The sequence below is a fragment of the Kitasatospora sp. NPDC015120 genome (genome assembly GCF_043080305.1).
Lineage (GTDB): Bacteria > Actinomycetota > Actinomycetes > Streptomycetales > Streptomycetaceae > Kitasatospora.
In genome coordinates this window covers 57,085-114,365 of the sequence record NZ_JBIBVJ010000014.1, presented here as the reverse complement: position 1 = coordinate 114,365, position 57,281 = coordinate 57,085, and the positions used below count along the sequence as shown (strand labels likewise).

At 72.8% G+C, this 57,281-nt stretch carries 49 protein-coding genes and 1 pseudogene (2 of these 50 only partly in view); 36 read left to right on the top strand and 14 right to left on the bottom strand.

What is annotated here, in order from left to right:
* The 3 genes from ychF to ACF1AK_RS26815 all read left to right on the top strand — a co-directional run.
* A protein-coding gene (gene ychF, locus ACF1AK_RS26825; protein WP_391501381.1) for a redox-regulated ATPase YchF crosses the window boundary here: on the top strand, positions 1-457 show its final stretch. The gene continues 617 nt to the left of window position 1, outside the view; the window shows 457 of its 1,074 coding nt (coding positions 618-1,074); the start codon falls outside the window, past its left edge; its stop codon occupies positions 455-457.
* Positions 458-658: 201 nt separating this feature from the next.
* Entirely contained in the window at positions 659-940 is a 282-nt protein-coding gene (locus ACF1AK_RS26820) for a type II toxin-antitoxin system Phd/YefM family antitoxin (protein ID WP_188309614.1), read from the top strand.
* Positions 937-1,191 carry a Txe/YoeB family addiction module toxin gene (locus ACF1AK_RS26815; RefSeq protein WP_391501380.1) on the top strand — a complete coding sequence of 85 codons (255 nt, stop codon included), beginning with the start codon at positions 937-939 and terminating at the stop codon, positions 1,189-1,191. The genes ACF1AK_RS26820 and ACF1AK_RS26815 overlap by 4 nt, the downstream gene beginning before the upstream one ends.
* A gap of 107 nt (positions 1,192-1,298) precedes the next feature.
* On the opposite strand, the gene ACF1AK_RS26810 is transcribed toward ACF1AK_RS26815, so the two are convergent.
* The 3 genes and pseudogenes from ACF1AK_RS26810 to ACF1AK_RS26800 all read right to left on the bottom strand — a co-directional run bounded on the left by ACF1AK_RS26810 (position 1,299) and on the right by ACF1AK_RS26800 (position 3,588).
* Positions 1,299-1,577, bottom strand: a complete 279-nt coding sequence (locus ACF1AK_RS26810; protein WP_391501379.1) for a peptidoglycan-binding protein — start codon at positions 1,575-1,577, stop codon at positions 1,299-1,301.
* 107 nt (positions 1,578-1,684) lie between these two features.
* Complete coding sequence (locus ACF1AK_RS26805; protein ID WP_391501378.1) at positions 1,685-2,338, bottom strand: HAD-IA family hydrolase; 654 nt, start codon at positions 2,336-2,338, stop codon at positions 1,685-1,687.
* A 90-nt stretch (positions 2,339-2,428) separates the two neighbouring features.
* Positions 2,429-3,588, bottom strand: a pseudogene (locus ACF1AK_RS26800) (dihydrofolate reductase family protein).
* A 174-nt stretch (positions 3,589-3,762) separates the two neighbouring features.
* Between ACF1AK_RS26800 and ACF1AK_RS26795 the strand changes: the two are divergent.
* From ACF1AK_RS26795 to ACF1AK_RS26680, 24 genes are all read left to right on the top strand, one after another.
* Positions 3,763-5,139, top strand: a complete 1,377-nt coding sequence (locus ACF1AK_RS26795; RefSeq protein ID WP_391501377.1) for a hypothetical protein — start codon at positions 3,763-3,765, stop codon at positions 5,137-5,139.
* 207 nt (positions 5,140-5,346) lie between these two features.
* Positions 5,347-6,162, top strand: coding sequence for a methyltransferase domain-containing protein (locus ACF1AK_RS26790; protein WP_391501376.1), 816 nt, complete (start codon positions 5,347-5,349; stop codon positions 6,160-6,162).
* A 195-nt stretch (positions 6,163-6,357) separates the two neighbouring features.
* On the top strand, positions 6,358-7,812 hold the full coding sequence (locus ACF1AK_RS26785) for a DUF4190 domain-containing protein (protein WP_391501375.1): 1,455 nt from the start codon (positions 6,358-6,360) through the stop codon (positions 7,810-7,812).
* A 61-nt stretch (positions 7,813-7,873) separates the two neighbouring features.
* Positions 7,874-8,056: an SPOR domain-containing protein gene (locus ACF1AK_RS26780; RefSeq protein ID WP_391501374.1), complete on the top strand. Its 183-nt coding sequence runs from the start codon at positions 7,874-7,876 to the stop codon at positions 8,054-8,056.
* 25 nt (positions 8,057-8,081) lie between these two features.
* Positions 8,082-8,516, top strand: coding sequence for a (deoxy)nucleoside triphosphate pyrophosphohydrolase (locus ACF1AK_RS26775; RefSeq protein ID WP_391501373.1), 435 nt, complete (start codon positions 8,082-8,084; stop codon positions 8,514-8,516).
* Positions 8,517-8,893: 377 nt separating this feature from the next.
* A complete protein-coding gene (locus tag ACF1AK_RS26770) occupies positions 8,894-11,527 on the top strand; it encodes a SpoIIE family protein phosphatase (RefSeq protein WP_391501372.1) in 2,634 nt (877 codons plus the stop codon).
* Positions 11,528-11,728: 201 nt separating this feature from the next.
* Positions 11,729-14,332 (top strand): SpoIIE family protein phosphatase, encoded by a 2,604-nt coding sequence (locus tag ACF1AK_RS26765; protein WP_391501371.1) that lies wholly within the window; start codon positions 11,729-11,731, stop codon positions 14,330-14,332.
* Between the two features lie 124 nt (positions 14,333-14,456).
* Complete coding sequence (locus ACF1AK_RS26760; RefSeq protein ID WP_391501370.1) at positions 14,457-16,220, top strand: ABC transporter family substrate-binding protein; 1,764 nt, start codon at positions 14,457-14,459, stop codon at positions 16,218-16,220.
* Between the two features lie 219 nt (positions 16,221-16,439).
* Complete coding sequence (gene typA / locus ACF1AK_RS26755; RefSeq protein WP_391501369.1) at positions 16,440-18,344, top strand: translational GTPase TypA; 1,905 nt, start codon at positions 16,440-16,442, stop codon at positions 18,342-18,344.
* Positions 18,345-18,785: 441 nt separating this feature from the next.
* Positions 18,786-20,420 carry an ABC transporter substrate-binding protein gene (locus tag ACF1AK_RS26750; RefSeq protein WP_391501368.1) on the top strand — a complete coding sequence of 545 codons (1,635 nt, stop codon included), beginning with the start codon at positions 18,786-18,788 and terminating at the stop codon, positions 20,418-20,420.
* 89 nt (positions 20,421-20,509) lie between these two features.
* Complete coding sequence (locus ACF1AK_RS26745; RefSeq protein WP_380287115.1) at positions 20,510-21,454, top strand: ABC transporter permease; 945 nt, start codon at positions 20,510-20,512, stop codon at positions 21,452-21,454.
* Positions 21,447-22,391, top strand: coding sequence for an ABC transporter permease (locus ACF1AK_RS26740; RefSeq protein WP_391501367.1), 945 nt, complete (start codon positions 21,447-21,449; stop codon positions 22,389-22,391). The genes ACF1AK_RS26745 and ACF1AK_RS26740 overlap by 8 nt, the downstream gene beginning before the upstream one ends.
* 19 nt (positions 22,392-22,410) lie before the next feature.
* Positions 22,411-23,460, top strand: a complete 1,050-nt coding sequence (locus tag ACF1AK_RS26735; RefSeq protein WP_391501366.1) for an ABC transporter ATP-binding protein — start codon at positions 22,411-22,413, stop codon at positions 23,458-23,460.
* Positions 23,453-24,469: an ABC transporter ATP-binding protein gene (locus tag ACF1AK_RS26730; protein ID WP_391501365.1), complete on the top strand. Its 1,017-nt coding sequence runs from the start codon at positions 23,453-23,455 to the stop codon at positions 24,467-24,469. The genes ACF1AK_RS26735 and ACF1AK_RS26730 overlap by 8 nt, the downstream gene beginning before the upstream one ends.
* 197 nt (positions 24,470-24,666) lie before the next feature.
* Complete coding sequence (locus ACF1AK_RS26725; protein ID WP_391501364.1) at positions 24,667-26,295, top strand: ABC transporter substrate-binding protein; 1,629 nt, start codon at positions 24,667-24,669, stop codon at positions 26,293-26,295.
* An 85-nt stretch (positions 26,296-26,380) separates the two neighbouring features.
* Positions 26,381-27,307, top strand: a complete 927-nt coding sequence (locus ACF1AK_RS26720) for an ABC transporter permease (RefSeq protein WP_391501363.1) — start codon at positions 26,381-26,383, stop codon at positions 27,305-27,307.
* Positions 27,308-27,383: 76 nt separating this feature from the next.
* Positions 27,384-28,298: an ABC transporter permease gene (locus ACF1AK_RS26715; protein WP_391501459.1), complete on the top strand. Its 915-nt coding sequence runs from the start codon at positions 27,384-27,386 to the stop codon at positions 28,296-28,298.
* A gap of 15 nt (positions 28,299-28,313) precedes the next feature.
* Positions 28,314-29,366, top strand: a complete 1,053-nt coding sequence (locus ACF1AK_RS26710; RefSeq protein ID WP_391501362.1) for an ABC transporter ATP-binding protein — start codon at positions 28,314-28,316, stop codon at positions 29,364-29,366.
* Complete coding sequence (locus ACF1AK_RS26705) at positions 29,356-30,486, top strand: ABC transporter ATP-binding protein (RefSeq protein ID WP_391501361.1); 1,131 nt, start codon at positions 29,356-29,358, stop codon at positions 30,484-30,486. Before ACF1AK_RS26710 ends, ACF1AK_RS26705 begins: the two co-directional genes overlap by 11 nt.
* 432 nt (positions 30,487-30,918) lie before the next feature.
* Positions 30,919-32,565, top strand: a complete 1,647-nt coding sequence (locus ACF1AK_RS26700) for an ABC transporter substrate-binding protein (RefSeq protein ID WP_391501360.1) — start codon at positions 30,919-30,921, stop codon at positions 32,563-32,565.
* A 93-nt stretch (positions 32,566-32,658) separates the two neighbouring features.
* A complete protein-coding gene (locus ACF1AK_RS26695; protein WP_391501359.1) occupies positions 32,659-33,603 on the top strand; it encodes an ABC transporter permease in 945 nt (314 codons plus the stop codon).
* Positions 33,596-34,555 carry an ABC transporter permease gene (locus tag ACF1AK_RS26690; RefSeq protein WP_391501358.1) on the top strand — a complete coding sequence of 320 codons (960 nt, stop codon included), beginning with the start codon at positions 33,596-33,598 and terminating at the stop codon, positions 34,553-34,555. Before ACF1AK_RS26695 ends, ACF1AK_RS26690 begins: the two co-directional genes overlap by 8 nt.
* 15 nt (positions 34,556-34,570) lie before the next feature.
* Complete coding sequence (locus ACF1AK_RS26685) at positions 34,571-35,659, top strand: ABC transporter ATP-binding protein (protein WP_391501357.1); 1,089 nt, start codon at positions 34,571-34,573, stop codon at positions 35,657-35,659.
* Positions 35,652-36,671: an ABC transporter ATP-binding protein gene (locus ACF1AK_RS26680; RefSeq protein ID WP_391501356.1), complete on the top strand. Its 1,020-nt coding sequence runs from the start codon at positions 35,652-35,654 to the stop codon at positions 36,669-36,671. Before ACF1AK_RS26685 ends, ACF1AK_RS26680 begins: the two co-directional genes overlap by 8 nt.
* Positions 36,672-36,752: 81 nt before the next feature.
* Here the strand turns inward: ACF1AK_RS26680 and ACF1AK_RS26675 are convergent, their stop codons facing one another.
* The 5 genes from ACF1AK_RS26675 to ACF1AK_RS26655 form a co-directional block, all read right to left on the bottom strand.
* A complete protein-coding gene (locus ACF1AK_RS26675) occupies positions 36,753-38,471 on the bottom strand; it encodes an ABC transporter family substrate-binding protein (protein WP_391501355.1) in 1,719 nt (572 codons plus the stop codon).
* 114 nt (positions 38,472-38,585) lie between these two features.
* Positions 38,586-40,811 (bottom strand): peptidoglycan binding domain-containing protein, encoded by a 2,226-nt coding sequence (locus tag ACF1AK_RS26670; RefSeq protein ID WP_391501354.1) that lies wholly within the window; start codon positions 40,809-40,811, stop codon positions 38,586-38,588.
* 236 nt (positions 40,812-41,047) lie between these two features.
* On the bottom strand, positions 41,048-41,509 hold the full coding sequence (locus ACF1AK_RS26665; RefSeq protein WP_391501353.1) for a DUF6113 family protein: 462 nt from the start codon (positions 41,507-41,509) through the stop codon (positions 41,048-41,050).
* Complete coding sequence (mshB, locus tag ACF1AK_RS26660; RefSeq protein WP_391501352.1) at positions 41,506-42,429, bottom strand: N-acetyl-1-D-myo-inositol-2-amino-2-deoxy-alpha-D-glucopyranoside deacetylase; 924 nt, start codon at positions 42,427-42,429, stop codon at positions 41,506-41,508. Before mshB ends, ACF1AK_RS26665 begins: the two co-directional genes overlap by 4 nt.
* Before the next feature lie 51 nt (positions 42,430-42,480).
* Positions 42,481-42,675, bottom strand: coding sequence for a DUF2304 family protein (locus ACF1AK_RS26655; RefSeq protein WP_344344199.1), 195 nt, complete (start codon positions 42,673-42,675; stop codon positions 42,481-42,483).
* 224 nt (positions 42,676-42,899) lie between these two features.
* On the opposite strand from ACF1AK_RS26655, the gene ACF1AK_RS26650 reads away from it, so the two are divergent.
* From ACF1AK_RS26650 to ACF1AK_RS26630, 5 genes are all read left to right on the top strand, one after another.
* Positions 42,900-45,053, top strand: coding sequence for a prolyl oligopeptidase family serine peptidase (locus tag ACF1AK_RS26650; RefSeq protein ID WP_391501351.1), 2,154 nt, complete (start codon positions 42,900-42,902; stop codon positions 45,051-45,053).
* 331 nt (positions 45,054-45,384) lie between these two features.
* On the top strand, positions 45,385-46,380 hold the full coding sequence (locus tag ACF1AK_RS26645) for an ABC transporter ATP-binding protein (protein WP_391501350.1): 996 nt from the start codon (positions 45,385-45,387) through the stop codon (positions 46,378-46,380).
* A complete protein-coding gene (locus ACF1AK_RS26640) occupies positions 46,377-47,099 on the top strand; it encodes an ABC transporter permease (RefSeq protein ID WP_391501349.1) in 723 nt (240 codons plus the stop codon). The genes ACF1AK_RS26645 and ACF1AK_RS26640 overlap by 4 nt, the downstream gene beginning before the upstream one ends.
* A gap of 8 nt (positions 47,100-47,107) precedes the next feature.
* Positions 47,108-48,352 (top strand): sensor histidine kinase, encoded by a 1,245-nt coding sequence (locus ACF1AK_RS26635; protein WP_391501348.1) that lies wholly within the window; start codon positions 47,108-47,110, stop codon positions 48,350-48,352.
* Positions 48,353-48,436: 84 nt separating this feature from the next.
* Entirely contained in the window at positions 48,437-48,568 is a 132-nt protein-coding gene (locus tag ACF1AK_RS26630; RefSeq protein ID WP_391501347.1) for a hypothetical protein, read from the top strand.
* Here ACF1AK_RS26630 and ACF1AK_RS26625 read toward each other — a convergent pair.
* Together ACF1AK_RS26625 and ACF1AK_RS26620 are read right to left on the bottom strand one after the other, a co-directional pair.
* Positions 48,537-49,397: a GNAT family N-acetyltransferase gene (locus ACF1AK_RS26625; protein ID WP_391501346.1), complete on the bottom strand. Its 861-nt coding sequence runs from the start codon at positions 49,395-49,397 to the stop codon at positions 48,537-48,539. The genes ACF1AK_RS26630 and ACF1AK_RS26625 overlap by 32 nt on opposite strands.
* 108 nt (positions 49,398-49,505) lie before the next feature.
* Complete coding sequence (locus ACF1AK_RS26620) at positions 49,506-50,453, bottom strand: MerR family transcriptional regulator (RefSeq protein ID WP_391501345.1); 948 nt, start codon at positions 50,451-50,453, stop codon at positions 49,506-49,508.
* Between the two features lie 70 nt (positions 50,454-50,523).
* Between ACF1AK_RS26620 and ACF1AK_RS26615 the strand changes: the two genes are divergently transcribed.
* Positions 50,524-51,156 carry a response regulator gene (locus tag ACF1AK_RS26615; RefSeq protein ID WP_391501344.1) on the top strand — a complete coding sequence of 211 codons (633 nt, stop codon included), beginning with the start codon at positions 50,524-50,526 and terminating at the stop codon, positions 51,154-51,156.
* Between the two features lie 13 nt (positions 51,157-51,169).
* Here ACF1AK_RS26615 and ACF1AK_RS26610 read toward each other — a convergent pair whose 3' ends face one another.
* Both ACF1AK_RS26610 and ACF1AK_RS26605 read right to left on the bottom strand, forming a co-directional pair.
* Positions 51,170-52,042: a transglutaminase family protein gene (locus tag ACF1AK_RS26610; RefSeq protein WP_391501343.1), complete on the bottom strand. Its 873-nt coding sequence runs from the start codon at positions 52,040-52,042 to the stop codon at positions 51,170-51,172.
* Between the two features lie 75 nt (positions 52,043-52,117).
* Complete coding sequence (locus ACF1AK_RS26605) at positions 52,118-53,164, bottom strand: GNAT family N-acetyltransferase (protein ID WP_391501342.1); 1,047 nt, start codon at positions 53,162-53,164, stop codon at positions 52,118-52,120.
* A 130-nt stretch (positions 53,165-53,294) separates the two neighbouring features.
* Here ACF1AK_RS26605 and fdxA point away from each other — a divergent pair, with 130 nt between their 5' ends.
* Complete coding sequence (gene fdxA, locus ACF1AK_RS26600) at positions 53,295-53,621, top strand: ferredoxin (protein WP_030061559.1); 327 nt, start codon at positions 53,295-53,297, stop codon at positions 53,619-53,621.
* A 20-nt stretch (positions 53,622-53,641) separates the two neighbouring features.
* Positions 53,642-54,805, top strand: a complete 1,164-nt coding sequence (gene dapC, locus ACF1AK_RS26595; RefSeq protein ID WP_391501341.1) for a succinyldiaminopimelate transaminase — start codon at positions 53,642-53,644, stop codon at positions 54,803-54,805.
* Positions 54,806-54,924: 119 nt separating this feature from the next.
* Here the strand turns inward: dapC and ACF1AK_RS26590 are convergent, their stop codons facing one another.
* Entirely contained in the window at positions 54,925-55,713 is a 789-nt protein-coding gene (locus ACF1AK_RS26590) for a hypothetical protein (RefSeq protein WP_391501340.1), read from the bottom strand.
* A 301-nt stretch (positions 55,714-56,014) separates the two neighbouring features.
* Positions 56,015-57,043, bottom strand: coding sequence for a hypothetical protein (locus ACF1AK_RS26585; RefSeq protein ID WP_391501339.1), 1,029 nt, complete (start codon positions 57,041-57,043; stop codon positions 56,015-56,017).
* Between the two features lie 136 nt (positions 57,044-57,179).
* Here ACF1AK_RS26585 and dapE point away from each other — a divergent pair, with 136 nt between their 5' ends.
* Positions 57,180-57,281 carry the beginning of a succinyl-diaminopimelate desuccinylase gene (gene dapE / locus ACF1AK_RS26580; RefSeq protein ID WP_391501338.1) on the top strand. It continues 972 nt past the right edge of the window, so 102 of the gene's 1,074 nt are visible here — the first part of the coding sequence; its start codon is at positions 57,180-57,182; its stop codon lies beyond the right edge, outside the window.

Genomic DNA, 57,281 nt, shown 5'->3' with positions numbered 1-57,281 from the left:
GGACGAGCTGGGCGACGAGGACTTCAAGCAGGCCCAGCGCGAGCTGGTCGCCCCGGCCGAGGCGATCTTCCTCAACGCCAAGATCGAGTCCGAGCTGATCGAGCTGGAGGACGCCGAGGCCCTGGAGCTCCTCCAGTCCATGGGCCAGGACGAGCCCGGCCTCGCCACCCTCGCCCGCGTCGGCTTCGACACCCTCGGCCTGCAGACCTACCTCACCGCCGGCCCCAAGGAAGCCCGCGCCTGGACCATCAAGAAGGGCGCCACCGCCCCCGAGGCCGCCGGTGTGATCCACACCGACTTCCAGAAGGGCTTCATCAAGGCCGAGGTCATCTCCTTCGCCGACCTCGTCGAGACCGGCTCCCTCACCGAGGCCCGCGCCAAGGGCAAGGCCCGTATCGAGGGCAAGGACTACGTCATGCAGGACGGCGACGTCGTGGAGTTCCGCTTCAACGTGTGATCGCGCCGCTGCCGCTGCGTGGCATCCGATGCCGTACGTGCGCAGGCCGGAGAGGGCCGGACTCCGTGGAGTCCGGCCCTCTTCTCGTTTCCGTGCGGACGCGGTGCCGACCCGCGGGAGTCCGTACCGGCCGGCGAGCCACCCGGAACCCTCGCCCGAGTGGTACGTTATCCCGTACCACTCGCCGAAGGGGGTACGGCCATGTCCATCACCGCGAGCGAGGCCCGCAGGGATCTCTTCCCGTTGATCAAGAAGGTCAACGAGGATCACGACGCCATCGAGATCGTGTCCAAGCACGGAAATGCCGTGCTCGTCTCCGCCGAGGATTACGCCTCGTTGCGCGAGGGTTCCTATCTCCTGCGTTCGCCGGCGAACGCGCGTCGCCTGCTGAAGGCGTACGACAACGCGCTGAACGGCACAGGGCTCTCCGAGCGCACGCTCATCGACCCCGACTCGGCTGATGCCGGGCGGGGTGTCGAGTGAGGCTCGTCTTCGAAGAGCAGGGCTGGGAGGACTACACGTCCTGGCTCAAGAGCGATCGCAAGATGCTCGCGAGGATCAACAAGCTCATCGAGGACGTCCTGCGCGATCCGTTCACCGGGATCGGCAAGCCCGAGCCGCTGAAGTACCACCTGCCCGGGGCCTGGTCGCGGCGGATCGATGACGAGCATCGCCTCGTCTACCTGGTCACCGACCGGGAGATCGTCGTTCTGGCCGCCCGCTACCACTACTGACGCCGGGCGGTGCGGTCGAGGAGCCGGCCAGGAGGCCGTCCGGCTCGCGCGGGAGCGCGGTCGGGCGGCCTCCCGGCTTGTCCGGGGTCTTCGGGGAGAGGGGGTGGTCAGCAGGCGAAGCCGGGGGAGTTGGCGAAGAAGGTCAGGAAGGACCAGGTCTGGGCGCCGATGACGCCGTCCACGGTGATCTTGGCGCACGACTGGAAGCGTCTCGTCGCGGCGTCGGTGACGGGGCCGAAGACGCCGTCGACGAGGAGGGCCTCCCCGGTGAGGGAGGCGTTGAGGTAGCACTGGGCCTGTTTCACGGCGTCGCCCGAGGATCCCTTCTTGACCGTCGGGCGGGCGGTGGTGAAGTTGCAGGCCTGGGTGGGCGGAGTGGTGGTCACCTCGGGACTCCTTTGCGATCACACCCGATCGGGGGCGAACGGCCGGCCGGTCCGCGCCCTTCCAGCGAAGCACAGGGCCCCGATGGTCGCAGCTCGTGGCGGAGTGGTCAGGCGACGGTGACGGTGAGGGTGCCCGCGGGGCCCGGGGTGACGGTGAGGGATTCGAGGGTGGCGGCGTGGGCGGTGGGGCGGTGGTCGGCGGCGCGGGGGCCGATGCCGACGACCGGGACGCCGGCGGCGCGGGCGGCGGCGATGCCGGCCTCGGAGTCCTCGAAGGCGAGGCAGTCGGCGGGGGCGAAGCCGAGGGCGGCGGCGCCCTTGAGGAAGCCCTCGGGGTCGGGCTTGCTGGCGCCGACGGACTCGGCGGTGACCAGGACCGGCGGCAGGGGGAGGCCCGCGGCGGCCATCCGGACCCGGGCGAGCGGGGCGTCGGCGGAGGTGACCAGGGCGTGCGGGAGGCCGGCCAGGGCGGCCAGGAAGGCGGGGGCGCCGGGGACCGGGACGACGCCCTCGGTGTCGGCCTTCTCCTGGGCGAGCATCCGGTCGTTCTCGGCGAGGTTGACGTCCATCGGGCGGTCGGGCAGCAGGGTGGCCATGGCGGCCTGGCCCTGGCGGCCGTGGGCGACGCGCAGCACCTCGGCCGGGTCGAGGCCGTGCTCCTCGGCCCAGCGGAGCCAGCAGCGTTCGACCACGGCGTCGGAGTTGACCAGGGTGCCGTCCATGTCGAGGAGCAGGGCGCGGGGGGCGAAGGTCGTCGGCATACGGGCGTCTCCAGGGTGCGGGGCGGGATCCCGAGGGGATTGTTTAATGAGGATACAAAAGATCCGCCTCCGCTTCGAGTGCGCGGGGCGTCAGCCCAGCAGGTGGGCGTTGACCGCGCGGGCCTCCCCGGCCAGCTCGGGCAGCTCCACCAGCTCGACGCCCGCCGCCTCCAGCCGTGCGGCGCCCCGGGTCTCGGCGACGAAGGTGGACGGCTCGCGCCAGGCCACTACCACCCGGGGGACGCCGGCCGCGATCAGCAGTTCGGCGCACGGGACCGGACGGGAGGCGCGCTGCCCGCAGGGTTCCAGCGAGCTGTAGACGGTCGCGCCGCGCAGCCGCGGGTCGTCGGCCGGGAGCTTGCCGAGCGCCGCCTCCTCGGCGTGCTCGTGGCCGTCCGTCTCGCGGCTGAACCCCTCGGCCAGCACCGTGCCGTCGGCGGCCACGACCACCGCGCCGACCGAGAAGGCGGTCCGCGAGGGCGGGCAGCGGCGGGAGAGCTCGACGGCCCGGCGCAGGAAGGGCAGGTCGGCGGGGCGCGGGCCGGGCGAGGGGCGGGGGTCGGTCACGGGGCGGGCTCCTTCGGGGCGTACCTGAGCAGGACGACATCGCCCACCGTACGGGCCTCCAGCAGCCGCATCCGGCGGGCCGGTCCGCCGGGGAACTCCGCCGGGCCGACGAACCGCGGCGCCCGCGCCTGGCCGACCAGCAGCGGCGCCACCGCCAGCTGGAGCTCGTCGGCCAGCCCCTGGGCGAGGAACTGGGTGTGCACCCCGCTGCCGCCCTCGACCATCAGCCGCCGCACCCCGCGCGCGCCGAGATCGTCCAGCACCGCGCCCAGCTCCACCGCCGCGCCGAGCGCCACCACCTCGGCCAGCCCGTCCAGCGCCGGGCGCAGCACGGCGGCCCCGGCGTCCGTGGTGTAGGCGAGCCGCTCGCCGCCGGTGTGCCAGAACCGCAGGGAGCGGTCGAGCCGCCCGCTCGCGCTGAGCGTCACCTTCAGCGGGTACTCCGGGCGGCCCGCCGCGCGCCGGGCGGCCCGCCGTCCGGGGTCGTTGACCAGCAGCCGGGGGTCGTCCGCGCGCAGGGTGTTGCCGCCGACCAGGATCGCGTCGCTGGCGGCCCGCTCGGCGTCGACCCGGTCGAAGTCGTCCGGGCCGGAGAGCAGCAGCCGCTCGGGGGAGGCGTCGTCGAGGTGCCCGTCGAGCGACATCGCGGCGCTCAGCAGGACGAAGGGGCGCGGCGCGGGCATGGTGGGACCGTTCTGTGAGGCGGCTGCCCGTCCACGGTACGGCGCGGGCCGCGGAGGGGGGCGGGCGAGGGCTGGTGTTCGCCGGACGGCCCGCTGCCGTCGGGGCGGCGTTCGCCGACGGGCCCCACCCTGGTCCGGACCTCGCACCGCCCACCACGTCGAAGGGCAGTCACCGTGTCCCGTCCCTCCCGCCGTCTGCTCCCGCCGGCCGTCGCCGCACTGGCGCTGCTGGCGCTGCCGGCCGGCCCCGCCGCCGCCGTGACCTACGGCACCCCGACGATCACGTTCTCCACCGCCTACCTGTCCGGCGCGGTCGGCGCCACCGGCGACCCGACGGTCACCGTCACCGTCGCCCAGAGCGGCGCCCCGGTCTCCTCGCTCACCGTGGCCGCCACCGCCAGCACCCGGACGGCGGTGGCCCGGACCGGCGACGTCACCGTCACCGGCACCGGCTCCGCGCGCACCCTCACGGTCGCCGCGCAGGGCGTCGGCTACACCGACCTCACCGTCAAGGTCACCGGGCTCGGCGGCAAGACCGCGTCGAAGACGCTGCACTACGCGGCCTCGGCGGCGGTGCAGTTCTCGGCGGACAGCCGCTACCTGACGGGCTCCAGCGACGCCTCGGCGGCGGTGGACGCGGGCGGCGGGTACATCGTGGTGGCCGACGACGAGTCCAACGTGCTGCGGCTGTACGACCGCAACGCCTCCGGCGCGCCCGTGCGCACCTGGGACTTCTCCTCGGCGCTCGGCGTCACCAAGGAGATCGACATCGAGGGCGCCACCCGGGTCGGCAACACCGTCTACTGGACGGGCTCGCTGGGCAACAACAAGGACGGCGAGATCAAGCCGCCGCGGCACATCGTGTTCGCCACCACCGTGACCGGCTCGGGCGCCGGCACCCAGCTCGCCCTGGCCGGTTCCTCCAGCGTCCTGCGCGACGACCTGATCGCCTGGGACCGCGCGCACGGCGACCGCTACGGCTTCGCGGCCGGCGCGGCGGCCGGGCAGGTGCCCAAGCAGATCAACGGCTTCAACGTCGAGGGCCTGGAGTTCGCGCCGGGCAGCACCACCACCGCCTACGTCGGCTTCCGCGCGCCGCTCACCCCGGCCGTCACCGGCGGCCGGGCGCTGGTCGTGCCGGTCACCAACTTCCCGTCGCTGTTCGGCGGTTCCCACGCGACCTTCGGCGAGCCGATCGAGCTGGACCTCGGCGGGCTCTCGGTGCGCGACCTGCGGCGCAACGCGCTCGGGCAGTACCTGATCGTGGCCGGCTCCTGGGCGGCGGACGACAACTCCGACCCCTACGCGCTCTACCGCTGGGACGGTCAGCCGGGCTCGCAGCCGGTCAAGCTGCTCGACCTGCCGACCGCCGACGCGGGCGGCTGGGAGGCCGTGCCGGACGTCCCGGACCTCACCGCCCCCGGCGCCCGGGTGCAGCTGATCACCGACGACGGCTCGGCCGTGCTGTACGGCGACGGCATCGCGGCGAAGGACCTCACCCAGCCGGAGTTCAAGAAGTCCCGCAGCACCTGGTTCACCGTCAACCCGTGACCGCCGCAGGGCAGCCGGCCCCCGCCCGGACGATCCGTCGTCCGGGCGGGGGCCGTCGCTCTTCCCGGGGCGGCCGGGCTCGGGGCGGCCGGGCTCGGGCGACCGGTGGGAGGTGGTCGGCATGTGAGACGAATCTTCTTGAAATGCGGGACGGAGAGTAGCGTCGGAGGCGTCGAGGAGCCCGCCGATCCCGAGGGGGACGTCACCATGACCGCACCGAAGCCCGCCGTCTACACCCACGGCCACCAGGAGTCCGTGCTGCGTTCGCACCGCTCCCGGACCGTCGAGAACTCCGCCGCGTACCTGCGGGACCGGCTGCGGCCCGGGCAGTCCGTGCTGGACATCGGCTGCGGCCCCGGCACGATCACCGCCGACCTGGCCGAACTGGTCGGCCCGCAGGGCCGGGTGGTGGCCGCCGACACCTCGGCCGAGGTACTGGCCACGGCCGCCGGGTACGTCGCCGGACGGGGCCTGGCCAACGTGGTGTTCGAGACCGCGGACGTGCACCGACTGCCGTACGCGGACGGGGAGTTCGACGTGGTGCACGCCCACCAGGTGCTGCAGCACGTGGCCGACCCGGTCGGCGCGCTGCGCGAGCTGCGCCGGGTCACCGCCGAGGGCGGCGTGGTCGCCGTCCGGGACGTCGACTTCGCGACCATGGCCTGGTACCCGCTGGCGCCCGAACTGGACCACTGGCTGGAGCTGTACCGGAGGATCGCCCGGCACAACGGCGGCGAGCCGGACGCCGGGCGGCGGCTGCTGTCCTGGGCCAGGGCGGCCGGCTTCACCGACGTCACCGCCACGTCGAGCACCTGGACGTACGCGACGCCCGAGCAGCGCGCGTGGTGGGGCGGGCTGTGGGCCGACCGGGTCACGGACTCCGCCATCGCGCGGACGGCGGTGGCCGAGGGGTTCGCCGACGAGGCCGCGCTGGCCCGGATCGCGGCCGGGTGGCGGCAGTGGGCGGCGGCCGGCGACGGCTGGTTCGCGATGCTGCACGGGGAGGTGCTGGCCGGGCGCTGAGCCGGGGCCCGGCCTTGCGGGGAGGGGGTGGTTCGTGGGGCGGTGGAAGGGCGAGCGGGTGTTCCACCGGATCCGGTAGAGTCGCGCGCCTGTTCCCGTACCTGACGGCCCGCCGCGACGATGCGCCCGCGGGATCCGCGGGTCGTCGTCCTGCCGAGCTGTCGCCCGCCTCCTGCGGGCCGGGGGAGATCGCACGTGTCCAAGCCCGAGTCCGACGCCGTCGTGCCCGAGCCGGTCGAGCCGGTCGAGCGGGTCGAACTGACCAAGCCGGCGGCCGGGCCGGGACCGCGGCCCGAGCCCGCCGCGGAGACGGCGGCCGAGGCCCCCGAGCCCGCCTCCGAGCCCGCCTCCGGGCCCGCACCCGAGCCCGCACCCGGGGCGGCCCCGGAGCCGGCCCCCGCGGCGACGCCCGACCCGTGGGCGGCGCCCACCCCCGGAGCGGCCGCCGGCGCCGCCCCCGCCGCGCCGCCCGCCGCCGACCCGTGGGCCACCCCCGTCGGCCCGCTGCCGCCGCCCCCCGGCGCCGAGCAGCCGCGCGCCACCGGCTGGGCCGCCGTCACCCCCGGCGCCCACTCCGGCTTCCAGCCCGGCTTCGCCTACCTCCCCGCCCCGACCTCCACCAACGGCTTCGCGATCGCCGCGCTGGTCACCGGCCTGCTCTGCCTGTGGCCGCTGGCGCTCGCCTTCGCGATCGTCGCGCTGGTCCAGATGCCCAAGCGCAACGAGAAGGGCCGCGGCCCGGCGGTCACCGGTCTGGTGACCGGTGTGCTCGGGGCGATCGTCACCCTGATCGCGTTCATCGGCCTCGCCGCGCTCGGCTTCGAGGAGGAGCGCTACGCGGACGCCCGCCGGGGCCCGCAGGGCTCGGTGAACATCGAGGACCTGGCGACCGGCGACTGCTTCAACCAGCCGCCGTTCAGCCCCGGGCAGGACGCCGAGTCCGCGAGCATCTACTGGGTGCACGTGGTGCCCTGCACCGCGCCGCACCACGGCGAGGTGGCCGGCTTCACCAACCTCGCGGGCCGCGGCGGCTCCTACCCCGGCCAGAGCGAGATCAGCGCCAAGGCCGCGCGGCTCTGCGGCCCGGTGCGCGACGACTACGCCCTCGACTCCTGGCTCGTCCCCGAGGGCATGGACGGGTCCTACTACTATCCGAGCATCTCCGGCTGGGCCTCCGGCGACCGCCGGGTGACCTGCACCTTCCAGGACGAGACGAAGACGCACACGGGCAGCGTCCGCACCGACCGGACCAAGCTCACCCAGGCCCAGCGCACCTACCTGGACGCCGTGCTCGCCTACAACGGCGCGCTCGGCGCCGAGCCGGAGGCCGACCTCGACGAGGAGCCCGCGGAGTACCGCACCTGGGCCAAGACGATGGCCGCCGCCTCCCGCAAGGAGGTCGCGGACCTCTCGGTCAACGGGGTCGACTGGCCCGCCGGGGCCAAGGCCAAGCTCATCGAGCTGGGTGCGATCAAGCTGGACGCGGCCAACGCCTGGGACGCCGCCGCCAAGTCCACCGACCCGGACACGCTCGCCCGCGAGGTCGGCAAGGCGCGGGCGCTGTCCGTCAAGAGCAGCAGGCTCGCGGTGGAGATCCGGCGCGAGCTGGGGCTGTCGACCGGCGAGCAGGCCAGCGCGGTACGGGTCTGAGCGCCCCGCCCCGCCGACCTGCACCCCGCCCCGCCGCCCCCGCGCCCCTACCCTGGGCGCCATGGACACCTACCGGGTGATGCGGCAGGACGACAACGGCAACCGCTTCCTGGTCGTCGGGGGCGTCGGGCGGGAGGCGGCGGAGCGGCTCGCGGCCGAGTTCGAGGCACGCGGCCACAAGCAGCTGTACTGGGTCGAGCAGGAGCCCGCCGGAGCCACGGGGACGAAGGGTCCGCGCGACTGACGGGCACGATCTAAGGTCGACGTCCATGGACAGGACCACCGATCACCAGGCGCCCGCCGGCGGCGCGACGGACCACCGGATCGTCGTCGGCGGCGCGCTGATCCACCGGGGGCGGGTGCTCGCCGCCCGGCGCAGCGCGCCCGCCGAGGTGGCGGGGCGCTGGGAGTTCCCCGGCGGCAAGGCGGAGCCGGGCGAGAGCGAGACCGAGGCGTTGGAGCGCGAGCTGATGGAGGAGCTGGGCGTCCGGGCCAGGGCGCTCACCCGGCTGCCCGGCGCGTGGCTGGTGCGCCCGGGCCTGGAACTGCGGCTGTGGGCCGCCGAACTGCTCGCCGGGGAGCCGCGCCCGCTGCAGGACCACGACGAGCTGCGCTGGCTCGGCCCGGCCGAGCTGGCCGACGTCGAGTGGCTGGAGCACGACCGCGAGGTCCTGCCCGAGGTCGCCCGCCTGCTGACCGTCTGAACGAGGCCCCGGACGGCGCGGGCCGGATGGTACCGGCCCGGGCCGGCGAACCGCCGTGCCGTGCGCCGCGAACGACGCGTGGGAGCGACGGATCGGGCAAATCGGAAAAGCCGGTGCGGCCGTCGGGATAGCCTTGGTTCAGCTGGGTATGTCACTTTTCGGCACTATTCGTCACCATCGGTGAGCCGCCCCAGCCGGCGACGCCGATCCGAGCAGAGCCGGAGGCCCCGTCGGTGTCGAATAGCGGGTACGGGGGCGGGGGAGCGAGACGGGCGGGCGCCGGAGGAGGCGCGGGCGCCCGCGCCCGGCTGCGCCTCGGCGCGAACCGCAAGGCCGGCGGCCGGGAACGGCCGGCCGGGCGCCGCCGGGGCGAGGGAGTGGCCGAGGGAGCGCCGTCCGCCCCGCCGGTGCAGCCCGCCCCGTCCCTCACGGTGCCCGACGCGGCCCCGCCCGCCGGGGTGCGCAGCCGCCCCGGCCGGCCCTTCCCCGGCGGCCCGCGCGCCGTCCCCGAGGCCCCCGCCGGGGCCGGTGGCGAGCGCCCCGGGGGCAGCCTCTTCGACGTGGTCAGGGTGGCCGTCGCGATCCTCGACACGGCCGGCCGGGTGGTGCTCTGGAGCCCGGCCGCCGAGGAACTGCTCGGCTGGCCGAGCGAGCTGCTGGTCGGGCGCCGGATCGACGAGCTGATCCCCGACGAGGAGCAGGTGGCCCGGATCCGGACCGCGATCCAGGACACGCTGCGCCACGGCCGCTGGGCCGGGCCGGCCGAGCTGATCGACCGCGACAACGTCCCGGTGCTGGTGGACGCCAGGATCTCGCTCCTCGTCGACGGGGACGGCACCCCGTTCCTGCAGGCCAACCTGGCCGGCGCGGACGCCGTCCGGGCGGTGGAGCGGGACCTCGCGGTGCGCGACGCGCTGTTCGAGCAGTCCCCGCTGGGCATCGCCATCCTCGACACCGAGCTGCGCTACACCGCCGTCAACCGGACCCTCGCCGAGATGAACGGCGTCGCGCCGGAGGACCACGTCGGGCGCACCACCGGCGAGACCCTGCCCGAGCGGGCCGCCGACGAGATCACCGCGATCCAGCGCCAGGTGCTGGCCACCGGCGAGCCGGTCATCGACGTCACCCTCGCCTCGCCGATCACCGCCCGCTCCGGCTACCGCTCGGTCTCCTACAGCCGGATGACCGACCGCTCCGGCCGGGTCCTCGGCATCTCCGGCACCGTGATGGACGTGACCGAGCGTTACCGGGCGGTGGCCAAGGTCGAGCACGCCCGCCGCCGTCTCTCGCTGCTCAACGAGTTCGGCTCCCGGGTCGGCGACCTGCTGGACGCCTCGCGGATCGCGCAGGAACTGGCCGGGGCGGTGGTGCCCCGGCTGACCGACCACGCCGCCGTCATCCTGCTGCAGGCCGTCGCGCACGGTGACGACCTGCCCCGGCACGGCCACGACCGCCGCACCTCGCTGCTCCAGCTCGGCACCGCCTCCGTCCAGGACGGCCCGGAGGTGGAGGTGATGCTGCGCCGCGGCGCCCGGATCACCTTCTCCGAGGACTCCGCCTGCGGCCGGGTGCTGCGCACCGGCGTGCCCGAGCTGCTCTCCGGCGCCGACCAGCTGAGCGACGTCACCTACGCCGGCGACCCCAAGATGCAGGCCGCGCACGACCTGGGCGTGCACTCGATGCTGGTGGTGCCGCTGCGGGCCCGGGGCATCGTGATCGGCCTGCTGCTGGTCAGCCGGGCCGGCTACCGCGAGGGCTTCGACCGCGACGACCTGGCGTTCACCGTCGAGCTGGCGGACCGGGCCGGCTCCTCGCTGGACAACGCCCGGCTGTACGCCCGCGAGCGCACCGCCGCCCTCACCCTCCAGCGCACCCTGCTGCCGCAGCAGGTGCCGCAGCCCACCGGGGTCGAGGTCGCCTACCGGTACGTGCCCGGCAGCAGCGGCACCGAGGTCGGCGGCGACTGGTTCGACGTGATCCCGCTGCCCGGCGACCGGACGGCGCTGGTGGTCGGCGACGTGATGGGCCACGGACTGCGCGCCGCCGCGACGATGGGCCGGCTGCGCACCGCCGTCCGCGTGCTGGCCGCCCTCGACCTGCCGCCGGACGTGCTGCTGCGGCACGTCCACGAGCTGGCCGACGACCTCGCCCAGGGCCCGGACGAGGCGCTCCTCGCCACCTGCGTCTACGCGGTGTTCGACCCGGCCACCGCGACCCTGACCGCCGCCAAGGCCGGCCACATCCCGCCGGTGCTGGTGGTGCCGGGGGAGGGGGCCGAGCGGCCGAGCCGCGACGGCGGCCCGCTGCCCGGCGGCGCCGGCCGGATCGTGGAGCTGCCCTCCGGCGCCCCGCTCGGGGTCGGCGGCGTGCCCTTCGAGGCCGTCGAGCTGAAGATCCCCGAGGGCAGCCTGCTGGCGCTGTGCACCGACGGCCTGGTGGAATCCCGGGACAAGGACCTCGACGTCGGTCTGGGCCGGCTGCTCACCGTCCTCCAGGAGCCCTACGCCTCGATCCAGGCGGCCTGCGAGGCGGTGCTGGACACCATGGAGCAGGGCCGCGAGCCGGACGACGTCGCGCTGCTGCTGGCCCGGCTCGGCCACGGGCAGGCCGGCACCCCGACGGCGGGCTGGACGCTGCCCGCCGAGCCGACCGCCGTCTCCCGGGCCCGCCGGCTGGTCCGCGCGACGCTCGCCGAATGGGGCGTCGAGGAGCTGACCGACACCGCGGAGCTGCTGGTCAGCGAGCTGGTCACGAACGCCGTGCGGTACGCCAGCGCGCCGATCGGGGTGCGGCTGACGCTCGGCGAGACGCTGCTGGTGGAGATCTCCGACCCGCTGCCGGACCCGCCGCGCGAGCGCCACGCCGCCGAGGCGGACGAGGGCGGCCGCGGGCTGGAGCTGGTGACCCGGCTGGCCCTGCGCTGGGGGGCCAGGGCGGAGGGGATGGGCAAGGTGGTCTGGTTCGAGCAGGGGCTGCCGGGCACCCCCGAGGCGGAGCTGTCGGGCGGCTGAGTCCGGGCCGCCGGCCGGGGCCGGGGGAGCGCGCGCTCCGGCGGGGGGCGCGAGCGTGGCATTGTGGTTGCGCGGGCGGTAGGACAAAAACCTTCGCCCGATCTGATGTTGTGATGTTGAGGGCGTGTGAACGTACCCCTCGATGATGAATACTCGGTCTTCTCGACATCCGGACGGTCGCGGGTTTGGAGGGGTCGGTCCGTGAACAGCACCCCGGCGCGCAATGCGCCGAGCAGCAGCGGTCATGCCGCTGTACCCGGGCAGGCCGGCGCCCAACACGTGCCCGGTCCTGCCCACCACCACCTGCCCGCCCGCGCCCGCGCCCCGCGGCCGGCGGCCGGGGAGCGGTGGGGTGCCGGGGACCCGGGCTCGATCTACGACTACATCCGGGTCGCCACCTTCGCGATCGGCCCCGACGGCCGGATCAGCCAGTGGAGCGACCGCGCGGCCGAGTTCTTCGGGGTCCCCGCCGTCGAGGCGGTCGGCGCCGACCCGGTGACCACCTTCGTCCCGCGCGAGCTCTGGCAGCGCGGCCGCGCCCGGCTGGAGCGCACCCTGGCCGGCGAGGAGTGGGTCGGCACCACCCCGTACCGGCACGCCGACGGCGGCGAGGGCCTCGCCGAGCTCTACCTGATGCCGGACAGCGAGCTGCCCGCCGCCGGCGCCACCTGTCTCGCGGTCGACCTCGGCCGGCTGCGCCGGATCGAGACGGATCTGGCCGCCTCGGAGGCGGTTTTCGGCCAGACCCCGACCGGCTTCGTCCTCTTCGACGAGCGGCTGCGCTTCCAGCGCGTCAACGACGCCTTCGCCTCCGGGATGGGGCTGGCCCCCACCGACCTGGAGGGCCTCACCCCGCACGACATCTTCCCCGGCTCCGAGGCCGACCGGCTCACCGCCGCCCTGCGCAAGGTCCTCGCCAGCGGCGAGCCCGTCTTCGACCTGCGCTTCCACGCCGCCGTGCCGACCCGCGAGGGCAACCGGCTCTGGGCCGTCTCGCTCTACCGCCTCAACGGCGCGGCCGGCCAGCCGATGGGCGTCGCCGGACAGGTCTCCGACGTCACCAGCCGGCACGTCGCCGAACGCGAGGCCGACGGCGTGCGCCGCAACCTCGCCCTGCTCAACGAGGCCAGCGCCCACATCGGCTCCACCCTCGACCTGGAGACCACCGCGAAGGAACTGCTGGACGTCGTCGTCCCGCCGTTCTGCGACCTCGCCACCGTCGACCTCTACACCGCGCTGCTCTCCGGCGAGACCGTGCCCAGCGCCGGCCGGCTCGGCGACACCGTGCTCACCGACGGCAGCGGCGAACTGCGCCGGGTCGCCGTCTCCAGCGTGGTCGGCGGCGCCTCCTCGGTGCTCGGCTCGGTCACCGGACTGCCCATCGCCGAGGCCGGCGGCACCCTGTGCTACCCGCGCCGCTCCCCGCACGCCCGGGCGCTGCGCACCGGCCGCAGCGTCGTCCCCGAGCCCGGCCCCGACCCGCTGCTGCGCTCCACCCTGATCGTCCCGCTGGTCGCCCGCGACCAGGTGCTCGGCCTGGTCCAGCTCTCCCGGGCGATCGGAAGCGAGCCCTTCGACGCCCGTGACGTCGCCATCGCCGAGGAACTCGTCGCCCGCGCCGCCGTCTGCATCGACAACGCCCGGCTCTACCGCCGCGAGCACGAGCGCGCGCTGATCCTCCAGCGCAGCCTGCTGCCCCCGGGCAACCCGGTCGCCAGCGGCCTGGAGATCGCCTGCCGCTACCTGCCCAGCAACAACAACACCGAGGTCGGCGGCGACTGGTTCGACGTCATCCCGCTGCCCGGCAACCGCACCGCCCTGGTCATCGGCGACGTCATGGGCCGCGGCCTGCGCGCCGCCGTCGCCATGGGCCAGCTGCGCACCGCCGTCCGCACCCTGGCCATGCTCGACCTGGAGCCCGGCGAGGTGCTCGCCGCGCTCGACGAGATCGCCCGCGGCCTCGGCGACGACACCGCGCCGACCGGCCGCTCCAACCCGTACGGGCGGCTCACCTCCAGCGCCGACGAGGAGGCCCGCGAGGTCTACCTGGCCACCTGCGTCTACGCGGTGTACGACGCGGTCACCCGGCGCTGCACCTTCGCCAACGCCGGCCACCTGCCGCCCGTCCTGCTCGGCCCCGGCGAGCCCGCCCGGATGCTGGACGTCCCGCCCGGCCTGCCGCTCGGCGTCGGCGGCGAGCCCTTCGAGGAGGTCGAGCTGACCCTCCCGGACGGCGCCGTGCTCGGCCTCTACACCGACGGCCTGGTGGAGAGCCGCAAGCACCAGCTGGACGAGGGCCTGAAGGCCTTCCGCACCGCGCTCTCCGACGAGGGCAAGAACCTGGAGGACCTCTGCGACCACGTCCTCGGCGAGCTCAACCCGCACCACGGCGAGGACGACATCGCCCTGCTGATGGCCAAGGTGCACGCCTTCCCGGACGACGCCGTCGGCCAGTGGTTCCTGCCGCCCGAGCCGACCTCGGTCTCCAAGGCCCGCGAGTACGCGTGCAGCTGGCTGCTCGCCCGGGGCCTGGACGAGCTGGTCGACACCACCGAGCTGCTGGTCAGCGAGCTGGTCACCAACGCGCTGCGGCACGGCCGGGGCGAGATCCGGCTGCGGCTGCTGCGCGACTCCACCATGGTGTGCGAGGTCTGGGACGACGGCTACGCCCAGCCCCGGCAGCGGCGCGCCCACGAGACCGACGAGGGCGGGCGCGGCCTCCAGCTGGTCAGCCTGCTCGCCGAACGCTGGGGCAGCCGGCGCACGCCCAAGGGCAAGATCGTCTGGTTCGAGCTGGGACTCTAGGGACCGTCCGGGACGCCCGCCCCGGACGCGGAGCGGGTGACCGTGCGCCCGACCGGGTGCTGTCGCCCGGCGGGCCGCCGTGTCGGGGCCGCCGGGCGCCCGGGGGCGGCGTTCCATGGCCGCCATGCGCGCCCGCCTCCCCGTCGCAGCCGCCGCCCTGCTGCTCGCCCTCGGTGTCACGGCCGGCTGCCTCGGCGGCCCCGGCACGGCCCGCCCCGGCCGGACGCCCGACCCCGCGCCGCCCGCCCCGGCCGTCGTCACCGGGGACCTCGGCCCGGCCGACCGGGCCGCCGTCCGCGACGGCGGCACCCTGCGCTGGGCCGTCGACGCCGTCCCGGCCACCCTGAACGTCCACCAGCCCGCCGCCACCCCCGAGTCCGCGCTGCTGGCCCACGCCCTCTACCCCGCGATGTTCCGGCCGGACGCGCACGGCGAGTGGACGCCCGACCCGGACTACCTGGCCGCCGCCGAGTCCACGCCGCCCGGACAGCTGCCCCAGGTGGTCACCTACCACCTCAACCCGCACGCCGTCTGGAGCGACGGCACCCCGCTCTCCGCCGCCGACTTCATCGCCCAGCGGGCCGCGCTCTCCGGCCTCGACCCCGCCTACACCGCCGCCGGCCCGGCCGGGTACGCGGCCGTCGACTCCATCGCCCAGGGCGCCGGCCCGCACGAGGTCAAGGTCACCTTCCGCCGGCCCTGCGGGGAGTGGCAGGCCCTGTTCGGCCCGCTCTACCCCGCCGCCGAGACCGCCACCGCCGCCGCCTTCGGCCGCCCGCTGCCCGGCGGCACCGCCCACCCCACCGCCGGCCCGTTCCTGGTCGACGGGTACGACCCGGCGGGCGGACGGGCCACCCTGGTCCGCAACCCGTTCTGGTGGGGCGAGCCGGCCAAGGCCGACCGCATCGAGTTCCTCGCCGTCCCGGCCGAGCGTCGGACCGAGGAGCTCGCCTCGGGCCGGCTCGACCTCGCCCCGCTCACCACGGCGGTCGAGCACGCCGGTGCCGACCCCGCCGAGGCGCTGCGGCGCGCCGGGGCGCTGCCCGGCGTCACCCTGCACCGGGCCGCCGGCACCGGCCTCGTCCAGCTCACCCTGAACGCCGCCCGCGCACCGCTCACCGACCCGGCGCTGCGCCGGGCGCTGGCCCGCGCCGTCGACCGCCGGCACGCCGCCGAGGCCGCGCTGGCGCCGTTCGGGCTGCCCGCCGCGCCGCTCGGCCACCACCTGCTGGCCGGCGACCAGCCCGGCTACCGGGACGACGCGGACGCGCTGGGCGGCGCCGACCCCGGGCGGATGCTGGACGAGGCCGGCTGGCGGCGCCCCGCCGCCGGTGCCACCCGGACCGGGGCCGGCCGCGAACTGGCGCTCACCCTGCTGGTCCCGGCGGGCTCCGCGACCCTGCGCCGGGCGGCCGAGGCGGTGGCGGCGGACCTCGGCGCGGCCGGGGCGGCCGTCCGCGTCACCGAGGCCCCGGCGGACGCCTTCGTCCGCGACCACCTGGCCGCCGGCGACTACGACCTCGCCCTGTTCGCCTGGCCGGCCGGCCCGGCCCCGGCCGACGAGCAGCGGCCCGTCTACGCCAAGCCCCGCCCCGGCCCGGACGGCGCCCCGGTGGCCGGCCGCAACTACGCCCGGGCCGGGACGGAGGAGATCGACCGCCTCTTCGAGCGCGCCGCCGCCGAGCCCGACCCGCCCGCACGCCGGGCCCTGCTTCAGGAGGCCGACGTGCGGATCTGGCAGCTCGGCCACTCGGTGCCGCTGTTCCAGCGCCCGGAGGCGCTCGCGGTGCGCGCCGGCGTCACCGGCGCCGGCGTCCGGGGCCTCGGCCGCCCCCGCCTCCAGGACCTGGGCTGGGCGGCGGACCGGCGCACGGGGGTCGCCGGGTGAAGAGGGAGTGAACAGGGTGTGATCCCGACCCCGCGCTTCCTGCCCGTTTCGGCCCAGCTGGGCGGTTCCCCGTACCATAGGAGGAAGCCGTGGCATGTCCTGCCCGGCGGGTGGACCGGTAGTAGCAGGCGGAACGGGTGGTGGCGGCCGACAGGGGTCGCAAGTGCGCGTCACGCAGCCGGGCGCCGTAACCCACGATTCCGGGAGAATCTGCTAGGCATGCCCACGCGCAACGACATCCGTAACGTCGCCATCGTCGCCCACGTCGACCACGGCAAGACCACCCTGGTCGACGCCATGCTGAAGCAGGCCGGCGCCTTCGCCGCCCACCAGCAGCTCGACGACCGGATGATGGATTCCAACGACCTGGAGCGCGAGAAGGGCATCACCATTCTCGCGAAGAACACCGCGGTCAAGTACCACCCGAAGGACGGTGGCGCGCCGATCACCATCAACATCATCGACACCCCGGGCCACGCCGACTTCGGTGGCGAGGTCGAGCGCGGTCTGTCGATGGTGGACGCGGTCGTCCTGCTGGTCGACGCCTCCGAGGGTCCGCTGCCGCAGACCCGCTTCGTGCTCCGCAAGGCGCTCACGGCGCGGCTGCCCGTCATCCTCTGCATCAACAAGACCGACCGTCCGGACGCCCGGATCGACGAGGTCATCAACGAGACCTACGACCTGTTCCTCGACCTGGACGCGGACGAGGACCAGATCGAGTTCCCGATCGTCTACGCCTGCGCCCGTGACGGCGTCGCCTCGCTGACCAAGCCGGAGAACGGCACCGTTCCGGCCGACAGCGACAACCTGGAGCCGTTCTTCTCCACCATCCTGGAGCACGTCCCGGCCCCGACCTACGACGCCGACGCCCCGCTGCAGGCGCACGTCACCAACCTGGACGCCGACAACTTCCTCGGCCGCATCGCGCTGCTGCGCGTCGAGCAGGGCGAGCTGCGCAAGGGCCAGACGGTGGCCTGGATCAAGCGCGACGGCTCGATCTCCAACGTCCGCATCTCCGAGCTGCTGATGACCGAGGCGCTCACCCGCAAGCCGGCCGAGGTGGCGGGCCCCGGTGACATCTGCGCCGTCGCCGGCATCTCCGAGATCATGATCGGCGAGACCCTGGCCGACCCGGAGAACCCGATCGCGCTGCCGCTGATCACGGTGGACGAGCCGGCCATCTCGATGACCATCGGCACCAACACCTCGCCGCTGGTCGGCCGGGGCGGCAGCGGCAAGGGCGCGGACGCCAAGTCCGGCGCCAAGGTCGACCGCAAGGTCACCGCCCGCCAGGTGAAGGACCGCCTGGACCGCGAGCTGATCGGCAACGTCTCGCTGCGCGTCCTGGACACCGAGCGCCCGGACGCCTGGGAGGTGCAGGGCCGCGGTGAGCTGGCGCTGGCCATCCTGATCGAGACCATGCGCCGCGAGGGCTTCGAGCTGACCGTCGGCAAGCCGCAGGTGGTCACCAAGGAGGTCAACGGCAAGATCCACGAGCCGGTCGAGCGCCTGACCGTGGACGTGCCCGAGGAGCACATGGGTGCCGTCACCCAGCTCATGGGCATCCGCAAGGGCCGGATGGACAACATGTCCAACCACGGCTCGGGCTGGGTCCGGATGGAGTTCGTCGTGCCGTCCCGCGGTCTGATCGGCTTCCGGACCGAGTTCCTGACCAACACCCGCGGCACCGGCATCGCGCACTCGATCCACGAGGGCCACGAGCCGTGGTTCGGCCAGCTCACCACCCGCAACAACGGCTCGCTGGTCGCCGACCGGGCCGGTGTGGTCACCGCCTTCGCGATGACCAACCTGCAGGAGCGCGGCGTGCTCTTCTGCGAGCCGGGCACCGAGGTGTACGAGGGCATGATCGTCGGCGAGAACTCGCGCTCCGACGACATGGACGTCAACATCACCAAGGAGAAGAAGCTCACCAACATGCGGTCCTCGACCGCCGACGTGGCCGAGTCGATCGTCCCGCCGCGCAAGCTCTCGCTGGAGCAGTCGCTGGAGTTCTGCCGCGAGGACGAGTGCATCGAGGTGACCCCGGAGACGGTTCGCATCCGTAAGGTCGTCCTGGACCAGAAGGACCGCGGCCGGACCGCTTCGCGCGCGAAGAAGGCGTGATCACGGCCCGCTGAGGACCCTCCGGCGGTGCTTCGGCCGGAAACGTTCGCCCCCCTTTCCGATGGAGAGGGGGGCGAACTTTTTCAACTACTCCACGCTGTCGACGCGCGTATAAACGGAATAGCGCCTACCACGCCAAGATGTCCGCTGAGCGAACGTGACAGTCCGTCATTCATGACGACTGTCCGGTTGATGCCTGTCTGAGTATGTCTCATATGTCCGATTTTCGAAACTTACCGACCGTTCATGTGACCTAATTGAGATCGGCAGTGGTCACTTTCGTGTCCGTGCGTGACACATAGTGGGTGCAGTCAGGCTCGGGTCAAGGGTTAACGCGCAGGGGTGCGCGCCGAAACCACGAGCGCGGACGGCACGGCGGACCGGACCAACCGCCCGCGGTGCTCTCCTCGTTGGAAAGTCGAATTCAGGAGGCATCCCCCCATGCGTGGTGCAACCCAGACCAAGTGGATCGTCGCGGCGACCGCGATCGCCCTCGCGGCGACCGCCTGCAGCACCAGCTCGAAGAGCAGCGACAAGGCGTCGTCCGGCGGTGGCACGATCGCCGTCCAGCTCGGTGAGCCGCAGCACGGTCTGATTCCGCAGAACACCGCGGAGTCCGAGGGTGCCGAGGTCCTGAACGCGCTGTTCGCCGGCCTGGTCGAGTACGACAACAAGACCAACGAGCCGAAGCTCCGCGTCGCCGAGTCGATCGAGTCCCCGGACAGCAAGGTCTGGACGATCAAGCTGAAGGACGGCTACACCTTCCACAACGGCGAGGCGGTCACCGCCCAGTCCTTCGTCGACGCCTGGAACTGGGGCGCCAACCAGGACAACGCCGCCGAGGGCCTGCCCTTCTTCGCCAAGATCGACGGCTCCGCCGACCTGGCCCCGGGCAAGGACAAGAAGCCGACCACCGACAAGCTCAAGGGCCTGCAGGTCGTCGACGACAAGACCTTCACCGTCACCCTGACCAACCCGTTCTCCCAGTTCAAGACCATGCTGGGCTACAACGCCTTCTACCCGCTGCCGAAGGCCTTCTTCGCGGACAAGAAGTCGTTCGAGGAAGCCCCGATCGGCAACGGCCCGTTCCAGATGGACGGGAAGTGGGAGCACAACCAGCAGATCAAGGTCAAGCGCTTCGACAACTTCCCCGCCGCCGACGGCAAGGCGAAGCTGCAGGGCGTCACCTTCAAGATCTACGACAAGCTGGAGACGGCGTACAACGACCTGCGCGCCGACAACATCCAGGCCACCGACAAGCTCCCGATCTCGGCCATGGGCACGGTCAAGGGCGAGTTCGGCGACCGCTACATCTACAAGCCGGAGTCCGGCGTCGGTTACATCGGCTTCCCGATCTCGACCAACCCGGCCGCGTACGGCAAGCCGGAGATCCGCAAGGCGATCTCCATGGCGATCGACCGCGAGCAGATCACCAAGACCATCTTCTCGGGCACCCGCGTCCCGGCCGACGACTTCATCAACCCGCTGATCCCGGGTTACCGCAAGGGCGCCATGGGCGACGCGGCCAAGTACGACCCGGCCAAGGCCAAGCAGCTGTTCGACACCGCCGGCGGTGTCCCGAACAACACCATCGAGCTGGGCTACAACGCCGACGGCGGCCACAAGGAGTGGATCGAGGCCGTCGCCAACCAGCTGAAGAAGAACCTCGGCGTCGAGGTCACCACCAAGCCGTTCGAGAAGTTCGGCAAGATCCTGGACGCGCTGGGCGAGAAGCAGTACTCCGGTGCCTTCCGCATGGCGTGGTCGATGGACTACCCGTCGATCGAGAACTACGAGCGTCCGATCTTCTCCAAGGTCGCGATCGACAACGGCTCGAACTACGGCGGTTACGTCAACGAGCAGTTCGAGGCGCTGCTGGACCAGGCCGACCAGGCGAAGACCCCGGAGGAGGGCCTGAAGCTGTACCAGCAGGCCGACGACATCCTGATCCAGGACCTGCCGTACATCCCGGTCTACACCTACATGTCCTCCGCCGCGTACTCCAAGAAGATCAAGAACTTCGACACCGACGCCCAGGGTCGCATGAACCTGGACGAGGTCGAGCTCGCCGGCTGATCTGAGACGCAGACGATAGGGGGCGGGTGGACCGGACCACAGTCCGGCTCCGCCCGCCTCCCTTCCTTGTCCGAAAGTGTGGAGGTCTGATGGGCCGCTATGTGATCCGCCGACTGATACAGGCGATCCCTGTTCTGATCGGTGCGACATTCCTGATCTACTTCGTCGTGTTCTCGCTGCCCGGAGACCCGGTGCAGGCGCTGGCCGGCGAGAAGCGAGCCGACCCGATCGTCGCGGAGATGATCCGCAACAAGTACCACCTGAACGACCCGTTCATCGTTCAGTACTGGAACTACATCACCGGTGTCTTCCAGGGTGACCTGGGCGAGAGCCTGACCGGTCGCTCGGTGAGCGAAATGATCGGCGAAGCGTTCCCGTACACCATGAACCTCGCCCTGGTCGCCTTCGTCTTCGAGGCGGTCATCGGTGTCGCGGCGGGTGTGCTGGCGGCCCTGCGCAAGGGGAAGTTCCTGGACCAGCTGGTCCTCATCAGCACCCTGCTGGTCATCTCGATCCCGGTCTTCGTCACCGGCTTCGTGCTCCAGCTGGTGCTCGGCGTCAAGCTGAAGAACGACTACGGCATCGAGATCTTCGCGGTCTCGTTCAACGAGGAGGACGGGCTCCGCGCCTACCTGCTCCCGGCCCTGGTGCTGGCCTCGCTGTCGCTGGCCTACGTCGCCCGACTGACCCGCACCAGCCTCATGGAGACCATGCGCACGGACTACGTCCGTACCGCGGTCGCCAAGGGCCTGAAGCGCCGTCGGGTGGTCGGCCGGCACGCCCTGCGCAACGCGCTGATCCCGATCGTCACCTTCCTGGGTGCCGACCTCGGCGGTCTGATGGGCGGTGCGGTCATCACCGAGAAGATCTTCAACATCCACGGCATCGGCGGTCTGCTCGCCCAGTCCGTGTACCAGAAGCAGGGGACGATCATCGTCGGCGTGGTCACGCTGCTGGTGCTGATCTACCTGGTCACCACCCTGCTCGTGGACCTGCTGTACGCCGTGCTCGACCCGAGGATCCGCTATGAGTGACACCATCACCAAGGACGCCGAGACCCAGCCGGGGGACAACCGGCCCGAGGCCGGCCAGGGCAAGACCGAGAAGCCGGAGCGCGTCGCCAGCCTGTGGACCGACGCGATGCGCGACCTGCGCCGCAACCCGGTCTTCATCATCGGCGCCGTGCTGGTCTTCTTCCTCGTGGTCATCTCGATCGCCCCGGGCCTGTTCACCGACGGCAGCCCGTTCGACGGCAACGCCTGCGATCTGGCCAACTCCCTGAAGCGCCCGAGCGCGGACCACTGGTTCGGCTACGACGTCCAGGGCTGCGACGTCTACACCCGCACGGTGTGGGGCGCCCGCAACTCGATCATCGTCGGCATCGTGACCACCCTGGTGGTCACCGTGGTCGGCGCCCTGCTCGGCCTGTGGGCCGGCTGGAAGGGCGGGATCGTCGACTCGATCCTGTCCCGCTTCACCGAGATCTTCTTCTCGATCCCGCTGCTGCTCGGCGGCATGCTGATCATGTCGATGATCCCGTGGGCCGGTAACGCCTACAGCGTCTCGCTGGTGATGGCCGTCCTCGGCTGGCCGCAGATCTTCCGCATCATGCGCGCCTCCGTGCTGGCCAACAAGAACAACGACTACGTGATGGCCGCCCGTGCGCTGGGTGCCGGATCGGGCCGGATCACCTTCCGGCACATCCTGCCGAACGCCATCGCGCCGGTCATCGTCGTCGCCGCGATCTCCCTGGGCGTCTACATCGGCGCCGAGGCCGCCCTGTCCTACCTGGGCATCGGCGTCCAGCCGCCGCAGATCTCCTGGGGCCTGATGATCAGCGACGCCTCGGTCCGCTTCCTGGACGCGCCGCACGTCCTGCTCTTCCCGTCGGCCGCGCTGTCCATCACCGTGCTGGCCTTCATCATGCTCGGCGACGCGGTCCGCGACGCCCTCGACCCGAAGCTCCGCTGAGAGAAGAGGTGACGACCCGATGACCACCGTGATCGAGAAGAACCAGAAGAGCGGCCGCCTGGAGGTCGGTACCCCGCTGCTGGAGGTCAAGGACCTCCACGTGGAGTTCCACACCCGGGACGGCGTCGCCAAGGCCGTGAACGGCGTCAACTACTCGGTTGCCGCCGGTGAGACCCTCGCGGTGCTCGGCGAGTCCGGCTCCGGCAAGTCGGTGACCGCCCAGACCATCATGGGCATCCTCGACATGCCGCCCGGCAAGATCTCGCAGGGCCAGATCCTCTTCCGCGGGCAGGACATGCTCGCCATGAAGGAGGAGGAGCGCCGGCAGATCCGCGGCCAGAAGATCTCGATGATCTTCCAGGACGCGCTGTCCTCGCTGAACCCGGTGATGACCGTCGGCGCCCAGCTCGGCGAGATGTTCCGGGTGCACCGCGGCGCCTCCAAGAAGGAGGCCCGGGAGAAGGCCATCGAGCTGATGGAGCGGGTGCGCATCCCCGCCGCCAAGCAGCGCGTGGGCGACTACCCGCACCAGTTCTCCGGCGGCATGCGCCAGCGCATCATGATCGCCATGGCGCTCTCCATGGAGCCCGACCTGATCATCGCCGACGAGCCCACCACCGCCCTGGACGTCACCGTCCAGGCCCAGGTGATGGACCTGCTCGCGGAGCTGCAGGACGAGTACAACATGGGCCTGATCCTGATCACCCACGACCTCGGCGTGGTCGCCGACGTCGCGGACAAGATCGCCGTGATGTACGCCGGCCGGATCGTCGAGACCGCCCCGGTGCACGACCTGTACGCCAACCCGGCGCACCCGTACACCAAGGGCCTGCTCCGCTCCATCCCGCGCCTGGACCAGAAGGGCCAGGAGCTGTACGCGATCAAGGGCCTGCCCCCGAACCTGCTGAAGGTCCCGGCCGGCTGCGCGTTCAACCCCCGCTGTGACGTCGCCACCGACCTGTGCCGCACGGAGATCCCGAAGCTGCACCAGGTGACCGACAAGGACGGCAAGGAGCTCACCGGCCGCCGCAGCGCGTGCCACCTCTGGAAGGAGACCCTCCATGGCTGAGCCCATCCTGGAGGTCAAGGACCTGGTCAAGCACTACCCGCTGACCCAGGGCATCCTGTTCAAGAAGCAGGTCGGCGCCGTCAAGGCCGTCGACGGCGTCTCCTTCGATCTGGCGAGGGGCGAGACGCTCGGCATCGTCGGTGAGTCCGGCTGCGGCAAGTCGACGCTGGCCAAGGTGCTGATGCACCTGGAGCGGGCGACGTCCGGCCAGGTGCTGTTCAAGGGCGAGGACATCACCAAGCTGTCCGGCGCGGGCCTCAAGGCCGTCCGCCGGAACATCCAGATGGTGTTCCAGGACCCGTACACCTCGCTCAACCCGCGGATGACGGTCGGCGACATCATCGGCGAGCCCTTCGAGATCCACCCCGAGGTGGCTCCCAAGGGCGACCGCCGCAGGGCCGTCCAGGACCTGCTGGACGTCGTCGGCCTCAACCCGGAGTACATCAACCGGTACCCGCACCAGTTCTCCGGCGGCCAGCGCCAGCGCATCGGCATCGCCCGCGGCCTCGCGCTCAAGCCCGAGATCATCATCTGCGACGAGCCGGTCTCCGCGCTCGACGTCTCCGTCCAGGCCCAGGTGATCAACCTGCTGGAGCAGCTCCAGAACGAGTTCGAGCTCTCCTACATGTTCATCGCCCACGACCTCTCGATCGTCCGGCACATCTCCGACCGCGTCGGCGTGATGTACCTCGGCAAGATGGTCGAGATCGGCACGGACGAGGAGATCTACGAGAACGCCACCCACCCGTACACCCAGGCGCTGCTCTCCGCGGTGCCGGTGCCGGACCCGGAGGCGCGCGCGAACCGCGACCGGATCATCCTGACCGGTGACATCCCCTCGCCGGCCAACCCGCCGTCCGGCTGCCGCTTCCGCACCCGCTGCTGGAAGGCGGAGGAGCGCTGCTCGACCGAGGTCCCGCTGCTCGCGGTGCCCGAGGTGCTGAGCGGCGCGGCCAAGCACCAGTCGGCGTGCCACTTCGCCGCCGTCCGGGAGACGGCCGCGGCCTGACCGCCCGACCGTTCCCGCCCGGAGGGGCCCGCCGCCGTTCACGGCGCGGGCCCCTCCGGCGTCGGCGCGCCCGGGTCCGCCGGGGCGTCAACCACGGCCGCGGCGGTGCACCCGTCCGGGGGTTCCCCGCTCGCGCCGCCGGGCGGCCGCGCTTCTCATGGGGTGTGATGCGTCACACACCTTGAGGAGGGACCTCCATGCCCGTGGCCACCCGTGCTCGATGGGTCCTCGCCGCAGCGACGTCCGTGGCCCTGGTGGCCAGTGGATGCAGCAGCAGCAGCGACGGGGGCGGCAGCAGCGGCTCGTCGGACAGCAGCAAGACCTTCAGTTACCAGAGCAGCGAGCCGCAGAACGCGCTGCAGCCCGCCAACGCCAACGAGACCGGCGGCGGGCGCATCCTGCAGAACCTCTTCAAGGGTCTGGTCGACTACGACCCCGAGACCGCGAAGATCCGGATGCAGGTCGCGGACAAGATCGACACCAGTGACTCGCAGACCTTCAACGTCACCCTGAAGGACGGCTGGAAGTTCCACGACGGTACGCCGGTGCACGCCAAGAACTTCGTGGACGCCTGGAACTGGGGTGCGACCAGCACCAACAACCAGATCAACAGCTCCTGGTTCTCCGACATCGAGGGCTACCAGGACGTCCACCCGACGAGCGGGCAGCCGACCGCGGCCAAGATGTCCGGACTGACCGTCACGGACGACCTGCACTTCACCGTCAAGCTGAGCCACAAGGTCTCGTACTTCGAGTACAAGCTCGGCTACATCGCCTTCTCCCCGCTCCCGGACGGCTTCTTCAACGACCCCACCGGGTACGGGCAGAAGCCGGTCGGCAACGGTGCCTACCAGTTCGTCAGCTGGGACCACAACCAGCAGGTGGTCACCAAGGCCTTCCCGGACTACCAGGGCGTGGACAAGCCGAAGAACGGCGGCATCGTCTTCAAGATGTACAACACCGCCGAGGCCGCCTACGCGGACCTGCAGTCCAACAACCTGGACGTGATCGACCAGGTGCCGCCCTCGGCGCTGGCCACCTACAAGAACGACCTCGGCGACCGGGCGATCGACGCCCCGCAGGGCGCCATCCAGAACATCGGCTTCACGCTCTACCAGGCCGACTGGGCGCCCCCGGAGAAGGCCAAGGTCCGCCAGGGCCTGTCGATGGCGATCGACCGCGACACCATCACCAAGACGGTGCTCCAGGGCTCGCGCAAGCCGGCCACCGCCTGGGTCGCCGAGGGCGTCGAGGGCTACAAGGACGGCCAGTGCGGGGACAACTGCAGGTTCGACCCGGCCAAGGCCAAGCAGCTGATCACCGAGGGCGGCGGCGTCCCCGGCAACAAGCTGACCATCACCTACAACGCGGACGGCGGCCACAAGGAGTGGGTCGACGCGGTCTGCAACTCGATCCGGCAGAACACCGGCGTGGACTGCGTCGGTGACCCCAAGCCGGACTTCAAGACCGCCCGCGCGGCGATCACCGGCCACCAGATCAACGGCGCCTTCCGCACCGGCTGGGTCCAGGACTACCCGCTGAACGCCAACTTCCTCGCCGACGTGTACCGCACCGGTGCCGCGTCCAACGACTTCGGCTACAGCAACCCGCAGTTCGACCAGCTCGCCACCCAGGCCGACGAGGCGTCCAGCGTCTCCGACACGGTGACCGGCTACCAGCAGGCCGAGGCCGTGCTGACCCAGGGCATGCCGGCCATCCCGCTCTGGTACTACCGCACCAACTCGGGCTACTCCACCAGGGTCCAGAACGTGAAGTTCGACTCCTTCGGCAACCCGGCCTGGACCCAGGTCGAGGTCAAGGGCTGACGGGGCGCCCCGCGCAGGCCCCGCCCTCCTCCGCACGGAGGGCGGGGCCCGGGCACTCGACCACTTCTCCAGGAGGGAGGCTCGGATGGGCAGTTACGTGCTGCGGCGGGTGCTGCAGATGATCCCGGTGTTCTTCGGCACCACGCTGCTGATCTTCCTGATGGTCTACACGCTGCCGGGTGACCCGGTCGCGGCGCTGTTCGGGGAGAAGGCCGCCGACCCCGCCGTGGTCGCCAACCTCAAGCACAAGTACTACCTCGACCAGCCGATCTGGAAGCAGTACCTGCACTACATGGGGAACCTCTTCCAGGGCGACTTCGGCACCAGCTTCACCGGCCGCCCGGTCTCCGACATCATGGCGGACGCCTTCCCGGTCACCATCCGGCTGGCCCTGCTGGCCTTCGTCTTCGAGATGGTCTTCGGACTGCTGCTGGGCCTGGTCTCCGGCCTGAAGCGCGGCAGCGCGCAGGACACCGTGGTCCTGATCCTCACCCTGCTGGTGATCTCCATCCCGGTCTTCGTCCTCGCGTACATCGCGCAGACCGTGTTCGCGACCAACCTGGGCTGGGTCACCCCGACCGTCCAGGACTCCAGGGACCTCTCGCAGCTGATCCTCCCGGCGATCGTGCTGGGCTCGCTGTCGCTGGCGTACGTCGCCCGGCTCACCCGGACGTCGATCGGCGAGAACCTGCGGGCCGACTACATGCGCACCGCGGTGGCCAAGGGCCTGCCCCGGCGCACCATCGTCTCCCGTCATCTGCTGCGCAACTCGCTGATCCCGGTGGTCACCTTCCTCGGCACCGACCTCGGCGCGCTGATGGGCGGCGCGATCGTCACCGAGGGCATCTTCAACGTGCAGGGCGTCGGCAACGTCCTCTACCGGGCGATCAACCAGAAGGAGGGGCCGACGGTGGTCGGCATCGTCACCGTGCTGGTGATCGTCTACCTGGTGGCCTCCCTGGTCGTCGACCTGCTCTACGCCGTCCTGGACCCGAGGATCCGCTATGCCTGACGTCCACGACGAGAGCTCCTTCGAGCCGCATCCCAAGCCGGGGGTGGACCACTTGGACTACGCCGGCGAACAGGGCATGGCGGTCGAGCAGGAAACGCTGATCGAGCCCGACCCGGAGAAGCGGGAAGAGGCCCGCAGCCTCTGGGGCGACGCCTGGCGGGACCTCCGCAAGCGGCCGATCTTCCTGCTCTCGGCGGTGCTGATCGTGCTGCTGATCGTGATGGCGATCTTCCCCTGGGCGTTCACCGACGCCGATCCGCGCAAGGCCGACCTGGTCAACAACTACCTCCGGCGGCCGGACTGGTCCGACTTCTTCGGTGCCGGCTGGTTCGGCTACGACGGCCAGGGCCGCTCCATCTACGCCCGGGTGGTGTACGGGGCGCGGGCCTCGATCACCGTCGGCATCTTCGTGACCGCCACGGTCACCCTGCTCGGCGGGCTGACCGGGATGGTGGCCGGCTACTTCGGCGGCACCGTGGACGCGGTGCTCTCCCGGATCATCGACATCTTCTTCGGCATCCCGCTGCTGCTCGGCGCGCTGGTGCTGCTGAACGCCTTCTCCACCCGCACGGTGTGGACCGTGGTCGTCGCGCTGGGCGTGCTGGGATGGACCCAGATCGCCCGTGTGATGCGCGGCGCGGTGCTGACGGTCAAGCAGTCCGACTTCGTGGTGGCCGGCAGGGCGCTCGGCGCCGGGACCGGCCGGCTGATGTTCCGGCACATCCTGCCGAACGCGGTCGCCCCGGTGATCGTGGTGGCGACCATCGCGCTGGGCGGCTACATCGCCACCGAGGCGACGCTGAGCTTCCTCGGCATCGGCCTTCAGGACCCGACGATCTCCTGGGGCATCGACATCTCCTCCGCCCAGAAGGTGATCCGCACCGCCCCGTTCGTCCTGTTCTTCCCGGCCGCGGCGCTCTCCATCACCGTGCTGGCCTTCATCATGCTGGGCGACGCGGTGCGCGACGCCCTCGACCCGAAGCTGCGATGAGCGAGGGGACGCATCGTGACCACAGCAGCCGATAGCGGCAAGGCGCGGCAGGAGGAGCCCTACCAGGGGCCGCTGCTCGACGTCCGCGACCTGCACGTCGAGTTCGTGACCCGGGACGGCGTGGCGAAGGCGGTCAACGGGGTCGACTACAGCGTCCGGGCGGGGGAAACGCTGGCGGTGCTCGGCGAGTCCGGCTCCGGCAAGTCGGTGACCGCGCAGGCGATCATGGGCATCCTCGACATGCCGCCGGCCCGGATCCCCCGGGGCGAGATCCGCTTCCGCGGCCAGGACATGCTGAAGATGGACAAGGAGACCCGGCGCAAGGTCCGCGGGCAGAAGATCGCGATGATCTTCCAGGACGCGCTCTCCTCGCTCAACCCGGTGCTCACCGTGGGCTTCCAGCTGGGGGAGATGTTCCGCGCCCACCACGGCAGTTCGCGCAAGGCGGCGAAGGAGAAGGCCGTCGAGCTGATGGACCGGGTGCGCATCCCCGCCGCCGGGCAGCGGGTCAACGACTATCCGCACCAGTTCTCCGGCGGCATGCGCCAGCGCATCATGATCGCCATGGCGCTGGCGCTGGAGCCGGACCTGATCATCGCGGACGAGCCGACCACGGCGCTGGACGTCACGGTGCAGGCGCAGGTGATGGACCTGCTCGCGGAGCTCCAGGCCGAGTACCACATGGGGCTGATCCTCATCACGCACGACCTGGGCGTGGTCGCGGACGTCGCCGACAAGATCGCGGTGATGTACGCGGGCCGGATCGTGGAGACGGCGCCCGTGCACGAGCTGTACGCACGGCCGGCCCATCCGTACACCCGGGGCCTGCTGGACTCGATCCCCCGGCTGGACCAGAAGGGCCAGGAGCTGTACGCGATCAAGGGCCTGCCGCCCAACCTGCTGCGGATCCCGCCGGGCTGCGCGTTCAACCCGCGCTGCCCGCGCGCCCGGGACATCTGCCGGCGGGAGGTGCCGGAGCTGTTCCCGGTCACCGAGGACGACGGCACCGAGCTGGCCGGGCGGGGCAGTGCCTGCTTCTTCTGGAAGGAGACGCTCCATGACCGTTGACGGGACCGGTGCGGTCGAGTCGCCGGCGGAGGCCGCCTTCGAGCAGGAGGTGGCGCGCGGCGAGCCGATCCTCGAAGTCCGCGACCTGGTCAAGCACTTCCCGCTGACCAGGGGCGTGCTCTTCAAGAAGCAGGTCGGCGCGGTGAAGGCGGTCGACGGGGTCTCCTTCGACCTCATGCAGGGCGAGACGCTCGGGATCGTCGGTGAGTCCGGCTGCGGCAAGTCGACCCTGGCCAAGGTGCTGATGAACCTGGAGCCGGCCACCGGCGGCTCGGTGCGCTACAAGGGCGAGGAGATCTCGCGGCTCTCCGGGGCCGGGCTGAAGGCGGTGCGGCGGAACATCCAGATGGTGTTCCAGGACCCGTACACCTCGCTCAACCCGCGGATGACGGTCGGCGACATCATCGGCGAGCCCTTCGAGATCCACCCCGAGGTGGCTCCCAAGGGCGACCGCCGCAGGGCCGTCCAGGACCTGCTGGACGTCGTCGGCCTCAACCCGGAGTACATCAACCGGTACCCGCACCAGTTCTCCGGCGGCCAGCGCCAGCGCATCGGCATCGCCCGCGGCCTCGCGCTCAAGCCCGAGATCATCATCTGCGACGAGCCGGTCTCCGCGCTGGACGTCTCGGTGCAGGCGCAGGTGATCAACCTGCTGGAGCAGCTCCAGAACGAGTTCAACCTCTCGTACATGTTCATCGCCCACGACCTCTCCATCGTGCGGCACATCTCCGACCGGGTCGGCGTGATGTACCTCGGCAAACTGGTGGAGATCGGCAGCGACCGGGAGATCTACGACCACGCCACCCACCCGTACACCCAGGCGCTGCTGTCCGCCGTCCCGGTGCCCGACCCGACGGCACGCGAGAGCCGGGACCGGATCGTGCTGGCCGGCGACGTGCCCTCGCCGGCCAATCCGCCGTCCGGCTGCCGCTTCCGCACCCGGTGCTGGAAGGCGCAGGAGAAGTGCGCGGTGGAGGTCCCGCTGCTGGCGGTGCCGGGCTGGCTGAGCGGGCCCGCCGCCCATGAGTCGGCCTGCCACTTCGCGGCCGAGCGCGGCCCGGCCGGGCTCGACCGGACCGGGCCCGGCCCGGGGGAGCGGGGCGGTCCGGAAAGCGGTTGACACCGGGGCCAGGCCCCGGCACGGAGCGCGTCCTCCTCCCGGAGGGCGCGCTCCCGTGTTTGTCCACCCGCCGACCTGCGGGAATTTCGCCGGCCCGGGCCGGGCGGGCGCCGGAATAACCCGTCACGCTTCGTAAATATTCGAATACCGGCATCTCGGGTCCGTTATCCGGAAAGCGGAGCCGTCAATTCCGGGCGCGGTATGGCGGAATTTGCCGAGTATTGTCACGGCTTGGTCCCGGCCCGTAATTGAAAAGAGATGTGACGGCGATTCCACCGAAGGGGTCGGTTGATCGATAGTTGCTCTGCGCGTATCAGTGGTCACCTCGCCAGCTGTGCGGATCGGCCCTGAGATGTCGACCCCCGCCGTGCCCGGCACACCGGGCGGCGGGGCGCCGTTCGTTCGTAAGCCCCTAAAACGAGGAGCAGTTGAATGAGGCTCACCAAGACGATGCGCTGGACCGCGCTGGCGGCGTGCACCGCGCTCGCGATCTCCGCCTGCAGCACCGGCAGTGACAAGAAGTCCTCCGACGGGGCGAACGGGCCGGGCAAGAAGGGCGGCTCGATCAGCATCCAGTCGGGTGAGCCGCAACACGGGCTGGTCCCGCAGAACACCGCGGAGTCCGAGGGCGCCCAGGTCCTGGCGCAGGTCTTCGCCGGCCTGGTGGAGTACGACCGGCAGACCAACGAGCCGAAGCTGCGCGTCGCCGAGTCGATCGACTCCCCGGACAGCAAGGTCTGGACGATCAAGCTGAAGGACGGCTTCACCTTCCACAACGGCGAGCCGGTCACCGCCCAGTCCTTCGTGGACGCCTGGAACTGGGGCGCCAACCAGGACAACGCCGCCGAGGGCCTGCCCTTCTTCTCCAAGATCGAGGGCGCCGAGGAGCTGGCCCCGGGCAAGGACAAGAAGCCGGCCACCGACAAGCTCAAGGGCCTCAAGGTCGTCGACGACAAGACCTTCACGGTCACCCTGAGTGCGCCGTTCTCGCAGTTCAAGGTCATGCTCGGCTACAACGCCTTCTACCCGCTGCCGAAGGCCTTCTTCCAGGACCGCAAGGCCTTCGAGGACGCCCCGATCGGCAACGGCCCGTTCCAGATGGACGGGAAGTGGGAGCACAACCAGCAGATCAAGATCAAGCGCTACGAGAATTTCCCGGAGTCGGCCGGAAAGGCCAAGCTGGATTCCGTCACGTTCAAGATTTACGACAAGCTGGAAACGGCCTACAACGACCTGCGGGCCAACAACATCCAGATCACGAACAAGCTCCCGATCTCGGCCATGGGCACGGTCAAGAACGAGTTCGGCGACCGCTACATCTACAAGCCGGAGTCGGGCGTCGGCTTCATCGGATTCCCGATCGCCACCAACCCGGCCGCGTACGGCAAGCCGGAGATCCGCAAGGCGATCTCCATGGCGATCGACCGCGGGGCGATCACCGAGCGGATCTTCTCGGGCACCCGCATCCCGGCCGACGACTTCATCAGCCCGATCGTCCCGGGTTACCGCAAGGGCGCCATGGGCGACGCGGCCAAGTACGACCCGGCCAAGGCCAAGCAGCTGTTCGACGCCGCCGGCGGGGTCCCGAACAACACCATCGAGCTGGGCTACAACGCCGACGGCGGCCACAAGGAGTGGATCGAGGCGGTCGGCAACCAGCTGAAGAAGAACCTCGGCGTCGAGGTCACCTTCAAGCCGTTCGAGAAGTTCGGCAAGATCCTGGACTCGCTGGGCGAGAAGCAGTTCTCCGGCGCCTTCCGGATGGCCTGGCAGATGGACTACCCGTCGATGGAGGACTACCTGCGGCCGATCTTCTCCAAGGTCGCGATCGAGACCGGCTCCAACTACGGCGGCTACGTCAACGAGAAGTTCGAGTCGGTGCTCGCCCAGGCCGACCAGGCGAAGAGCCTGGAGGAGGGCCTGAAGCTGTACCAGCAGGCCGACGACATCCTGATCCAGGACCTGCCGTACATCCCGGTCTACACGTACATGACCTCCGCGGCCTACACCAAGACCGTCAAGAACGTGGTCGTGGACGCCCAGAACCGCATCGACCTGGCCAACGTCGAGCTGGCCTGACCGCCCCCCAGCCCGACCGGCGCGTCCTGACGGGCGGCGCGGGCAACCCCCGCGCCGCCCGGCTCCGGCGTGCCCCCACCACGAGGAGACCGCATGGGCCGCTATGTGGTCCGCCGGATCATCCAGGCCATACCTGTGATCCTCGGCGCGACATTCCTGATCTACGCACTGGTCTTCCTGCTGCCTGGCGACCCCATCACGGCACTGGCCGGTGAGAAGCGGCAGGACCCCGCGGTCGTCCAGGTCCTCCGCGACCGGTACCACCTGGACGACCCGTTCTTCATCCAGTACTGGGACTACCTGACCGGCCTGTTCAAGGGCGACTTCGGTGAGGACTACCGCGGCAACCAGGTCGTCGACGTGATGCAGCGCGCCTTCCCGTACACCATCAACCTGGCGCTCACCGCGCTGGCGATCGAGATGGTGGTGGGTGTCACCGCCGGCGTGGTCGCCGCCCTGCGGCGCGGCAGGTTCATCGACAACGTGGTGCTGATCTCGACCCTGATGGTCATCTCGATCCCGGTCTTCGTGATCGGCTTCGTGCTCCAGCTGCTCCTCGGGGTGAAGCTCAACACCGACTACGGCATCGACTTCTTCCCGGTCTCCTTCAACGAGGACGCCGGGTTCCGGTCCTACCTGCTGCCCGGCTACGTCCTCGCCTCGACCTCCCTGGCGTACGTGGCCCGGCTCACCCGGACCAGCCTGATCGAGGTCATGCGGGCGGACTACGTCCGGACGGCGGTGGCCAAGGGCCTCAGCCCGCTGCGGGTGGTGGTCCGGCACGGGCTGCGCAACGCGCTGATCCCGATCGTCACCTTCCTGGGCATGGACCTCGGCGGCCTGATGGGCGGTGCGGTGATCACCGAGGGCATCTTCAACATCCCCGGCGTCGGACACCAGCTGTTCCAGTCCGTCTACCTGCGGGAACGCACCATCGTCGTGGGCATCGTGAGCGCCCTGGTGATGGTCTACCTGTTCGCCAACCTGGTGGTCGACCTGCTGTACGCCGTCCTGGACCCGAGGATCCGCTATGAGTGAGCCGACGAAGAGCGAGAACACGAGTGCGGCGGTCCCCGGGCAGCGCGGCGCCGGGCCGGCCGCGGGCAAGGGCGGCAAGGACGGCACGGGCGGCGAGCGGGTCGCCAGCCTCTGGAGCGACGCCTGGGCGGACCTGCGCCGCAACCCGCTGTTCCTGATCGGCGGGTTCCTGGTGCTGTTCATGGTGGTGCTCGCCGTCGCCCCCGGGCTGTTCACCGACGCGGACCCGAGGTCCGGCGGCTTCTGCAACCTGGTGGACTCGCTGAAGCGGCCCAGCGGCGACCACTGGTTCGGCTTCGACGTCCAGGGCTGCGACATCTACACCCGGACCATCTGGGGCGCCCGGAACTCGATCATCGTCGGTCTGGTGACCACCACCCTGGTGGTCCTGGTCGGCGGCGTCCTGGGCCTGTGGGCGGGCTGGATCGGCGGCTTCGGCGACAGCGTGCTGTCCCGCGTGACCGAGATCTTCTTCGCCATCCCGCTGCTGCTCGGCGGCATGCTGATCATGTCGACCTGGGGCAAGGGCAACGCCTGGACGGTCTCCGCGGTGATGGCCGTGCTCGGCTGGCCGCAGATCTACCGGCTGATGCGCTCGGCGGTCCTGGCCAACAAGCACAACGACTACGTCGTGGCGGCCCGGGCGCTGGGCGCCGGCACCGGGCGGATCGTCAGCCGGCACATCCTGCCGAACGCCGTCGCCCCGGTGATCGTGGTCTCCACCATCAACCTGGGCGTCTACATCGGCGCCGAGGCCGCGCTGTCCTACCTGGGCATCGGCATCCAGTCCCCGGCGATCTCCTGGGGCCTGATGATCAGTGACGCCCAGGCCCGCTTCCTGAACGCCCCGCACGTGCTGCTCTTCCCGGCCGCCGTGCTGAGCGTCACGGTGCTGGCGTTCATCATGCTCGGCGACGCGGTGCGCGACGCCCTCGACCCGAAGCTGCGCTGAGGAGGGCCGCGGACCATGACTGACATGACCGAACCGGCGAAGGACGGCGCGGGCCGGGACGCGGTGGAGGTGCTGGGAGCGCGCCGGGAGAGCCTGGCGCCCGGGACCCCGTTGCTGGAGGTCGACGACCTGCACATCGAGTTCCACACCCGGGACGGCGTCGCCAAGGCCGTCAACGGGGTGAGCTACTCGGTGTCGGCGGGGGAGACGCTGGCGGTGCTCGGCGAGTCCGGCTCCGGCAAGTCGGTGACCGCGCAGGCGATCATGGGCATCCTCGACATGCCGCCGGGGCGGATCACCGCGGGCTCGATCCGGTTCCGCGGCCAGGATCTGCTGACCATGACCCCCAAGGCTCGCCGGGCGGTGCGCGGGCGGAAGATCGCGATGATCTTCCAGGACGCGCTCTCCTCGCTCAACCCGGTGCTCAGCGTCGGCTACCAGCTCGGCGAGATGTTCCGGGTGCACCAGGGCGCCGGCCGCAAGGAGGCCAAGGAGAAGGCCGTCGAGCTGATGGAGCGGGTGCGCATCCCCGCCGCCCGGCAGCGGGTCAACGATTACCCGCACCAGTTCTCCGGCGGCATGCGCCAGCGCATCATGATCGCCATGGCGCTGGCGCTGGAGCCGGACCTGATCATCGCGGACGAGCCGACGACGGCGCTGGACGTCACCGTCCAGGCCCAGGTGATGGACCTGCTGGCCGAGCTCCAGGCCGAGTTCAACATGGGCCTGATCCTGATCACCCACGACCTGGGCGTGGTCGCGGATGTCGCCGACAAGATCGCGGTGATGTACGCGGGCCGGATCGTGGAGACGGCGCCCGTGCACGAGCTGTACGCACGGCCGGCCCACCCGTACACCCGGGGCCTGCTCAACTCGATCCCCCGGCTGGACCAGAAGGGCCAGAACCTCTACGCCATCCAGGGCCTGCCGCCGAGCCTGCTGCGGATCCCGGACGGCTGTGCGTTCAACCCCCGCTGCGACCGGGCCCGGGACGTCTGCCGCACCGAACTCCCGCGCCTGACGGCGGTGCTGGACGCCCAGGGAGCCGACCTGCCGGGCCGCCGGAGCGCGTGCCACTTCTGGAAGGAGACCCTCCATGGCTGAGCCCATCCTGGAGGTCAGGGACCTGGTCAAGCACTACCCGCTGACCCAGGGCATCGTCTTCAAGAAGCAGGTCGGCGCGGTCCGGGCGGTGGACGGCGTCTCCTTCGACCTGGCGAAGGGCGAGACGCTCGGGATCGTCGGTGAGTCCGGCTGCGGCAAGTCCACCCTGGCCAAGGTGCTGATGCACCTGGAGAAGGCCACCGCGGGCCAGGTGCGGTTCAAGGGCGAGGACATCACCCGGCTCTCCGGGGCCGGGCTGAAGGCGGTGCGGCGGAACATCCAGATGGTGTTCCAGGACCCGTACACCTCGCTGAATCCCCGGATGACGGTCGGCGACATCATCGGCGAGCCCTTCGAGATCCACCCCGAGGTGGCTCCCAAGGGCGACCGCCGCAGGGCCGTCCAGGACCTGCTGGACGTCGTCGGCCTCAACCCGGAGTACATCAACCGCTACCCGCACCAGTTCTCCGGCGGCCAGCGCCAGCGCATCGGCATCGCCCGCGGCCTCGCGCTCAAGCCGGAGATCATCATCTGCGACGAGCCGGTCTCCGCGCTGGACGTCTCGGTGCAGGCCCAGGTGATCAACCTGCTGGAGCAGCTCCAGAACGACTTCCGGCTGTCCTACATGTTCATCGCCCACGACCTCTCGATCGTGCGGCACATCTCCGACCGGGTCGGCGTGATGTACCTCGGCACGATGGTCGAGATCGGCACGGAGGAGGAGATCTACTCCCACCCGACCCACCCGTACACCCAGGCGCTGCTGTCCGCCGTCCCGGTGCCCGACCCGACCGGGCGCGAGGGCCGGGAGCGGATCCTGCTCACCGGTGACATCCCCTCGCCGGCCAACCCGCCGTCCGGCTGCCGCTTCCGCACCCGCTGCTGGAAGGCCGAGGAGCGCTGCGCGACCGAGGTCCCGCTGCTCGCGGTGCCCGAGGTGCTGAGCGGACCGGCCGCGCACGAGTCGGCCTGTCACTTCGCGGAGGTGCGGGACGTGATCGGCTCGGGCTGAGCGCGTCCGAGCGGGCCCGGGGCCCCGGAGTCCGGCCGGACTCCGGGGCCCCGGCCGTGCGGTGGAGGCACGGCGGAAACGTCACTTCTGGTAGCCGACGTTCTCCCACACGATGTCGGACAGCCCCTGGGCGCCGATGTTGGCGAGGCCGGCGCGGGCGCCGAACAGCTGCGGGCGCTGGTAGAGCGGCAGCATCCCGGCCACCTTCCACAGCTCGCCGTCGGCCTGGTTGATGGCCTCGAAGGCGCCGGCCGCGTCGGTCGCGGCGGCCGCCCGGTCGAAGGCGGCGTCCACCGCCGGGCTGCCCGCCTGGGAGTGGTTGGTGCCGCCGTTGGTGGCGAAGTTGGTCCGGTTGCCGCTGGCCGGGAACGGCGTGCCGAACAGCGAGTAGGCGGCGATGTCGAAGTCCCGCCGGTTGACGTACTTGTCGAAGTACTCGTTGGGGCTGGCGGTGACCGTGGTGACCTTCACCCCGACCTCCTTGAGCATGCCGGTGGTGACGGTGGCCTCGTTCTGGGCCTGGGTGACGCCGGCCGGGATGACCATCCGCAGGTTGAGCTCCTTGCCGTCCTTGCGGCGGACGTCGCCGTCGAGCTTCCAGCCGGCCCCGTCGAGCTTGCGGGCCGCCTCGGCCGGGTCGTAGCGGCTGAGGCCGAGGGAGTTGTCCCGGTAGGCGTTCTGGTTGGCCACCAGCAGGTGGTTGTTGAGGGTGACCGTGGGCCAGTCCAGCCCGGCGAGGTCGGAACGGGTGATGGTGTCCCGGTTGATCGCCTGGAAGAGCGCCTGGCGCACGACCGGGTCGGTGAGCGCGGGGCTGCGGCTGTTCAGGGTGAACTGCCGGAAGTCGGGGCCGCCGGCCCGCCGCACGGCGGCGCCCGGGGTGCCGCGGATCAGCTGGTAGCCGGCCACGTCCGGGCCGTTGTTGAACAGGTCGAGTTCGCCCTTGGTGAAGGCGGCGGCCATCGTGTTGGGCACCATGGCGCGGAAGACGATCCGGTCCAGCAGCGGTCGGTCGCCCCACCAGGCCGGGTCGGCGACCAGGGTGACGGTCTGCGCGGCCCGGTCCATCCGCTCCACCTTGAACGGGCCCGCGGTGACCGGGATCGCGTCCACGTAGGCGGTGTTGAACAGCTCGGGGGTGGCGACCTTGGAAGCCGGCAGCAGCGGGGCGTTGGCGGCGCCGTTGAACATCGACTGCCACTCGGAGTACGGCCGCTCGAAGACCATCACGGCCTGGTGGTCGTCCTTGCCGCGCTCGACGGAGGAGACCTGCTCGAAGCCGGTGCTGCTGGCCGCCCGGTACGCCGGGTCCTTGCCGTTCAGCGCCCGCCAGTTGGCCTCGATGTCGCGCCAGGTGATCGGCGTGCCGTCGGACCAGCGGGCCTTGGGGTTCAGCGTCCAGACCACGACCTGCCGGCCGTCCCGCTGCTCGGCGTGCGCGTCCTGCAGATAGGCCGGGTTGGGGGTCTGGGTGCCGGCCGCGTCGGAGCGGAAGAAGGTCGGCAGCAGCGGCTTCGTGACGGCGATGGTGGAGCTCTCGCCGCCGTCGGTCTGGATCGGCGACCACTGGGTGGAGTACTGGGGGATCGCCATCCGCAGGGTGCCGCCCTGGCGCAGCTCGGCGCGGTCGTGCGGGTTGATGTCGACGGCGGTGAGCTTGGGGCTCTCGACCGCGCTCGGCAGACCGCGGGCCCCGGCGCCGGAGCCGCTGCCGGGGGCGCAGGAACAGAGCGTCAGCGAGAGCGAGAGCGCGGTGAGGCCGGCGAGCAGGGCCGTGCGGCGGTACAGGTGGCGGCCCATGGTGGTTCTCCCGGGGCGGATGCGGCGGACGACAGGCGACACATCTTGCTGACCGGGTGCGGGGTTGTCGAGGGGCGGGCCCGGATCGGGGCCCGCCCCTCGATAACGGTTCGGTCAGGCCGGGAACTTGTAGGTGCGGTCCCGGTCGCCGGTCTTGTCCAGCAGCGCGGTGATCTGGTCCGCGACGTCCTGCGGGGTGATCGGGACGAGCTGGCCGTTCTTCTTCGTCTTCACCTTGTCGAAGCCGCCGGCGACCAGCTGGCGGTTGAGCGCGTCGAGGTCCCACTTGGGCACGAACTTGCCGTTGGCGTCCGGGACCAGGGTGAGCGCCACCGCGGCGGTCTTCGGGCCGAAGTCGAACTTCTTGGTCCCGGCCACGATGTGGATCTGGCCGTTCATCGCCGACTTGCCGAGGGTGTCCGCGGCGCCCTGGAGGGCCTGCGCGGAGGTCTTCGGCTGGGCGGCGGTCACCGCCAGGGCGACGGGCTGCTCGGCCTTGCCGGCGGCGCGGTCGCGGTAGGCCGCGTCGACCAGGTCCACGGCGGAGGCGGAGTCCACCGCCTGGCCGGCCCTGCCGGGGACGACGACGGTCTCGCCGTTCTCGGCGAACTTGACGTAGCCCTCCTGGAGGCCCTGTCCGGTGCCGCCGGCCAGCGCGTCCAGTGCGGACTTCAGCTTGGCCCGGTCGACCTTGACCTCGGGCGGCACGGCCTTCTCGTCGCCCTTGAGCGACTTGAGGACGTCCAGCGGGTTGTAGGAGTGCTGGGCGAGCTTGTCCACGGTGGCCGTGGTGTCGAAGGCGAGCCCGGCGGCGACCGGGTCGAGGTCCATGGTCTGCTCGCCGACCTTCAGCTTGACCGGCTGCTGGCCGGCCTTGCCGACGCTCTCGTCGAGCTGGTGGATGGCCTGGTCCCGGCTGCTGCCGCCGATGTCCGTGCCGAGCACCACGGTGCCCTTGGGGACGTCGGACTGGTTCAGCATCAGCCCGGTGCCGTAGGCGGCGGCGCCGAGGAAGCCCACGCCGGCGACGGCGTAGGTGGCGAGCTTGACCAGCTTCTTGGCGGCGCTCGGCCGGGGCTTGGGGGCGGGCTTGGCGGCGGCGGGGGCCGGCTTCGGGCCGGACGGGCCGTCCGCGGCGGGTGCGGGGGCGGCCGCCGGAGCGCCGGGGGCCGGGGCGGCGGGTGCGCCCTCGGGGTGCGGGAGGGTGGTCCCGAAGGGGTCGGCGGCGGGCTCGCCCTGGCGGCCGGGGGCCCCGGGGAAGAGGCCGCCGGGGGCCGGGGCGCCGTTGGCGCCGACGGCGGGCGGGCGCTGGGCGGCGAACGGATCGGCGCCGGCCGGGGCGCCCGGGAAGAGACCGGGCTGCGGGGCGCCGCCGGGGGCGGCCGGGCCGGCGGGCGCGCCGGATATGGGGGCGGCCGGGGCGTCGTCGCGGATCGGGGTGAAGCCGTCGACCGAGGTGTCCTCGGGGCTCGGCGCGCCGGGCCCGCCGGGGGCCTGGGACGGCGCGCCGCCGAACGGGTCGGCGGGTGCGTACGGGCCGGCCGGGGCCGACGCGGCGAACAGCTCGGCGGGGTTGGCGTAGACGCCGGCCTCGTCGGCGGGCGGCTGCGGGGCGGCGGCGTACGGGGCGGCGGGCACGCCGTTCGGGTGCGGCGCGGGGGCCTGGGCCTGGGCGGGCACCGTGGGGCCGTTCGCGCGGGGCGCGGCGGGGCGTTCGGCCTGCGGCCGCCCGTTCCGGGGGCCGTTCTGCGGGCGGGCGCCGTTGGCCCGGACGGGAGGTGCGGCGGGCGCGGCGGCGGGCCCGGCGGTGGCGGCCGCGGCGGCGGTCGCCGGGGCCGGGGCGGTGGCCTCGGCGGCCGGGGCCTTCTTCTGCCGCGGGCGGAACCACGCGCCGGTGGACTCGGCCTCGGAGGTGGCCGGCGGGATCTGCCACTCCGGCGGCAGGTCGGGCGGGGTGGCCCCGCGGCCGCCGCCGTCCATCACGCCGAGCACCGGGGAGGCGGGCGCGGCGGAGCGGTGCCGGGGGCCGGCCGGCTCGGGGGCGGGCGCCGGGGCGTCCTCGCCGCCGCCGTCCTCGTTCTTGACGGTGCTGCGGACCACCACCGGCGGGATCGGGCGCGAGCCCGGGATGTTGATCCGCACCCGGGTGGTGAGGGTGGTCTCGGTCTTCGGGCCCTCGTCCTCGCCCTCCGGAACCGAGCCCTTGGCGGCGCCGGCGCCGCCCGTGCGGTCGCCGCCGGGGAAGCCCGGTGTGCCGTAGGGCGGGGTGCCCGACGGGTAGGCGTCCGGGCCCGTGCGCCGAGGCGTCGGGTGGGCGTTGTCAGATTCGCGGCTGCTCAATGCTGCTCTGCTCCGGGTTCGCGGGCCGGGCCGTGCGGCGCGACCGCGGTCGTCGGCGCCGGACCTGGCGGGCGGCGTCGGGTACGGCGTTCTGCGGCACCACCATACTGGGAAGAACCGGCCGGTGAACCGGTTCGGAGGGATCCCGATACGTCCGGTTCCTCCGGTATGAGAGTACGACCGGGCGGTGCTGACTGCCCGTCGTACCGGCCACCGTACGCGGGTGGCCGCCCGGGTCAGCGGGGTGGGCCCGGCACACCGGGGAACCAGCCGGTCCGGGTCGGCAGGGTGGCGCAGATCACGCCGAGGATCGAGCCGGTGAACAGCCAGGCGAGCGAGGTGGCGTTGGTCCAGAGCACGTTGTCCCCCTCCGGGCGGGGGACCATCACCAGCAGCAGCGCCAGGAACCAGCCGCCTGCCGGGACGCCCGCGCCGAGCCGGGTGCCGGTCACCCGCAGGCCGCCGTAGAAGGTCGCGGCGGTGGCGGCGAGCGCCAGCAGGACTCCCACGGGTGGCCACAGAGCCTGCACGAATGCTCCGCACACCGACACCGCGAAGCCCAGCGGGAAGAGCAGGACATAGGCCGCGATCCGTGCTCCGCGCGGGGGCTGGGACTCCTTCAGCCGCTCCTCGCGGGTGCCGAGGACGGTCGCCGGGATCGAACGGCGGGCGGGCCGGGCGGGGGCGGGCGGGGTCATCGGGCACGCTCCTCGGGGGCCGCGGCGGGCGCGGGGGAGAGGTCCAGGCCGGCGAACAGGTCGTCCTCCGGCAGCCGCGGCCCGGCCTGGCCGCGCACCAGTTGGTAGTACTCGGTGACGAGCAGCGGCTGGCCCAGGTGGTTGGAGAGGGCGAAGAACGCGCCGCTGGGGTCCACGGTGATCTGGGTGGCGTGCGCGGCCATCGCGGCGGCCTTGCGGCCGGCGTACGCGGCGCCGTCCAGGGCCGTGGTGACCACCGCGTCGTCCACTACTCCGGGCACGTCCGCGGGTGCGGCCACGCCCGGGAACGGCGCCTTCTCGGCGGTCTCGGCGAGGGCCCGTTCGAGCACCGACCGGGGCACCCGGTTCCAGTACACCTTGGCGATCCGCCAGGCCGGGCCCAGCTCGGGCCGGTACGCCGGGTCGGCCGCCAGCTCGTGGGCGCGCATCGCGACCCGGTGCGCCTGGATGTGGTCGGGGTGGCCGTAGCCGCCCTGCTCGTCGTAGGTGACCAGCACCTGTGGGCGCACCTCGCGGACCACCGCCACCAGCCGGCCGGCCGCCTCGTCGACGTCGGCCCGCCAGAAGCAGCCGGGCACGTCGTTGTCGGGCACGCCCATCATCCCGGAGTCGCGGTAGCGCCCCGGGCCGCCCAGGAAGCGGACGTCGGTGACCCCGAGCGCCGCCATCGCCTCCGTCAGTTCGCCGATCCGGTACGCGCCGAGCCGGTCGTCCCGGTCCGCCGTCAGATGGGCCAGCTCCGGCGGGATCACCTCGCCGCCCTCGCCGAGGGTGCAGGTCACCAGGGTGACGTGGGCGCCCTCGGCGGCGTACCGGGCCATCGTCGCGCCGTTGTTGATCGACTCGTCGTCGGGGTGCGCGTGCACCAGGAGCAGGCGGCGGCCGGAGGTCGAGGTCATGGGAGGAAGCCTAACGACCGGGGCGCCGGCCCGGTGACCGCACGCGTCGGGTCAGAGCCGCAGGCCGTTGATCATCCCGGCGAGGTTGCTGGTGACCTGGCTGATCGAGGGGGCGATGGAACTGGACGCCAGGTAGAAGCCGAGCAGCGCGCAGACGATCGCGTGCGCCAGCTTCAGACCGGAGCGGCGGATCAGCACCACCACGATGACCAGCATCAGCATGGCGGCGGAGATGGACAGGGCCATGGCGGCTCACACTCCTCGGGGCCTGGAGCACTCGTGCACCAGTCATACCCGAAGAGTGAGGGAATCATGACGCTGGGTGAGTCCGCACACCCCGGGGCATGGTGGCACTCATGGGGCGCATGGGCCGGTCGGAGGGGGTGCGGGACCCTTCCGGGCGTACTTGGGGCCGATGCTCCGAACGAGTGATCACCATCGGCCGACCCCGGGTCGTAGGGTCTGGTGCCATGACCACCCACACCTCAGCGGACACCTTCCCGAGGCAGTACGCGCGCACCCTGCGCTACACCGTCGGCGCCCCCCGGTCGTTCTCCGTCGCACCCGACGGGTCCCGGGTCGTCTTCCTGCGGTCGGCCTCCGGCAGTGACCGTGCCAACCTGCTCTGGACCCTCGACACCGCCACCGGCGAGGAGCGGATCGCCGCCGACCCGGCCGCCCTGCTCGGCGGCGGCGAGGAGGACCTCTCCCCGGCCGAGCGGGCCCGCCGCGAACGCAGCCGCGAGGGTTCGGCCGGCATCGTCGGCTACGCCCTGGACGGCGCCGGCCGGCTCGCCGCCTTCGCCCTCTCCGGCCGGCTGTTCGTCGCCGACCTGGTCGCCGGCACCGCCACCGAACTGCCCGCCGAGGGCCCGCTGCTCGACCCGCGCCTGTCCCCGGACGGCACCCACGTCGCGTACGCCACCACCTCCGGCGAGCTGCGGCTCACCCGCGTCGACGGCACCGGCGACCGCGCCCTCGCCCGGCCCGACGGGCCGAACGTGACGTGGGGCCAGGCCGAGTTCATCGCCCAGGAGGAGATGGGCCGCGACCGGGGCCACTGGTGGTCCCCGGACAGCGACCGGCTGCTCGTCGAGCGGGCCGACGACACCCCGGTCAACCGCTGGTGGATCGCCGACCCGGCCAATCCGGACCGCGAGCCCGCCGAGATCGCCTACCCGGCCGCCGGCACCGCCGACGCCGAGGTCGGCCTCTGGCTGCTCGGCCTGGACGGCACCCGTACCGAGGTGGTCTGGGACCGCGCGGCCTTCCCCTACCTGGCCCGGGTGCACTGGTCCAGGAACGGCGTGCCGCTGCTGCTCGTCCAGTCCCGCGACCAGCGCGTCCAGCGGACCCTCGGCCTGGACGTCGCCACCGGCGCCACCGAGGTGCTGCACGAGGAGCGCGACGACGTCTGGCTGGAGCTGTTCCAGGGCGTCCCGGCCTGGAGCCCGGACGGCAGGCTGGTGCGGATCTCCGACGAGTCCGGCGCGCGGGCGCTGGTGATCGGCGACCACACCGTCACCGGACCCGACCTGCACCTGCGCTCGGTGGTCGCGGTCACCGCCGACGAGGTCTTCTTCACCGCCTCCGGCGGCGCCGCCGAGACCGACCCCGAGCCCGGCTGGATCGCCGTCGGCCGGATCAGCCACGACGGCAAGCGGCTGGCCTGGGAGTCCGCCAACGGCCGCCCCTTCACCTCCGTCACCACCGCCGTGCACGCGGCCGGCATCACCGTGCGGGCCACCGCCGAGCCGGATGTGCCCGGCACCCTGGTGCAGGTCGCCCGGGACCTCCCGGAGGGCGTGGTGGTGGACGATGTCGCCGTCATCGCCTCGCACGCCGAGACCCCGGTGATCACCGCCCGTCCGGTGTTCCGCTTCGCCGGCGAGCGGCGCATCCCCGCCGCGGTCTTCCTGCCCACCGGCTACGACCGCGAGCGGGACGGCCTGCTGCCCGTCCTGATGGACCCCTACGGCGGCCCGCACGGCCAGCGCGTCGTCCAGGCCCACAACCCGCACCTCACCTCCCAGTGGTTCGCCGACCAGGGCTTCGCGGTCGTCGTCGCCGACGGCCGGGGCACCCCCGGGCGCGGGCCGGCCTGGGAGAAGTCGATCCACCACGACTTCGCCGGGGCCACCCTGGACGACCAGGTGGACGCGCTGACGGCGCTCGCCGGGGAGTTCCCGCTCGACCTCGGACGGGTCGCGATCCGCGGCTGGTCGTACGGCGGCTACCTCGCCGCGCTCGCCGTGCTGCGCCGCCCGGACGTCTTCCACGCGGCGGTCGCGGGCGCGCCGGTCACCGACTGGCGGCTGTACGACACCCACTACACCGAGCGCTACCTGGGCCACCCGGCCGAGGTGCCGGAGGTGTACGAGGGCAACTCGCTGACCGGCTACGCGGCGGGCCTGGAGCGCCCGCTGATGATCATCCACGGGCTCGCCGACGACAACGTGGTGGCCGCGCACACCCTGCGGCTGTCCTCGGCGCTGCTCGCCGCCGGGCGCCCGCACACCGTGCTGCCGCTGTCCGGCGTCACCCACATGACGCCGCAGGAGGAGGTCGCGGAGAACCTGCTGCTGCTCCAGGTCGACTTCGTGAAGAAGTCGCTCGGCGGCTGAGCGGCCGGGCGCCGGGGAGGGGGAGCGGGGCCGGATCAGGGAACCCGGGCCCGCGGACGAGCGGTGCCGGGGTGTACCCATCCCGCTCCCCCTTGGCCGCGCGCACCCCTAAGGGTCGACCGGTCCGGCCTCGATGTGTGCTCCACGCTAGCCGCCGGGTCCGACGGACGCCGGGTCCGACGGCCGCCGGACCGCCCGGGGCCGTGAGCGGGGTCGTGCCGTCGGCATGACGGATGTCATGCCGAAGGCACGACGGCGGCCACTGCCGCCGCACCCCGGCCCGGCGGGACCCTGAGGGGGCAAGCACGGCACCAGCAGGGAGGACCGGGCCATGGGCGCGGGAGAAGTCGCCGCCTTCCGGGGCGTCAGCAAGAGTTACGGGCGGGTACGGGCCGTGGACGGCCTCGACCTCGTCCTGCGGCCGGGCGAGACGGTCGCCCTGCTCGGCCCGAACGGGGCCGGCAAGTCCAGCAGCCTCGACCTGCTGCTCGGCCTGCGCGAGCCCGACCGCGGCAGCGTCACGCTGTTCGGCGGCGCCCCGCGCGCCGCGATCACGGCCGGACGGGTCGGCGCGATGCTGCAGAGCGGCGGCCTGATGGCCGACGTCAAGGTCCGCGAACTGGTCCGGCTCGCCTGCGACGTGCACCCGCGCGGCCGGGCGGTCGCCGAGGTGCTCGCCGACGCGGGCATCACCGGACTCGCCGAGCGCCGGGTCGACCGGCTCTCCGGCGGCCAGGAGCAGCGGGTCCGCTTCGCGCTCGCCGTCGCGGGCGCCAACGACCTCATCGTCCTGGACGAACCGACCACCGGCATGGACGTTTCCGTCCGGCAGGCCTTCTGGGCGAGCATGCGGGCGCAGGCCGACGCCGGGCGCACCGTGCTGTTCGCCACCCACTACCTGGAGGAGGCGGACTCGATCGCCGACCGCGTCCTCGTCCTGCACCGCGGCCGGCTGATCGCCGACGGCAGCTCCGCGGAGATCAAGGCCCGGGCCGGTGCCCGCCGGGTCACCTTCGAGCTGCACGAGGCGGACGGCCCGTTCGACGAGGCCCCGCTGCGCCGGCTGCCCGGCGTCCAGGGGCTGGAGCTCACGGCCCGCGTGCCCGGCGTGCGGACGGTGCGGATCCGCACCGCCGACGCGGACGCCGCCGTCGCCGCCCTCTACCGGGCGGGCCTGTACCCGCGCGGCCTGGAGGTCACCGGGCTGGGCCTGGAGCAGGCCTTCCTGGCCATCACCGGCGAGCAGGACGCCGCCGGTCCGGCCCGGTCCGCCGAGTCCGCCCGGCCCGCCGGGAACGCCGAGTCCGCTCTGGAGCGTGCGCGATGACCACCCTGATCCGGCTGGAGATCCTGCGGACCCTGCGCAACCGCCGCTACCTGCTCTTCACCATCGCCTACCCGGCGCTGATGTACGTCTTCTTCATCCACGCCTACGGCGGCAGCGACCTCGCCGGAGGCCTGCCGGTGAAGACGTACTTCATGGTCTCGATGGCCACCTTCGGCGCGGTCGGCGCGGTGCTGACCGGCAGCGCGCAGCGGATCTCGCTGGAGCGCAGGAGCGGCTGGGTGCGCCAGCTGCGGCTGACCGCGCTGCCCGGCCGGGCGTACACCCTCGGCAAGATCGCGGCGAGCGCGGTGACCACGCTGCCCGCGATCCTGGTGGTCTTCGCGGTCGGCGCGAGCCAGGGCGTCCCGCTGGACCCGGGGCAGTGGGCCGGGCTGGCGGCCGCGCTCTGGCTGGGCAGCTTCGTCTTCGCCGCGCTCGGGGTGGCGCTCGGCTACGCGGCCGCGCCGGACTCGGTGCAGACCATCGTGATGATCACCTACATGGCGATGGCCCTGTTCGGTGGCACGTGGTTCCCGGTGAGCGGTTCGCTGGAACGGTTCGCCCGCTTCGACCCGGTCTACCTCTACAACCGGCTGGCCGCCTTCACCCGGCCCGGGCACACCCTGGACACCGTCGCCGTCGCCGGGCTGGCCGCCTTCCTCGTGGTGTTCGCCACCGCCGCGGCGGCCCTGTACCGCCGCGACACCCGGCAGGCATGATGACCGGTATGAGCGACCCGCGCCGCACCCGCCCCGCCGACGAGCACCCGGAGGCGGGGGCGGCGCGCGCGTCGTTCATGAACGTCCCCGGGGCCCCGGTGGAGACCGGACGGCAGCTGCTGGTCAAGGTCTCCTGGATGCTGCTGTGGATGATCTACCTGGCGTACCCCGTGGGCAACCTGCTGGACGGCGGTCACGGCACGGGCGCCCGGGTGCTCGGCTGGACCTGTCTGGCGGCCTTCGTGGGCGGCTACGTCCTGCTGGTGGTCTTCCGCTCGCTGGCGGGCATGCGGCCGAAGGCCTGCCGGGTGATCGTCGCGACGATGGTGGTGCTGGCCACCGCCTCCGCCGTCGTGCTCGGTGACGCCTTCCTGACCCTGTTCATCTACGCCTCGGTGTGCGTCGCGATCATCACACCGGCGCGCTACGCCCTGCGCGCGCTCCTGGCCATGGCGGCGCTCACCGCCACCGTCGGGCTGCTGACCCACGCCGACGCCGACAACGTGTGGACCTTCACCCTCAGCGCCTTCCTCTCCGGCGCGGCGATGACCGGTCTGCAGCGGCTGGTCGCCACCATGCGGGAGCTGCGCGAGGCCCGGGCCGCCGTCGCCCACCTGGCCGCCTCGGAGGAGCGGCTGCGACTCGCCCGCGACCTGCACGACCTGCTGGGGCACTCGCTGTCGCTGATCACCCTGAAGAGCGAGCTGGCCGGGCGGTTCATGGACGCGGGCAAGGACGAGGCGGCGCGGGCGCAGGTCGCCGACATCGAGAACGTCGCCCGGCAGTCGCTGGTCGACGTCCGGGAGGCGGTCACCGGCTTCCGCCGGCCCACCCTGCCGGTGGAGCTGGCGGCCGCCCGCACCGCGCTGGCGGCTGCCCGGATCGGCCTGGAGACGGCGCCGGAACTGCTCGACGCCTGGCCGGGCCTGGCCCCGGAGGAGGCGGGCGCGCTGGCCTGGGCGCTGCGCGAGGCGGTCACCAACGTCGTCCGGCACGGCGAGGGCGCCACCGTCTGCACCGTGCGGGCCGACGAGACCTGGGAGGGGGACGGCGAGCGGTTCGCCGTCCTGGAGATCACCGACGACGGCCCGGGGCCGGGCAAGTCCCACCCGGGCAACGGGCTGTCCGGGCTGGAGGAGCGGCTGGCGCTGGTCGGCGGGCGGCTGGAGACCGGGCCGGGAGAGCGGGGCCGGGGCTTCCGGCTGCGGGCCTCGGTGCCGCTGCGGACGGCGTCGGTGGCGACCCGGCCCTGACGGGCTGGTCCGGGCGGAGGAACTCCGGGCCCCGCACCCCCCGGCGCGGCGCCGCCGATCCCGGTCGCGGGCAGCATGACGGGCATGCCGAAGCCTGTCGCGGTGGTGCTCGTCGTCCTGCTCCTCTCACTGATCCCGTGCGCCGCCTTCACCGAGGCCCGCGCCGCCGGGGCGGGGCCGGCGGTCACGGACGTTCGAACCGCGCCCGCCGGGTGACGTGGGTGAACCCCAGCTCCCGGAACAGCGCCGCCGAGGCCGGGTTGTTCACGTTCACGTCCAGGAACACCTCCTGGTCCCCGGCCGCCCGCAGCCGCTCCAGCGCCGCCACGGCCAGCGCCCGCCCGAGCCCCCGCCGGCGCCGGCCGGGCACGGTCCCGATCTGCACCAGGAACCCTTCGGCACAGGCCACGAACCCGACCGGGGTGCCGTCGGTGTCCCGCGCCACCAGCGAGGCGGCGGGCCGGAAGTCGTCCTCGACCAGCCAGTCCGCCCACTGTTCCAGTGTCAGGCCGGGGAACCCCGGCCGGTCCGCGAAGGAGGCGCAGTAGGCCTGGTAGAACGCCCCCCGGGTCTCCTCGCCCCACGGCGCCACCCGCACCCCGGCCGGCAGGGCGGCCCGCTCCAGCGGCGCCCCGGACCCCAGCCGGAAGACGTCCTCCGCGAACACCTGCCGCAGCCCCCGGGAGCGGAACAGCTCCTCGGTGGCGGGCGTCAGCGCCTCCGTCTCCACCTGGACGACGGTGCCCGCCGCCGGCATCAGCCGGTCCAGCAGCTCCCCGCCTAGCCCCCGTCCCCGGGCGTCCGGGTCCACCGCGCCCACCAGCGCCCACCGGCCGGCGACGGGCCGCGCCGCGCCGCAGGCCACCAGCCTCCCGTCCTCGTACGCCCCGGTCCGGACCGTCCCCGGCCCGCCGTAGCGCCGGGCGACGAAGGAGGGCTCGCCGGTCACCGGCAGCCCGCCGTCCACCGCCAGGCACCGCCGCACCAGGTCGAGGACCGCCGTCGGCTCGTCGTCCGGCAGTGCCTCGCGCCACTCCACGCCCATCCCCGCCCGCCTCCCGCTCGGCTGCTTTCCCGCATGCCACACCCGGGAGCCGGGCGGGCGCAACCGGGTTTCCGGGCCGCGGGGCGGGCAGCCGGCCGGTCCGGCGTCCTACTCCGGCGCGGCCCGCAGGGCGGCGGTGAACCAGGCGGAGACCTCGCGCAGGCTCTCCGGGACCGGCCAGCCGTTGACGGTGGCCAGCAGGTGCCAGTAGCGCTCGGCGCGCGGGTCGTCGGCGGTCTCCACCCGGTCGAGGATCCAGGCCCGCAGGGCGGCGTCGTCCGGGCGGGCGAAGGCGGCGGCGTAGGCGGCGGTGAGGGAGGCGAGGACGGGGGCGGCGGCGGGGGACCCGGGGGCGATGCCCTGGGCGACGGCGGCGGTCACGGTGGTGCGGACCGTCTCGGACAGGGCGGCGTGCAGGCCGGAGTCGTCGCCCGCCGCCCGCTCGGCCGCCTGGTGGACGGCCATCCGGCGGACCGCGGCGCGGAAGTCCTCGTCCTGCACGAGTTCGCCCAACTCCACCCAGGCGTCGACCTGTTCGGGGGTCGGGTCGTCCGGCAGCTCCGGCATGGCGGCGCGCATCATCGCGACGAACTGCGGATTGGCGTCCAGGCCGCCGAAGACGGCGTCGATGAAGTCGTGGACCAGCCGCCGGCGTTCGGCGTCGGACAGTTTCGCGAGTCGGTGCATGCGTCTCATCTCCTCGGTCGTGGAGCCGCGTTCGGCGATCGCCCGCAGCACCGTGCGGCGCAGCCGGAGCGTGCGGATCTGCACGTCCAGCGCGTCGGCGTGCGCGGCGGCCACCTCGCGCAGCGGGGCGGAGCGGTCCAGCACCCGTCGGACCGTGGCCAGGTCGAGTCCCAGTTCCCGCAGGGTGCGGACCAGGTCGAGCCGGGCCAGGGCGTGCACGTCGAAGCGGCGGTAGCCGGCCGGCGTGCGGGTGGTGGGCGGGACGAGTCCGGCGTCGGCGTAGAACCGGACGGCCTTCACCGTCAACCCGGTGCGCCGGGCCAGCTCGCCGATGGAGTACAGGGTGGGGTGGAGCTCGTCGTCCCGCATGGCCTCCAGCCTGGCGTCTCCCCCCGGGGGAGACTCAAGGGGGAACCGGTACGCCGTAGGGTCGGGCGCCATGAGTGACATTCGGAACGACCGGCCCTCCGTGCGGGTGCTGCTGGCGGAGGACCAGGGGATGGTCCGGGAGGCGCTGGCCGCGCTGCTCGGGCTGGAGGGCGACATCGACGTGGTCGCCCAGGTCGGCCGCGGCGACGAGGTGGTGGACGCGGCGGTCGCGCACGACGTGCAGGTGGCGGTGCTGGACATCGAGATGCCGGGGATGACCGGCATCGAGGCGGCGGCCCTGCTGCGCGAGCGGCGGCCGCAGACCAAGGTGGTGATCGCGACGACCTTCGGCCGCCCCGGCTATCTGCGCCGGGCGATGGAGTCGGGCGCGGACGCCTTCCTCGTGAAGGACGCGCCGGCCGCCGAGCTGGCCGAGGCGATCCGCCGGGTGCTGCGCGGCGAGCGGGTGATCGACCCGGCGCTGGCCGCGGCCGCGCTGGCCGAGGGGGCGAACCCGCTGACGGCGCGCGAGCGGGACGTGCTGGCGGCCGCGGCGGACGGCGCGGTGAACGCGGACATCGCCGGGCGGCTGCACCTGTCCGAGGGGACGGTGCGCAACTACCTCTCGATGGCGATCCAGAAGACCGGTGCCCGCAACCGCGCCGAAGCGGTCCGGATCGCCCGCGAGAAGGGCTGGCTGTAGCCGGCCGGGCCCCTCAGTTCAGCCGGTGCCGGGCGGCCCTGGCCTCCTGGCGGACCTTGGCGGCGGCGTCCGGGTCGAAGGCGTCCAGGATCCCGGCGTACTCGTCCATCTCCTCCGCCCCGCCCAGGAAGTCGCCGGTGCGCACCAGCAGCTCGGCGCGTTCGAGGCGCAGCTGGGCGGGGTGGCGGGGGAGCAGCAGGGCGAGTTCGGTGGCCCACAGCTGGGTGCGGGCGTGCTCGGGGCGGTCGGCGGCCCAGGTCCGGATGTTGCCGAGCACCCGCAGCACGATGTCCAGCGGCTGCGCGGGCGTGAGCAGCTCGGGCGTGAACTCGTGTCCGGCGGCGTGCACCAGCCGGGCCACGTCGTCGAGGTCGAGCAGTCGGCCGCCGTGGAACGGGTCGGCCAGGACGTAGTCCTCGCCGCCGGCGGGCCCGCCGACCGCGACGACGAAGTGGCCGGGCAGGGCGATGCCGTGCACGGTGAGCCCGGCCCGCCGGGCGACGGCGCACCAGACCAGCGCGAGCATGATCGGCAGTCCGCGCCGGCGCCGCAGCACGTCGGGCAGCAGCGAGGACTCCAGCCGCCGGTAGTCGGACTTCCGACCGTGGAAGCGCTCGCGCCCGCCGAGGACGGCGGCCAGCAGGGCCGCGGTCTCCTCCGGCCCGGCGGGCGCCCGCTCGGCGACGGCGAGCCGGACGGCGGCCGCGTGCCGCTCCAGGGCCGCCGAGCAGGCGGCGAGCAGGGCGTCGGCCGAGGGCGGCCCCTGGAGGTCGTCCGGATCGGGGGCGTGGGTGTGCTCGGCGGCCGCGAGCAGGCAGAGCAGCACCGGATCGGGGTGCTCGGCCCGGGCCTCGGTCCGGAAGCGTGCTCTGCTCTGCTCGGTCACGGCGGTGGCGGCGGCTTTCGTAGGACGGGCGGACGGTCGGGCGGTCCCTGGGCGGTCGGGCGGGTGCGGGGCGTCCTACCCCTGCGGCAGGAGCGCGTAGTGGTAAGTGTGACTGGTCGTGAAGCCCAATCCGTCATAGAGCGCGATCGCCCCGTCGTTGTCCGCCTCCACTTGCAGGTAGGCGCCGCTCGCGCCCTCCTCGGCGGCCCGGGCGGCGAGCACCGCCATCACCGCCGTGGCCAGGCCGCGGCGGCGGGCCCGGGGCGCCACCTCGACGGCGGCGAAGCCGGCCCACGGCCCGTCGACGACGCAGCGCCCGATGGCCAGGACGGGCGGGGCGGTCCCGCTCCCGGCCGCGTGGCCGGGGGTGTCGTGGACGGTCGCGAACCAGACCGAGGGTCCGCCGTGGAGCACCGCGCGGGCGGCCTCCTCCGCCGCCGGGTCACCGGTCACCCGCCGGTACAGCGACATCCAGCCGGGGGAGGCGGCCCGGGCGAGGCGCACCCGGTCCAGGCCGGCCCGGTCCGCGGGCCTGCTCAGCGCTGCCAGGGGGGCCACCCGGACCAGGGTGGGCGCGTACCGCGCGCCCAGCGCGTCCAGCTCGGCGCGCAGCTCCTCCGGCGAGCCGGGGGTGGTGACCTCCACCCAGGCGGGCAGCCCGCGTGCCGCGTACCACCCGCGCACGGTGGTGAGCGCCTCGCGGAGGGGCACACCGGGGTCGCCGAGCGCCTGCACGGAGTTGGCGCGCCGGGTGAAGCCGGCCGAGGCGCGCAGCGTCCACCCGCCCAGCGGCTCCTGCTCGACGGCGGGCCAGCCGCGGGCGGCGGTCCGCTGGAGCGCGGCCGGAGCGGCCTGCGGCAGCGGCGCCCGCCGGGCCGGGAAGAGCGGCACGGCCTTGCCCGCGACCAGCAGCTTCTCGTCGAAGGAGACCGGACCGCCGCTGCGGGGCACCACCGTGAGCCCGGCGTCGTCCCAGGATGCGAGCACGCCGATCACATCGCGGAACACTGGCCGGTTGTCGCCGGTGAACCCGGAGAGCCGCCGGACACTGACCCTGCGGCCCACGTCAGAGCGATCTATCCGGACCTCCGGACGGTCGTGAACCGGCCCTTCGGCGGCCATCTGGGCACCTCCTGTGCATTTGCGGTCTCCGACCCGCGATACTAGGGGCGGGCATCGACGACGCCGCGCTCACCCGCGCACGCGAGAAAACAGAATGGGCCGCCGAGCCCTTCCGAGGAGGAACGACAGCGTGACCTACGTCATCGCGCAGCCTTGTGTCGACGTCAAGGACAAGGCGTGCATCGAAGAGTGCCCGGTTGACTGCATCTACGAGGGCGAGCGATCGCTCTACATCCACCCGGATGAGTGTGTCGACTGTGGCGCTTGTGAGCCGGTCTGCCCGGTCGAGGCGATCTTCTACGAGGACGACACGCCGGAGGAGTGGAAGGACTACTACAAGGCGAACGTCGAGTTCTTCGACGACCTCGGCTCGCCCGGCGGTGCCTCGAAGCTCGGCCTGATCGAGCGCGACCACCCGTTCATCGCCGCTCTGCCGCCGCAGAACGCCGACCACTGACGACTGGTGGCAACTGAGCTGTGAGTACCAAGAACAGCACGCACGCGCCGTTCCCGGGCCACCCGGGGGCGGCGCGCCGCGTTTCGGACCTGCTGCCGGTGTTCCCCTGGGACAAGCTGGAGCCGTACAAGGCGACCGCGCTGGCCCACCCCGGCGGGCTCTGCGACTTCTCCGTCGGCACCCCGGTCGACCCGGTGCCCGAGGTGATCCAGAAGGCGCTCGCCGCGGCCTCCGACACCCCGGGCTACCCGACCGTCCGGGGGCCGCTGGAGCTGCGCGAGGCGATCGCCGGCTGGCTGCGCCGCCGCCTCGGCGCGGAGATCGGCCCGCAGGCGGTCCTGCCGACCGTCGGCTCCAAGGAACTGGTGGCCTGGTTGCCGACCCAGCTCGGCCTCGGCCCCGGCGACCAGGTCGCCTACCCGCGCCTGGCCTACCCGACCTACGAGGTGGGCGCGCGGCTGTGCGGGGCCGAGCCGGTCGAGTACGACTCGGTGGACGAGCTGGACGGCTCCCGGGTGCGCCTGCTGTGGGTCAATTCGCCGTCCAACCCGACCGGGCGGGTGCTCGGCGCGGGGGAGCTGCGGCGCGCGGTCGAGTGGGCGCGTGAGCACCGGGCGCTGCTGGTCAGCGACGAGTGCTACCTGGAGCTCGGCTGGGAGGCCGAGCCGGTCTCCGTGCTGCACCCCGAGGTGTGCGGCGGGGGCGGCCACGAGGGCCTGCTCGCGGTGCACTCGCTGTCCAAGCGCTCCAACCTGGCCGGCTACCGGGCCTCCTTCGTGGCGGGCGACCCGGTGGTGGTCGGGGAGCTGCTGGAGGTGCGCAAGCACGGCGGCATGATCGTGCCGGCTCCGGTGCAGGCGGCGACCGCCGCCGCGCTCGGGGACGACGCGCACGTGACCGAGCAGCGGGAGCGCTACGCGGCCCGGCGGGCGGCGCTGCGGGGGGCCCTGGAGGCCTACGGCTTCCGGATCGAGCACTCCGAGGCCAGCCTCTACCTGTGGGCGACCCAGGACCGGCCGTGCTGGGAGACGGTGGCCGAACTGGCCGGGCTGGGCATCCTGGTGGCGCCCGGCGACTTCTACGGTCCGGCGGGCGGGCGGTTCGTGCGGGTCGCGTTCACCGCGACCGACGAGCGGGTCGCCGCCGCCGTGGAGCGGCTGCGGGCGGCGGGCGCCGCGCGCTAGCGGGGCGGTGGCCGCGCGGTCGGCGCGGCCGGCGCGGGAACGCACGAGGGGCCGGCGTCCGGGATCGCGGACGCCGGCCCCTCGCCGTCGCGCGGGCGGTGGGCCCGGCCGACGCGGGCTCAGCCGATCGGCAGGCCGTTGAGGGAACCGCCGTTGAGGCCGCCCAGCAGGCCGCTGATCGGGCCGAGCGCGCCGGTCAGGCCGGACAGGCCGCTCAGCGGGCTGTTCGGGCCGAGGTCGGCACCGCCGAGGCGGTTGGCCGAGCCGTGCTCGGCGAGGCCGAGCAGGTCGGCGGCGGGCAGGCCGGAGGGCAGCGCCCGGGTGACGGTGCCGATCGGCAGCGCGTCGGTGACGGCGGTGGTGCTGGGGACGGCCTGGGCGACCCCGCTGCCGCCCGGCACCGCGCCGGTCAGGGTGCTCCCGGTCTCGGCGAGGTTGCCGACCGGGCTGAGGCCGGCCTGGGCGCTGCGCTGCGGGGTGGCGCTCTTGCCGGTGACGGCCTCGCCGAGCTTGCCGGCCAGCGCCCGGGCGACCTTCGGGGTGATGGTGGAGAGCTCACCGGTGGTGGCGGCGGTCTGGTCGATCGGCGCGGTCAGCGAGCCGGCCTTCTCGTTCGCCTCGGGGAGCTGCTGGGCGATGATGCTGCCGGTCGCGTCGGTGGTGGCGGGCACGCCCGCGGCGACGGTCGCGGCGCCGGTGGTGCCGGCGGCCTGGCCCAGCTGGTGGGTGGTGTGCTGCAGGGTGGACCCCGCGTCGGTGTTGGTGAGCTGGCCCAGCGGGGCGGCCAGGTCGCCCTTCGGAAGCAGGGCGTCGGCGGCGGACGCGGAGCCGGCCGCGACCAGCGGGGTCGCGCCGGCCGCCACGAGCAGTGCGGCCTGGGCGATCCGGCGCGTGAGGGGGTGAGACATGGGGCTCCTCGGAGGGTCTGGGTCCGTCCCGTCCGCCGGGCGGACGGGATTGTTACCGCTTGAGAAGCCAGAAGGTTTCGGGCCGTGCAAGGAAAACGCCGGTCCGACGATCGGACGGTCGGACTGTGAGGGGGCCGGTCCGGGCCCCGGGCGGGGGGCGTGCGCCCAGGACGGCCCAAGGGGAGTGACGGTTCTGCGCCCCGCCGGCCCCGGCGGGCGGGCCGTCCACCCGGATTGACGCGAATCACCCGGGCGGCGGCAACCCGGACACCAGTGCGTCAACCGCCCGGGAGCGGCGCCCTCAGCCCTTGGCGGGGGCGGCCAGCGAGACGAGCACCAGCTTGGCCGACGTCCCGGTCGGCTGCGGCTTCCAGCCGTCCTCGGACTTGGCCTGCCGCCAGATCTTCCCGTCGTACGCGACCGTCTCGATGCCCAGCTTCTGGGCCTGCGTCACCGCCCAGTGCGCCACCGCCCAGCCGTTCTGCCGCTCGGCGTCCGGGCCGGAGTCGGTGGAGGCGGTCGGGTCCGGGGTCAGCGAGACGGCGTTCTCCGCGCCCTTGATCGTGGACGCGTAGCCCGTGGCCGGGGTCACCGTCCGGCCGAACTCCCGGCGCACCCGGTCGCTCAGCACCTGGGCCCGGTCGGGGGCGGCCGGTGCGGCGGCGCCCGCGGTGGCCCCGGCCTGGGCGGCCGGCGCGGCGCTCTGCGCGTCGGTGTCCGGCTCGGCGAAGTCGTGCACCACGCAGTTCAGCGAGGCCGCCTCGCGGCCGGTCAGCGCGGAGGCCAGCAGGGTGGCCTTGGTCTCGTGCTTGGCGTAGGCCTGCGGGTAGCCGCTCTTCTGCACCTGCTGGGCCGCGTCGGTCAGCGGCAGCCGGGTGTAGCCGGGCACCTTGACCAGGCCGTCCAGGAACTTGTTGGTCGCGTAGACCGGGTCCATGATCTGCTGCACGGTGCCCCAGCCCTGCGAGGGGCGCTGCTGGAACAGGCCCACCGAGTCGCGGTCGCCGCCGGACAGGTTGCGGATCTTGGACTCCTGCATCGCGGTGGCCAGCGAGATGGTCACCGCCCGGTCCGGCAGGCCGCGGGCGTGCGCGACGGCGGCGATGGTCGCCGCGTTGGCCGCCTGCGGGACCTCCAGCGTGCCCTCGCCGGCCGGCGTCCGCACCGAGCAGCCCTCGGGGGTCAGCAGCTTGTTGTCGCGCAGCCAGAACAGCGCCACCGCGACCACGGCCAGCACCAGCAGCCCGACCAGCACCACCCGCAGCGGCCGCCGGCGCCGCCGCGGCGCCGCACCCTCGCCACCGTCGCCGCCGCCCTCTCGCCTCGCCACCGCCGCCCCTCTCCGCCGAGCACGTCCGAACCGACACCGTACCCACTCGGACGGATGTGCGGTGACGGATGGTTGCCGTCGCCGTGTCACGGAGTCGCTCCGGAGCGCCCTGCCCGGCGGACTAGGCTGAGCAACCATGAGCAGCCCGAAGACGCCCCTGGACCTCACCCTCGACGGCGGCGCGCTGACCGCCCAGCTGGTCGACTTCCCCTCCGTCAGCGGCGACGAGCAGGCACTC

Excerpts from the sequence above, each read along its gene's own strand:
- ACF1AK_RS26820 (WP_188309614.1), top strand. The coding sequence starts at position 659 with ATGTCCATCACCGCGAGCGAGGCCCGCAGGGATCTCTTCCCGTTGATC.
- ACF1AK_RS26805 (WP_391501378.1), bottom strand. The coding sequence starts at position 2,338 with ATGCCGACGACCTTCGCCCCCCGCGCCCTGCTCCTCGACATGGACGGC.
- ACF1AK_RS26790 (WP_391501376.1), top strand. The coding sequence starts at position 5,347 with ATGACCGCACCGAAGCCCGCCGTCTACACCCACGGCCACCAGGAGTCC.
- ACF1AK_RS26780 (WP_391501374.1), top strand. The coding sequence starts at position 7,874 with ATGGACACCTACCGGGTGATGCGGCAGGACGACAACGGCAACCGCTTC.
- ACF1AK_RS26775 (WP_391501373.1), top strand. The coding sequence starts at position 8,082 with ATGGACAGGACCACCGATCACCAGGCGCCCGCCGGCGGCGCGACGGAC.
- ACF1AK_RS26760 (WP_391501370.1), top strand. The coding sequence starts at position 14,457 with ATGCGCGCCCGCCTCCCCGTCGCAGCCGCCGCCCTGCTGCTCGCCCTC.
- typA (WP_391501369.1), top strand. The coding sequence starts at position 16,440 with ATGCCCACGCGCAACGACATCCGTAACGTCGCCATCGTCGCCCACGTC.
- ACF1AK_RS26750 (WP_391501368.1), top strand. The coding sequence starts at position 18,786 with ATGCGTGGTGCAACCCAGACCAAGTGGATCGTCGCGGCGACCGCGATC.
- ACF1AK_RS26745 (WP_380287115.1), top strand. The coding sequence starts at position 20,510 with ATGGGCCGCTATGTGATCCGCCGACTGATACAGGCGATCCCTGTTCTG.
- ACF1AK_RS26740 (WP_391501367.1), top strand. The coding sequence starts at position 21,447 with ATGAGTGACACCATCACCAAGGACGCCGAGACCCAGCCGGGGGACAAC.
- ACF1AK_RS26735 (WP_391501366.1), top strand. The coding sequence starts at position 22,411 with ATGACCACCGTGATCGAGAAGAACCAGAAGAGCGGCCGCCTGGAGGTC.
- ACF1AK_RS26730 (WP_391501365.1), top strand. The coding sequence starts at position 23,453 with ATGGCTGAGCCCATCCTGGAGGTCAAGGACCTGGTCAAGCACTACCCG.
- ACF1AK_RS26725 (WP_391501364.1), top strand. The coding sequence starts at position 24,667 with ATGCCCGTGGCCACCCGTGCTCGATGGGTCCTCGCCGCAGCGACGTCC.
- ACF1AK_RS26720 (WP_391501363.1), top strand. The coding sequence starts at position 26,381 with ATGGGCAGTTACGTGCTGCGGCGGGTGCTGCAGATGATCCCGGTGTTC.
- ACF1AK_RS26715 (WP_391501459.1), top strand. The coding sequence starts at position 27,384 with ATGGCGGTCGAGCAGGAAACGCTGATCGAGCCCGACCCGGAGAAGCGG.
- ACF1AK_RS26705 (WP_391501361.1), top strand. The coding sequence starts at position 29,356 with ATGACCGTTGACGGGACCGGTGCGGTCGAGTCGCCGGCGGAGGCCGCC.
- ACF1AK_RS26700 (WP_391501360.1), top strand. The coding sequence starts at position 30,919 with ATGAGGCTCACCAAGACGATGCGCTGGACCGCGCTGGCGGCGTGCACC.
- ACF1AK_RS26695 (WP_391501359.1), top strand. The coding sequence starts at position 32,659 with ATGGGCCGCTATGTGGTCCGCCGGATCATCCAGGCCATACCTGTGATC.
- ACF1AK_RS26690 (WP_391501358.1), top strand. The coding sequence starts at position 33,596 with ATGAGTGAGCCGACGAAGAGCGAGAACACGAGTGCGGCGGTCCCCGGG.
- ACF1AK_RS26685 (WP_391501357.1), top strand. The coding sequence starts at position 34,571 with ATGACTGACATGACCGAACCGGCGAAGGACGGCGCGGGCCGGGACGCG.
- ACF1AK_RS26680 (WP_391501356.1), top strand. The coding sequence starts at position 35,652 with ATGGCTGAGCCCATCCTGGAGGTCAGGGACCTGGTCAAGCACTACCCG.
- ACF1AK_RS26675 (WP_391501355.1), bottom strand. The coding sequence starts at position 38,471 with ATGGGCCGCCACCTGTACCGCCGCACGGCCCTGCTCGCCGGCCTCACC.
- ACF1AK_RS26665 (WP_391501353.1), bottom strand. The coding sequence starts at position 41,509 with ATGACCCCGCCCGCCCCCGCCCGGCCCGCCCGCCGTTCGATCCCGGCG.
- mshB (WP_391501352.1), bottom strand. The coding sequence starts at position 42,429 with ATGACCTCGACCTCCGGCCGCCGCCTGCTCCTGGTGCACGCGCACCCC.
- ACF1AK_RS26655 (WP_344344199.1), bottom strand. The coding sequence starts at position 42,675 with ATGGCCCTGTCCATCTCCGCCGCCATGCTGATGCTGGTCATCGTGGTG.
- ACF1AK_RS26650 (WP_391501351.1), top strand. The coding sequence starts at position 42,900 with ATGACCACCCACACCTCAGCGGACACCTTCCCGAGGCAGTACGCGCGC.
- ACF1AK_RS26645 (WP_391501350.1), top strand. The coding sequence starts at position 45,385 with ATGGGCGCGGGAGAAGTCGCCGCCTTCCGGGGCGTCAGCAAGAGTTAC.
- ACF1AK_RS26640 (WP_391501349.1), top strand. The coding sequence starts at position 46,377 with ATGACCACCCTGATCCGGCTGGAGATCCTGCGGACCCTGCGCAACCGC.
- ACF1AK_RS26635 (WP_391501348.1), top strand. The coding sequence starts at position 47,108 with ATGAGCGACCCGCGCCGCACCCGCCCCGCCGACGAGCACCCGGAGGCG.
- ACF1AK_RS26630 (WP_391501347.1), top strand. The coding sequence starts at position 48,437 with ATGCCGAAGCCTGTCGCGGTGGTGCTCGTCGTCCTGCTCCTCTCACTG.
- ACF1AK_RS26625 (WP_391501346.1), bottom strand. The coding sequence starts at position 49,397 with ATGGGCGTGGAGTGGCGCGAGGCACTGCCGGACGACGAGCCGACGGCG.
- ACF1AK_RS26620 (WP_391501345.1), bottom strand. The coding sequence starts at position 50,453 with ATGCGGGACGACGAGCTCCACCCCACCCTGTACTCCATCGGCGAGCTG.
- ACF1AK_RS26615 (WP_391501344.1), top strand. The coding sequence starts at position 50,524 with ATGAGTGACATTCGGAACGACCGGCCCTCCGTGCGGGTGCTGCTGGCG.
- ACF1AK_RS26605 (WP_391501342.1), bottom strand. The coding sequence starts at position 53,164 with ATGGCCGCCGAAGGGCCGGTTCACGACCGTCCGGAGGTCCGGATAGAT.
- ACF1AK_RS26590 (WP_391501340.1), bottom strand. The coding sequence starts at position 55,713 with ATGTCTCACCCCCTCACGCGCCGGATCGCCCAGGCCGCACTGCTCGTG.